The following is a 55,519-nucleotide window of genomic DNA, read 5'->3' on the forward strand; positions in this document are numbered from 1 at the left end:
CACCTTGCGCAGCATGGCGACCGAGCGCGCATCCTTGTCCCGCTTAGACAGGTTCGAGCGATACTGGATGTCGCGCATCTGGCGCCCCACCGACAGCACCGGGTTGAGCGCACCCATCGGGTCCTGGAAAACGGTGGCGATCCTGAGACCGCGCAAGCCGCGCATCGCGGTGGGGTCGAGCCGGGCAAGGTCTTTGTCGCCCTCGAAGATGATCTCGCCCGATGTGATTTCACCATTGTCGGCGAGCAGGCCGAGAATGGCGTTGATGAGCGTTGATTTCCCGCAGCCGGATTCGCCGACCACGCCGACGCTGCGGTTGGCCGGCACGGAAAAGCTCACCTGCTTCAGCGCCTCCAGTCGCCCACTCTCGGTGTGGAAGGCGACGCTCAGATTCTTGACCTCGAGAACCGTCATGAGCGCCCCTTCAGCCGGGGATCGAAGAGGTCGCGCAGCGTCTCGCCGAAGAAGGTGAAACCGAGTGTCGTCAGCACGATCGGCAGGCCGCCGGCAATCACGATCCAGTAGGAATCGCGAATGTTGGCGAAGCCGTCATTGAGGATCGCGCCCCAGCTCGGCGTCGGCGGCCGCACGCCGAGCCCGAGAAAGCTCATGCCGGCCTCGATCGCCACCACCACGGGAATGTCCATCGATATCAAGATCAGGATCGGGCCGATGATGTTGGGCAGGATATGGACGCGCAGGATGCGGCCCGCACTGGCGCCCATCGAGCGCGCCGCCATGACATGTTCGGCTGATTTGAGCACCAGCGTCTGGGTTCTGATGATGCGGGCATAACCCGGCACATTGACCAGCATCACCACCAGCACCACCGCGTAGAGCGAGGGGCCGAACAGGGTGACCAGCGTCAGCGCCAGCATAACGGTGGGAAAGCTCTTCACCGCGTCGAAGATCAGCAGCAGCACATTGTCGAGCCAGCGCGGCCCATAGCCTGCGATCAGCCCCAGCACGACGCCGACAACCAGCGACACCGCTGTCGCGCCCAGCGCGATCAAAAGCGCGACGCGCCCGCCATAGAGCACCCGGGTGAGAAGATCGCGGCCGAGATGGTCGGTGCCGAGCAGATGCAGCAGGCTCGGCGAAGCGAAGCGTTCGGCCGGCGATATCTTGCTCGGCGCATAGCTGGTCAGGAGGCTGGCGAAGACCGCTGACAGCACCACGACCGTCACCAGCGTCAGACCGATGGCGCCCAGCGGCTCGCGCATGATGCGGCGCACGGTGCGCCATATCATGCCGAGACGGAAGCTGCGGGACGGCAGCTCAGTTGAAACTTGATCTGACACGGGGATCCAATAGGCCGACCAGGATGTCGGCCGCTACGTTGACGAGGACGAAGAAGACCGTGGTGACCAGCACGGCTCCGGAGACGATTGGATAGTTGCGCACCGAGATCGCCTCATAGACCAGCTTGCCGATGCCGGGACGGGCGAAGACGATTTCGGCGAAGACCGAAGACGACAGCATGTGGCCGATGCCGACGCCGAGCAAGGTGATGGTCGGCAGCACGGCGATGCGCAGCGCATAGGTGTAGACGATCCGGTGCTCGGTCAGGCCGAAGGCGCGCGCCGTGCGGATATGGCTGGCCTCCAGTGTCTCCAGCATCGAGGCGCGCACCATGCGCGAGATGTAGCCGATCCAGCCAAGGCCGACCGCCAGAGACGGAAGGATGAGGTGCTGAAGCCGGCTGGCGAGGTCGCCCGGTTCGCCGGCGCCGATCGCCGGCAGCCATTGCAGGGCGACCGCAAACACCAGCAGCGAATAGATGGCGACGACGAAGGATGGCACGGCGATCATCGCCACCGACAGCACCCCGATCACCTGATCGACAAAGCCGCCGCGCCGCACCGCCGCGATGCAGCCAAGCGGGATGCCCAGCGCCACCGACCACGTGATGCCGCCGACCACCAGCGCCAGCGTGAACGGAAGCTGTTCCATCACCACGTCCAGAACTGGCCGATCTGATAGCACCTCGGTGCCGAGATCGCCGCGCAAGACCGATCCGTAGAAATGCAGGAACTGCCGCCAAACCGGCTGGTCGAGGCCCATGCGTACGCGCAGCGCCTCCATCATCTCCGGCGTCGCGCGCGGCCCCAGCGCGACGGAGGCCGGGTCGCCGGGAATAAGGTAGACCATGGCGAACATCATCATCATGGCGACGCTGATGATGATGGCGCCAAGCCACAGACGCTTGAGGGCGTAGCGGATCATTTTCGGTACCTGTCGGATGGTCTTTGGCCGGGGCGAGCCCCGCCCGCCGATGTCATGCCGGTTTGAAGTCGGTGAACACGGGTTCGCCGTTCGGCTTCAGGCCGGCCACAAGCGTGTCTCGATTCATGATGCCGGTGACCTCATGCGTCAGGAAAACGTAGTTGCCGTTCTCCTCCATCAGGTCCTGCAGCTTCTTGTAGATGACATCGCGTTTTGCCGGGTCGAGCTCGACCATGCCCTCGGCGTTGAGCTTGTCGAATTCCTCGCTGGAAAAACGCTCCCAGTTCCAGACGCCGATCTGGTCGCGGGTGAACCAGGCGGTGGCCCAGCTCGGGTCCGGCTGCATGGAGAAGCGGCTGATGATCATCTGCAGCTTCTTGTAGTAGTCGCCTTCCTTGGCGCCAAGCGTCCAGAAGGTGCCGCTGTCGTTCTGCTTGATCTCCACAGTGAGACCGACATCCTGCAGGTTCGACTGCACGACCTGCGCCGCGGTCAGCCGCTCGGTCTTGTTGAGGATGTCGAGCGTGATCGTGGTGCCGGCCAGCCCCTCCTTGGCGATCATGTCGCGGGCGCGGTCCGGATCGAAATCGAAGAGGTTCTTCTCGCGATGGCCGGGCAGACCGGGCGCGATGATGCCGGTGGCCGTGGCGGCCGCACCGAAATAGGCGGCGTCGACCACCGCCTTGCGATCCACCGCGTGCTGAACCGCGCGGCGCATGTTCGGATTGTTGAAGGGAGCGACATCCTGGTTCATGCCGAGCCAGACAAAGGCCAGCGAAGGCTTCTCGACGACGGTCGTCTTTGGCGGCGGTGTCTGCTTCAGCCGCGAGATCGAGGAGACCGCGGTCCAGGTGTAGTCGAGGTCGCCGGCCTCATAGCCGAGTTCGGCGGTCTTCTCGTCCTCGATCGGATGGATGTGGATTTCCGCGAAGGCGCCTTGCTCGTACTTCCAGTCGGGATTGCGCACCAGCACCGTGCGCTGCTTGGGCAGCCATTCCTTCAGGATGTAGGGGCCCGACTGGGCCACCGGCTTGACGCCCATCTTGCCGCCGAGCTCGGTTATGGCGCGCTTCGACAGGATGGTGCCGGACGGCGTCGGCAAGGTCGACGTCCACAGCGGCGCGAAGGCCTGCTTCAGGTGGATCAGCCCCGACAGCTTGTCCTTGACCTCGACTTCCTTGAGCGTTGCCCAGTCGCCGGAATAGGGGCTTTTGTTGGCGGGGTCGGCGATGCGTTCGATCGAAAACTTGACGTCTTCCGCCGTCATCTGGCCGTAGCCGTCTGTGAAACCGATATTGTCGCGCAGCTGGAAGGCGACGGTCAGCGGGTCGAGCTGCTTGATCGTTTCCGCCGCCATCGGTCGCCAGCCCCAGCTATCGCCCGGCGTGGTGACGACGAGGCCGGCGAAGATGACGCTGGTGATGTCGCCTTCAGGCGCCGCCAGCCGGAAGCAAGGGTCGAGCGTCTGGATGTCGGCGTAGGATCGCACCTTGAGGATCGGCCCGTCGCTCGACCAGGAAACTTTTGGATTGACCATTGAGGCGAGGCCGAAAGCGCCGGCTCCGGCGAGCAAGCTGCGGCGCGAAACCCTGGTGTCGGCTAGAATGGACATGCTCTACCCCTCTGCTGTTTTCGTTGTCTTGTTTTTCAGGCCGCAGGCCATTCTCCAAGCCGGGCCGAATGTGTCTGTCAGCTAAAACTGCTAATAATAGACATCTATGTCTAGCGAAAATTTGCCGGCATGTCCGAATCTTGGATACGGACGATCTTGCGGGAAATCTTGATATCCGATCCGACCCCGCCGCTGCGTCGGCATAGGCAAGCGGCTAAGCGCGAAATGTGATCGCGCACACGGTGCGGCCTGGTCCGCCATTCGGTGGGGCCTGGATCAAGAGCTGGAGCGGAGACGCGCTCTCCGCTACCTTCACTTCCAGATTTCAGCCGCCAGGCGCACGAAATTGCCACCCAGGACATCGCGCACCGTCTGCTCGGACTGTCCGCGGCGGAGAAGAACCTCGGTCAGTTCGCGCATCTGACCTGGAGCCGAGTAGGTAGTCGCCCCCTCTGGATATTCGCTCTTGGGCCAGAATTGCGGGTTGTCGGAAATGATGCGGTCGATGCCTTTGACATCAACCGGAAAGGCGTAGTCCAGCCCGATGCCGACATGATTTGGGCCAGCCAGGTCGACGAGATATTCGATGTGGTCAGCCAGCCTGTCCGAGTCCGTCCGCCCTTCTCCCAGGAAACGATTGAGCCCGACGATCGCGACGATGCCGCCGGTGCGCGCGCAGGCCTTTATCTGCTCGTCGGTGATGTTGCGGCCATGGCCGCACAGGGCCTTGGCGTTGGAGTGCGAGAAGATGACAGGGCGGTTCGAGTATTCCATCACCTCCATCGAGGTGCGGTAGCCGGTGTGGGTGACGTCGACGAACATGCCGAGACGGTTCATCTCGTCGATGACCTCGCGGCCGAACGCCGTCAGGCTGGTCTCGACATCGTGGCAACCGCCGCCGGCGAGGTTGTTCCTGTTGTAGGCGAACAGGATCTGGCGCACACCCAGATGGTGATAGAACTCGACCATTTCGATGCGGCCGTCGAGCGCGTTCATGCCCTCGATGTCGAAGGTGATCGCCAGTTTTCCTTCGAGCTTGGCCTTGCGGATTTCCGCGACGGAGGAGACCAGCGTGTAGTGCTCGGGATTGGCAAGGATCCAGTGACGGAAATTTGCGAGCGTCCGCACTGTCTGCTCCCAGGGCAACAGGTCGAAGCCGACATCGATTGACAGATAGTCGATGCCGGCGTCGCGCCAGATCTGCAGATTGTTCAGGTCCGCAGCCGGATCCGGCATGAAGCCGGAATGCGCGTCCCATATGATTTCACTGTCGAAAATGGCCTTGGCGGCAGTCGAAACGCGCACTTTTTTCCTCGCTCTCTCGGCAACACCAACAACGGAAGGCCAGATCAAGCGGCGTTCCGGATGTGTGATCCAGATGCAGTGCGCATCAAGTATCAGGCCACAGACACATGTGTCTAGACAGCTCCGAACGGGCCTGTATGGTCGCCGTCGCTGCATGTCGCTCCGACCGGGCCATCGGCAAAAGGGAGAACAAAGATGAGCTCAAACGGAAGCCATGGCGGGAGCGATAGCAGGCATATCGCCGTGATCGGCGGCGGCATTATCGGCTGCAGCGCGGCTTTCCATTTGCTGCGGTCCGGCGTGCGCCGGGTGACGGTCATCGATGCGGGTCAGCCGGGTGCCGCGACCACCAGCGCCGGCGCGGGCTTCGTCTCCCATTGGTCCGCCGGCATGATCCCGCTCGGTGAAGAAGGCCTTCAACTGCAGCAATATGGCCTCGATTTCTATCGCAGGCTGCACGAGGTCGGCGTCGAGATCGGTTATCGGCCAAACGGCACCTTGATCATGGCGCTGACCGAGGACGGGCGCGAGCGTTTCGTCCGACCGGTGCTGGACTCACCCTATGCCCCACCGGAAATGCAGGATTTGAACGCGGCGCAGATCGGCCAGAAGATGCAGGGCCTCATCGACCCGGCGCGGGTCCATTCGGCTGCCTACAATCCTCACGGCATCCAGCTCGACACCAAGCTGGCGATGGGGGTACTGACCGGCCAGATCAGCGAGCTCGGCGGTGTTTTTCGCAGCGGCACACGCGTGACGGCCGTCCATGATGCAGGCGATCGGGTGACCATCGAGACCGATCAGGGCAGCCTTGAGGCTGACGGCGTGATCGTTGCCGCCGGCGCCTGGAACAACCAGGTCATATCAGGCCTCGGCTGGAAGTTGCCGCTGCTGCGCGTCGTCGCGACGCGCATCGTCACCGACGATCGTGGGCTGCCGTCGGCCATTCCCACGGTCCAGTGCCGCGAATTGCGGCTGTGGCTGCGCGAAACATTCGGCGCCGTCATGTGGGGAACCGGCCGGCATTACAAACCTCTCTACAAGACCGACGACAACGAGATCGAACCTGGCCAGCCGCACAATATCGAGTTGATGCGGGAGACCTCCGAGCAGGAGCTTGCCGAGTTGCAGACTGTGTTCCCGCCGCTGCGCGGTTCGACGATCGCGAGCTGGGCGCAAGGCGTGCCGTGCTACACGCCCGACAACGGCCTTGTCGTCGGCAAGGTGCCCGGCAGCGACAATGTCGTGGTCGTCGGCGGCGACAATGAGAGCGGCGTCACCCATGGACCGGGTCTTGGCCGGCTATCCTGCGAACTGGTCCTCGGGCACACCCCGATCGTTTCCGCCGAGCGGTTCCGTGTCGATCGCTACGCCTCCGATGCCTTCAAGTCGGAGGCCGAGATCGAGGCCGCCATGCCGGCCTGGGGCGCGCGTCATGAAGCGTCGCGGTTTGGTCGCGAGGCCTGATCTGTTAGCTGTCGCCGACGCTGGCCAGCAGCGCCTGCGCCACCGCCCTGACCACCGGGCCGGCATTCTTCCTCATGACGATGTGGAAGGAGCCGGCGTGGCGACGCGAGGTTTTCGTCAGCCGGACGAGCTGGCCGCGACGCAGATGCTCATCGGCGAATCCCGCCCAGGCGAGTGCCGCGCCGCGCCCGGCGATGGTTTCGTGGATCATCGACATGTAGCTGGTGAACCGAGGCCCATCGAGCTTCCGCTCGGTTCCGATCCATGACTGCCAACTGTCGATCGCGCCGGGCGGCGTCACCTGGTGCAGCAGCGGCACCGCCAGGAAACCCTCGGGGTCCTCCGAGGCGAGCGCCAGGTAACGCGCCAGGAACGCCGGTGCGCAAACCGGGAACCATTCGCCGTCGAGCAGTTTGTCGGCCACGAATTCGGGCCATTGCCCGGCTTCGCCGAAACGGATCGACAGCGCCACTTCGGGCTGGTCGAAATCCCTGTAATCGGTGGATGTCTGCAAAAGCACCCGGTCGCCGGCCACCCGCGATGTGATGAGGTCGAAGCGCGGCATCAGCCATGCCTGCGCGAAATCGTGGCTGCAGCCGACCACGAATGTATCGCTGTCGTGCGCGGTCAAATCCTCGACCGTTTGCCTGATGGTGCCGAGACCCTCGCGGATCGCTTCGGCCAGCGTGTTGCCGGCCCCGGTGACGGCGACGCGGTTGCCTTTGCGCGTGAACAGCTCGACCGACAACTGGCGCTCGAGATTGGCGACATGCCGGCTGACCGCCGATTGTGCGATGTTGAGCTCCTGCGCGGCCAGCGTCAGCCCGCCATGCCTGGCGGCAGCCTCGAAGACGACCATGGCGTTCAGCAGGGGAAGCGATGTCTTGAGGGTTTTCACGATCCGAACCTGCATTCATGCCTTTTCGATATGGAGGTCTATTATTTCTGTATTTGCGGCAAGCCTTTCCGCATCGCACACTCTATCGAAAAATCATCCTAACGCCAGCGAGCAGAAAGGTGTTTGCCGTGCAGGCCTACACACCGAACAGCCAGCCTATCGACAGAAGCGAGACCGTCAGGCTGATCGACCGGCAACGTCCGGACTGGTCGCTGGAACAGGCCTTCTATGCCGACCCTGCGATCTTCGCGCTGGAGCGTGACTTGTGGTTCCCACGCCAATGGATGCTTGTCGCCCATTCCAGCGAGGTGCCTGAAAAGGGCCGCTACATCGTGCGCCAGCTGTTCGACGAGGAGATCATCGTCGTGCGCTTCGGCGATGGCGAGGACGACATCGCGGCCTATTACAATGTCTGCACCCATCGCGGCTCGCGGCTCTGCGCCAAAGATGGTCGCGGCAAGCTTCTGGTCTGCCCCTATCATGCCTGGTCGTTCAGGCTGACCGGTGAATTGCAGTCGCGGCAGGATCTGCCGGCAAGCGTCGATCCGGAAGCGCTGGGACTGCACCGCGTGCCCTGCAAGGGTTTCGGCGGCCTCGTCTTCTGCGGCCTCGATGCTAGTTCGCTGCCCGACATCCAGCCTGTCGCGGACGGGCTGACGGGCGGCTTGCGCGAAAACGGCCTCGACCGTGCACGCATCGTCGCCCGCAAGAATTATCTGACCAAGGCGAACTGGAAGCTGGTGCTCGAGAACTTTCTCGAATGCTATCACTGCCGGCCGGCTCATCCCGAATATTACCGCGTCAACGGCCATGTCAAAGTGACCGCGACCCGCGATGCCGACAAGGCGGTCGAGTGGCAGAACGAAATCGAGGCCTGGCACAGCGTCATCGGCGATGCCGAATTCCACAAGGGCGCATGGCAAGCAGGCGACCTCGACACGATGCCGTTTGCCATGCACCGCAAGCCGATCGGCTCCGGCCGTAACACGCTGTCCAATACGGGCGAGGGGGTCTCGTGCCTGATGGGTGGTCGTCACGCCTATGATGGCGGCGAAAGCGGCTTTCGCCTCGGACGCCTGTCGTTTGCAAGTGCTGCCAATGATTATGTCACGCTGTTCCAGATGATACCGCGCAACGCCATGGAAACAGACGTCATCCTGACCTGGCTCGTCGACAAGGATGCCGATAACGACATCGACGCCGATGCGATCAGCTGGATGTGGGACGTCACCACGGTGCAGGACAAGAAGATCACCGAGGACAATGCCGACGGCATTATGTCCCGTGCCTACCGGCCAGGCCCCTACACGCCGCTGGAAAGCCAGACCTCGTTCTTCGTGCAGACCTATCTGTCGGAACTCCGCTCGCTGATCACCGGCACGCGCGGCGCGACCGTCAGCCAGTGGTCCGCGCCGAAGGAACTTTTCGCATCGCCGAAGGCGGCGAGCTGCAACACGCGGCTCTGACCCGTGGCCGAAGATGCCTCTTTGAGGCGTCGCATTCCGATGCCATATGAAGGTGGCCGACGGAATGTTGCGGGAGAGACAGTTTATGACCAAAGGTTCGGACTTGTTCGTCGCGGCCCTTGAGAACGAAGGGGTCGAACGGATTTTCGGCATTCCCGGCGAAGAAAATCTCGATATCGTCGAATCCATCCGCCGCTCCTCGATCCAGCTGATCCTGACCCGCCACGAGCAAGCAGCCGCTTTCATGGCCGCCACCTATGGCAGGCTCACCGGCAAGGCAGGTGTGTGCATCACCACGCTTGGCCCAGGCGCGCTCAATCTTTCGACCGGTTCGGCCTATGCGCTGCTCGGCGCGATGCCGATGATCATGATCACCGGCCAGAAGGGCATCCTGTCATCCCGGCAGGCGCGCTTCCAGATCGTCGATATCGTCGCGGCGATGAAGCCGCTGACCAAGCTGTCGCGCCAGATCGTCTCGCCGAAGATGATCCCCTCGCTGGTGCGCGAAGCTTTCCGTGTCGCCCAGGAAGAACGTCCCGGCCCCGTACATCTGGAACTGCCGGAAGACATTGCGGCGGCCGAGTGTGAGCCGATCGCACTGGTGCCGACGCACCCGGTCGAACTGCCGCTGGCCAGCCCGGGTGCGCTTGATCGCGCCGCCCTTATGATCATGGAAGCCAGGCGCCCGCTGCTGATGTTCGGCGCGGCGGCGTCGCGTCCGCGCGTGACCCCCGATGTCGCGCAGTTCGTGCTGCGGACGCAAATTCCCTATATCACCACGCAGATGGGCAAGGGAACCGTGCCCGGCGGCACGGAGCTCTATATGGGAACGGCAGCCCTTTCGGAGCGCGACTATGTGCATGAGGCCATAGAGCAGGCCGATCTGATCATCACCATCGGTCACGACACGGTGGAGAAGCCGCCCTTCATCATGGGGGCGAAGGGGCCGAAGGTCATTCATGTCGGCTACCATTCAGCCGATGTCGAGCAGGTCTATTTCCCGCAAGCCGAAATCGTTGGCGACCTCGGTCCTTCGCTGGCGCTGTTGGCCGACCGCATCGAGGGCAAGATCCCCAACGCACAGGCCTTGCTGCCGCTGCGCGAAGGCATTCTGAGCCGGATCGCCGCGCGCGCCACCGAAGACCGTTTCACGCCGCAGCGCATCGTGCATGACGTGCGCGCCGTGATGCCGGCGGACGGAATCCTGGCTCTCGACAACGGCATGTACAAGATCTGGTTCGCGCGCAACTACCGGACGCGCATGGCAAACACGATCCTGCTCGACAATGCGCTGGCCACCATGGGCGCGGGCTTGCCGTCGGCGATGATGGCGGCACTGCTCTATCCGCAGCGCCGTGTCATGGCCATCTGTGGCGATGGCGGGTTCATGATGAACAGCCAGGAACTGGAAACCGCCGTCAGGCTCAAGCTCAACCTGGTCGTCCTGCTGCTCGAGGACCACGCCTACGGCATGATCCGCTGGAAGCAGGCGGTCGATGCGTTCCCGGATTTCGGCATGACTTTCGGCAATCCCGATTTCGTCAAGTATGCCGAGGCCTATGGCGCCAAGGGGACCAGGGTTGCGGAGATCACCGACTTGCGGCCGGTGCTGGAACAGGCCTTCACCGGCGGCGGCGTGCATCTCGTCGTCGTGCCCATCGACTATTCCGAAAACACCAGGGTGCTTGTCGACGAACTGCGCGAGCGGCTGCCAGCGCCGCAGACGCCCTGACGGCAGCGACAAGCCGCCGTCAGGATTGCTTGGGCGGAAGACCCTACACCTTGCAGTAAGGCGTCACCGGCTCGATGGTGCCGAAGTCCTTAGCGATCTCGTAGCCGATGCCGTCGGCCGCCGCCTTGCCTACATAGGAATGGCACAGCGTGTGGTTGTTGGTGGCGTCGACACGGATCTTGCCTTGCGGTGCGTCGAACTCGATCGACGGCAGCGCGGCCAGCACATCATCGTCCTTCAACGATCCAGCCTTCTCGGCGGCCAGCGCATAGAGATGCAGGCCGTTGTAGCCGGCCTCGCCGATGCCGTTGACCATCTTCTCCTGGCCGAATTTCTCGCGGAAGCTCGAGATGAACTTCTTGTTGACCGGGTTGTCCAGCGCCATCCAGTAGGGTTGCGGTGCATAGGTGCCGGCCGCCACGCCGGGCGGCAGCGCGTCCTTGTTGAAGACCTCGTCGAGCGGGGCGATCAGCGGCTGCTTGATGTCGAAGCTGCGATACTGCTTGAGCTGGGTGACGGCGTCGTTGCCGACCACCATCGACCAGACGACATCGGGCTTCAGCGACTTGATCTTCTGGAAGGCCGGGCCGAAATCGGTGGTGCCGAACGGATAGTAGTCGGCGCCGATGATCTTGCCGCCGGCCTTCTCATAGGCCGCCGTGATCGCCTCGGTCATCTTCTGCGGCCAGGCATAGTCCGAAGCCATGACATAGATCGTCTTGCCGAGGTTCTCGGCCACCCACGGCATCATCGGGTCGACCTGCTGCATCGGGATCGGGCCGGTGGCGACGAAGTAGCGGTTGCATTCGCCGCCTTCGAAATTGGTCGGGTAGAAGAACAGCTTCTTGGCCTTCGAGGTGACCGACAGCGTGGCGCTGCGCTCGGGCGAAATGATCGTGCCCATGATCACGTCGACCTTGTCTTCGTTGATGAGCTTGCGCGCCTTGTCGATGGAGCCCTTGGTCGTGGTCTGGTTGTCCTCGATGATGAGCTCGACCTGGCGTCCGCCAATGCCGTTGGCGGCGTTGAGCTCGGCGGCGGCCAGCTTGTAGCAATTGAGCAGCGTCTCGCCGAGGATCGCCTGCAGCCCGGTGATCGGGATCGACAGGCCGACCTTGACGGTGTCGGCGGCGCGCAGGATCGAAGGCGCGCCGACGATGGCGAAGGCGGCCGCGGCGCCGCCGGATTTCAAGACAGTTCTTCTGCTTATCATTGTTGTGTTCCCTTCCAGTCCCAGGCGCGCCCCATGCACGCCTTACAAGTCAACAAGCTCCCAGGCGCGCTTCACGCGCGCCTTATAGGGCCAACAGGTCCTTCAGCAGGGTCTCGTCGGCGAAGGTCTCAGGCGCACCTTCGTGGACGATCCTGCCCTTCTCCATCACCAGGCAGCGGTCCGATGCCTTGAGAACGAGATCGAGATTCTGCTCGACAAGAATGATCGCGATGCTGCGCTCGCGGGCGATGCGCGGCACCAGTTCGGCGATCGACTGCACGATGTTCGGCTGGATGCCTTCCGAGGGCTCGTCGAGCAGCAGCACCGAGGGCAGGCCGCATAGCGCGCGGCCGATCGCCAGCATTTGCTGCTGGCCGCCCGAAAGTGTGCCGGCAACCTGCGCTTCGCGCTCCCGCAGGATCGGAAAATAGCCGAAGATGTCGTCCGGGATGCCGCCGTCGCCACGGTCCTTGGCGGCGCGGGTGCCGACTTCCAGGTTTTGCCGCACTGTCAGCTGGTTGAAGATCCCGCGTCCCTGCGGCACATGCGCGATGCCTGCGCGCGCGCGGCGGAAAGCCGGAGCGTTGGTGAGATCCTTGTCTCCGAGAACCACCGCCCCGCCGCTTGCCCGCAAGCCGCCGGAGATGACGCGCAGCAGCGTTGTCTTGCCTGCGCCGTTGCGGCCGAGCAAGCCCACGACTTCGCCCGGCGCGACGCTGAGGTCGATGCCGTTCAGCACGGGGAGCAGACCGTAGCCGGCCGACACCGCCATCGTTCGCAGCATGATCAGCGCCTCCCCAGATAGACATCGCGGACCATCTCGTCGGTCTCGATGTCATGGAAAGGACCGCTGCGCAGCCGGCGTCCCTGATGCAGCACCAATGTCTCGCAGTTCAGCGCCCGCACGAAGCGGATGTCGTGCTCGACGGCAACGATCGAGAACTCGCCCTTGAGGCGCAGCAGCATCTGCGCCGTCGCCAGCGTCTCCTGCGGCGTCATGCCGGCAGTGGGTTCATCGAGCAACAGCAGGCGCGGCTCTATCGCCAACGCCATCCCGATCTCCAGCCATTGCTTCTGGCCATGCGCGAGCTCGCCGGCCAGCGTGGCGGCACGGTTACCGAGCGCGACCAGTTCCAAGAGTTCACCAACCGGGCGCACTGGCGAAGGCGCGCCCCAGCGCGCGACCTTCAGATTGTCCTCCACCGAGAGGTTCGGGAAAACCGAGGGAATCTGGAATTTGCGGGCGATGCCGAGCCGGGCGATGCGATGCAGCGGCAATCCGGCGATGTCATGGCCGAGGAAGCGCACGCTGCCGCTGGTCGGACGCAGCGTGCCGGTCAGCACGTTGAGGAAGGTGCTCTTGCCAGCGCCGTTCGGCCCGATGATGCAGCAAAGTTCCTTGTCTCGTACGGTGAGGTTCAGAGCCTCCAGCGCCTGCAGTCCGCCAAAGCGGATACCGACATTTTCAGCCTGCAGCAGGATGTCGCTCATTGCGCGCGCCTCCCGCCCTTGAACAGGCCTTTCAGCCGCGCGTAGATCGACAGGATGCCATCCGGCAGGACGAAGACGATGATGACGAAGACACAGCCGAGCAGCAGCGGCCACAGGCTCGGGTTGAAGCTGCTGATCGTCTGCTGGGCGCGCTGAATGAAGATGGCGCCCAGTACTGGCCCAAGCAGCGTGCCGCGTCCGCCGACCGCCACCCAGACGATGACTTCCGTAGACAGAAGCAGCCCGGACAGATCGGGTGCCACCAGCCCGGCCATACAGACATAGAGGGCGCCGGCAAGGCCGGCGATCGCCGCCGACAGGACGAAAGTGACAAGCAGCCGCAATGGCGCATTGTGGCCGAGCGCGGCCGCCCGGATTTCATTGTCTTGAATGGCGGTCAGCACTGTGCCCCAGCGGCCACGGCTGATCAACCAGAGCGCCAGCACCGTCATGGCGACGATGGCCGAGACGAAGATGTAGCTGGGCAGATCCTGGCTGAGATCGACGTGCAGCCCGCCAAGATCGAACTCGATCGGCGGGATGCCGATCAGGCCGCTGTCGCCGCCGGTAACCGAGCTCCAGGAGACCGCGGCCTGCTGGCAGATGACGCCCATGGCCAGCGTGACGATGGTGAAATAGCTGCCACGGATGCCGCCGAAGAACAGGAAGTAGCCGATGATGGCGGCGACGAAGGCCGCACCCGCCACCGCACCCATGATGCCGAGTAAGCTTCCAAAGGGGATGGCATCATTGAGTGTGACCAGCGCCATGATGTAGCCGCCGATGCCGAAAAAGGCGGCGTGGCCGAAACACAGGATTCCGGTGCGGCCCCAGAAGAAGTCGAGGCTCGCCGCGAACAGGCCGAAGATCAGCGCGTCGCGGATCACCGTCAGCTGATAGCCGCCGGCAAAGAACGGATAGATGATCGCGAGCGCCACGCAGGTGGCGAAGATCAGCAGCCAGTTGCGATCACGGGCGATCATCGCGACGCTCCGTTGAACAGACCGTTGGGCCGCAGACGGACAGCGACGATGGCAGCCAGCAGCACGATCGCCTGCGCCAGCGACGGCGAGATCTGATAATTGAGGATGCTGGTCAGCCCGCCGACAAAGACGCTGCCGGCGACAAGGCCGCCAATCGAGCCGACGCCACCGACGATGACGACGAAGAAGGCGTTGGCGAGATAGTTCACCCCCATCTGCGGCAGCACGATCGCCAGTGGCGCGACCAGTCCGCCGGCAAGCCCGGCGATGGCCGCGCCGAAGGTGAAGGCAATGGCGTAGGTACGCCGCGTGTTGATGCCGACGCCCTCGGCCATCTCGCGGTTCTGGATGACGGTTCGGATATCGAGGCCGAAGGGCGTCCGGCTGATCAGCAGGATGACGCCGAGCAAGGTCAGCATGGCGATGCCGATCAGGATCAGCCGGTAGGCCGGATAGACGGTGAAGACGAGATCGAGCGTGCCCTCGATCGGCGGCGTCACCGGCTTGGCGCCGAGGCCGAAGGTCAGTTCCAGCCCTTGCTGCAGGATCAGGCTGACGCCCCAGGTGGCGAGCACGGTCGAGACAGGCCTGGAATAGAGATGGCGGATGATGGCGAATTCGAGGATGCAGCCGACCACCGCGCCGGCGATGGGCGCGGCGGCCAGGCCCAGCCAGAAAGAGCCGCCTATGCTCTGGACGAAATAGACAGCGAAGGCGCCGACGGTGACGAACTCGCCATGCGCCAAATTGGTGACGTTCATCAGCCCGAAGCTGATCGCCAGCCCGAGCCCGACCAGCATCAGGATGCTGATCAGCGTCAGAGCATTGAGCAGCGTGGTGATGAGAAAATCCATCGCGTCAGGCCGCGCTTGCGAGACGTTGGCGCAGGCCGGCGAGCAGCCCCTCTGCGGCATCGATCGCAGCAGCCTGGTGTGGCTGCAGATCCTGCCCAGCCCACTCGTCGATATGGTCCGACAGCGGATCGACCACTTCGGTACGGTGATTGGCCAGCGTCTCGATGACGGCATGGCCGCAGAACGGCACATAACCTTCGGAGTAGCCGCCCTCATGGGTCATGATCAGGCGTCCTTGCGATGTTTCCGCGGCCAACGCCACCATGCGCGCGGCGAGCCGCCTGAAGCATTCGCTGTTGAGCATCATGCGGCCGAGCGGATCAAAGCCTGACGCATCGAAGCCGGAAGCGACGATGACGAGGTCCGGTCTGTAGGCGCGCAGCGCAGGTGCGATGACGCGGTCGAAAGCCGCTTCATAGGCGCCGGTGCCGCTGCCCCCCGGCAGAGGTATGTTCATGTTGTAGCCTTTGCCGGCATCTTTCCCGTTGTCGGCCAGCGCACCGCGCCCGGTCGGGTAGAGATTGTCCTGATGCACGGAAATGGTCAGCACCGACGGGTCGGAATAGAACACCGTCTCGGTGCCGTTGCCGTGGTGCACATCCCAGTCGACTATCGCCGCGCGCCCGAGCAAACCTTCATGCTGCAGCCGGCGGACAGCAACGCCGATGTTGGAGAACAGGCAGTTGCCCATCGCCTGGTCGGGTTCGGCATGATGCCCCGGCGGCCGCGCCAACGCATAGGCATTGTCGACGCGGCCGGTAAGCACCGCGCGCATGGCGGCATAGGTGGTGCCGGCCGACAGCAGCGCGATGTCGAAGCTGTTGAGACCGATCGGCGCCTGTGGTCCGGCGAAACCGGAGCCACGCTCGCTCAGCATGCGGATATCGTCGACATGGCGTTGCGTGTGCACGCGCAGCAGGTCCTCGATCGAGACTGGCTCTGGGATGATCGGCACCAGATGACGCGACAGGCCACTGACCTGGATGAGGTTGTTCAGCCGGCGCTTCGAGCCGGGCGATTCCAGATGGCGGCCGGGTTCCACAAAGCGGCCGGGCGGCATCATGTCGGCACTGGAGCCGGTGTCATGCCACATCAGCTGTTCGTGAAAAACGTAGCCTGTCGCCATCCGCAGCGTCCTCTGAAAACCAGGTGACGCTAGCAGGCTAACGATTATGTGGCCCGACCCGAAAGAGGGGCTGTGCCAGATGTCTATGCCCCTCCTTTCGGAGGGGTATGGGCGCCTGCGGACCCTTGCGCGGCGCGCACGGCCTGGACCCGGTTGGTCACCGCGAGCTTGCCGAAAATGTTCTTCAGATGCCACTTCACCGTGGTTTCGCTCACCGACAGCGCAAGGGCGATATCGCGATTGGACATGCCCTCGGCGAGATAGCGCAGCAGTTCGGCCTCGCGCTGGGTGAGCTGTTCCTTCTCAGCGGCTGGTGCGGCCAGCTTGCGCGTCGCCACGGGCATCGCCTGCGCGGCATCGATGATGCGTGCTGCATAGGCTGACAGCGCGGGATCGGTCTTTGCCTGAGCCGCACGCAGCCGCATCAACCCTTCGACGACAGACCTTCCCTCGTCGACGAAGGAACGGATGAAACCAGAGGGTTGTGCGAGGCGCAGCGCGTCGAGCAGAGTGCGGTCTGCCTCGCGTTGATCGTGGGCAGCGCTGGCCGCCTTGGCGCGCAGGATCAGCGCCAATATATGGCGACGCATGCGGCCGCTGGTTCTCGTGCGCTCCAGAAGCGCGTCGAAAACCCCCGCTGCATCGGCATAAGATTTCTCGGCGGTCAGCAGACGGCCCTCGGCGAAGAATTCGAACTCATTGGCGGTGGTGATGGCCATCGAAGCCTCGGTCCCTTCGCCGCGATGCTCGGTCAGCAGCGCGCGCGCCTCGACATTGCGGTTCTGGTCGAGCAGCACACGTATGCGGTCATGCACGATCATCGATGCCAGGCGGCGATAGACGGTGCCGCGCACACGTTGATAGATGCGCTCAAGCATATCCAGTGCCGCTTCGGTGCGGCCGGTCAGCTGCAGCACGCGGGCATAGGTCGGCACGCTGGCCAAGGGATAGACGATCACCGCAGCGCCTTCGATCTGCGGTCCGAGATTCTCGACCAGCGTCAACGCCTCGCCCGACGCATTGGTCTCGTAGGCGAGTTCGGCAAGCAGCGTTCCGGCTAGGGCTTCGCCATAGGAGTTTGCACCGATCCGCGCCCTGGCCTCGATGATGGCGTTGCGCAGCAGCCGCTCTGCGGCGGGCAGGCGGCCCGCCGAACGCTCGATCACGGCCATGTAGCAATTGGCGATGGTGACGCCGAGCAGGCTGCCGCTTCGCTCGTGCGCCCGTCGTGCCGCGTCGATGGCGGCGCGGGCACCTTCGAGGTCGCCCAGCGCATAGAGGTTGTAGCCTATGACGTTGGCGGTCGCGCCCTCCATGAACCAGGCATCGGGCGCAATGACGCGCAGGGCCGCAAGGGCTGTGTCGCGCGCCTGATCGAACTGCTCCAGCGTGCTGTGCACGGCAGCGGCGAGGACCACGAGTTCGGCCTTTATCGTCGTGCCGGTCATGGTGCCCGGGTCACTGCCGTCGGCCGGTCCGGCCTCGACCAGCTTGCGCGCGTTGCTAAGCGTCTGCTGCGCAATCTCGGGTTGGCTGCTGTGCACCGCCAGCCACAGCACGACGAGTTGCAGCCGGATGCGCTGGTCAATCAGCGTCCTCGGCAGCAGCGCAAGCAACTGACGCACATAGAGGAGCTGGCACTGGGCGATGAGGTCGAGCGCATTGTTCTCGACGAACACCGCCGCGCGGGCCTGGTCGCCGGCGGCCAACGCGTGCCCGATCGCCTCTGTCAGCATCTTGCGCTCGCCGAACCATTCGGCGGCCGCCAGATGCAGCGGCGCGATCATCTCCGGTTCGCGCCGCTCCATTTCGCGGCTGAGGAAATCGCGGAACAGATGATGGTAGCGAAACCAGCGCCGTTCTTCGTCGAGCGGCACCAGGAACAGGTTGCGCGTCTCGATCTCGGTAATCGCCGCCTCGGCATCGGCCGCCCGCATCACCGCTCGGCAGGCCTCGGCACTGAAGCGTTCGAAGATCGAACTGTAGAGCAGGAATTTTGCGATTGCCGGCGGCAGTTCCAGGAACACTTCGCCCATCAGGAAGTCGGCGACGTTTCGGTTGGCGCCGGTGAAGTTGCCGATGACGGTTTCGGGTGCATGTGCGGCACTCAGCGACAGCGAGGCCAGTTGCAGGCCGGCGGCCCATCCTTCGGTGCGCGAGCACAGGGTTTCCACCGCACCGCTGCTGACGCTCAAGCCCAGCTTGTCGTTGAAGAAGGCTTCCGCTTCTGACGAGGCGAAGCGCAGATCGTCCGGGCCGATTTCGAAGACGTCGCCAAGCACCCGGAGCTTGCCGAGCTGCAGGTCGGGCAGGCTGCGCGAGCCGATGACGAAGGCGACGTTTGCCGGCGCCTGCCGGGTCAGACGCTCCATGAACCGCTTCACCGCCGGCGCCTCGACGGCGTGGTAATCGTCGAAGAACAGGGTGATGTCGGCCTGGCGCGCCGCCAGACCCGCCACAAGTGCCGAGAGCACGACATCGAGCTGGGGGATCGGGCTCGACTGGAAGGCAAGATCGAGTTCCGCCGGACTCTGGACCAGTTGGCGCAGCGCGCCCACCAGATGCGACAGGAAGGCGCCCTCGTCATTGTCGGTTGCCTCGCAGGACAGCCAAGCGGTCAGCCGACCGTGGCGCGCGACTTCCGCGGCCCATTGCGCCATCGTCGTCGATTTACCAAAGCCGGCGGGCGCGGCGAACAGCACGATGCGCGTGTCGATATGGCGCTCCAGCGTCGACAGGATGGTCTCGCGGCGAACCCATCGGCGATGGTGCGGCGACGCTTGGCTGACGGATTGCGGGGCTGTTCTCATCTAGGTCCGCGCAACTGTCGCTTTTCCGGGGAAAGCGCGGCTCCCTTGCCATTGCTCCACTCCGTTTCGATCAGCGGAATCTGCGGTGCGGCATCGCGCGGCAAGGTTCCCTTGATCCGGGGATCGTCGACGATCTCAAATCCGGTCGCGAACGGCACGAACCCGCAGGCACTGTAGAACCCGATGACACTGTGATGATCGAAGCTGCTTGTATGCAGCCAGATGCGGCTCGGGTTGAGACACCATGCGAGGTCCAGTGCCCCGGCCATCAGCCGTTTGCCGAAACCCCTGCCGGTCAGGGACGGGAACAGGCCAAAATAGATGATCTCGATCTCGCTGCTGTCGGCGACGAAGAATTCGACCATACCGAGATGGGCGCCGGTCTCGTCATGGCCGTAGTAGAGATGCTGGCGCGGGTCGGCGAAATGCTCGGTGATTTCGGCATCGGACATTTCGGAAACACGGTCCCAAAGCCAGGGCGTGCCGATCTCGAGGAAGATCGCCCGATAGGAAGCGCAGTCGGGCGTCGTGATCCGTGTCATGGCCAAGGGGTGCGCGAGATCGGGCTGCGGCGAGCGCGCCTCCATCCACGTCACCGCATTGGCAAGCTTGCCCGCCGGCAGGCGATGGTAGCCAACGGCAAGATCGGTGATTTCGGCCGGCATCGTGTCTTCGGTGATCAACGCATTCCCCGTCATGTCTTCCAGAGATAGCAGTATCGGCTTGCTGCATCCGATGCCAACTCCCCAAGACCATGGCAGCATCGAACGGCAAACCTTGGACTGAAAGTTTGGCGCGTATGCCTCTTGCATTTCACAGGAATGGCATATGAGATATGATACACCATTCAGAAGAAAGTGAAATATGATGCCTGAGCGGATTGCGGACGAGGCCATTCTGAGCGCGGTCGATGACGGCTTCGCGCGGCAGCTAGCGTTTCTGCAAGAGCTCGTGCGTTTTCCTTCACAGCGTGGCGAGGAACATGCCGCACAATCGTTCATGGCGGCTGCCTTTGAGGCCGACGGCTATGCCGTCGACATGTGGCGCGTCGATGTCGATGCGATTCGCGACCTGCCGGGTTTTTCACCCGTGGCAGTTTCTTATGACGACGCCTTCAATGTCGTTGCCACGCATACGCCGCGAAACGCGACCGGCCGCTCGCTGATCCTCAACGGCCATATCGATGTCGTTCCGACCGGACCGCTCGACCGCTGGGTGCGCGATCCCTACGACCCGGTGATCGAGGACGGCTGGATGCATGGCCGCGGCGCCGGCGACATGAAGGCCGGCCTGTCCGCCTGTCTCTATGCGCTGACCGCCTTGCGCAGCCTTGGCTATCAGCCGGCCGCGAACGTTTACCTGCAGTCGGTAGTCGAGGAAGAGTGCACCGGCAATGGTGCGCTTGCCTGCCTGCAGCGCGGCTACCGCGCCGACGCCGCCTTCATTCCCGAACCGCTGGAGCCGAAGCTGATGCGGGCACAGGTCGGGCCGATCTGGTTCCGGGTCGAGGTCGACGGCGATCCGCAGCACGCGTCGGGTGCATTCTCGGCCGGCGCCAATGCCATCGAAAAGGCCTTCGTCATCATCCAGGCGCTGAAGCAGCTCGAAATCGTGTGGAATGCGCGCAAGGTCGACGACAAGCATTTCCATGATCACCCGCACCCGATCCGCTTCAATCTCGGCAAGATCGAAGGGGGCGAATGGACATCGAGCGTTCCGGCGCGATGTGTCTTCGAGATGCGCGTCGCCACCTATCCCGGCCAGAGGCTCGAAGACGCGAGAGCCGAGCTCGAGGCCTGTATCGCCGAAGCGGCGCGTGCCGATCCGTTCCTGGCCAATCGTCCGCCGAGCCTCACCTACAACGGCTTCATGGCCGAAGGCTATGTGCTGGAGGGTGCCGACGAGATGGAATCCGTGCTGCGCCGCAGCCATACCGCCGTCTGGGGCGAGCCGCTGACGGAACACGTCACCTCGGCGACGACGGATGCACGCTTCTTCGGCCTCTATGCCGACACGCCGGCGATCGTCTATGGCCCGATCTGCCGCATGCCGCATGGCTATGACGAGGCCGTCGATCTCGACTCGGTGCGCAAGGTCACCCAGACCATCGCGCTGTTCATCGCCGACTGGTGCGGGCTCGAACCTATCGAGGCTAAGCCATGAATTCGGCTGTCCCCGATGCATTCGGCGAAACACTCGCCGAGGACGCGCCTGACGTGTCGACGGTCGACGCGCTCGCCATCCTGCGCCGGCACTATGGGCTGACCGGCACCGCGCGTCCGCTGCCTGGCGAACGCGACCACAATTTCCACATCCAGGCCGACGGCGAGCGTGAGTTCGTTCTAAAGATCTCCCATCCGGCGGAAGAGGCCGGCTTCACCGATTTCCAGAACAAGGCGCTCGACCACATCCTTGCAGTCGACCCCACCTTGCCGGTTCCCTCGGTGCGCAAAAGCCTTGAAGGCGAGCCGCAATTTGCGGCCAGTGTTGGTGGATCGGCGCCGCGCATCATCCGGCTGGTGACTTATCTGCCCGGTCAGCTGCTGTCGCGCTCGCCGACTTCCGATGCGCAGGATCGCAATCTCGGCGTCTTCCTGGCCCGCCTTGGCCGGGCGCTGCGCGGTTTCTTCCACCCGGCCGCCGGCAGCGACCTGCTCTGGGATATCCGTAAGGTCGCCAAGACGCGGCCGATGATGGCGCATATCAGTGACGTTGGCCGGCGGGCGATGGTCGAGCGCGCGATCGACTCCTTCGAGCAGCATGCGGCGCCGGTCATCCAGACCCTGCGCGCGCAGATCGTCCACAACGACATGAACTCCTACAATGTGGTGATGGACGCGTCGCGGCCGGAGATCGTCAGCGGCATCCTCGATTTCGGCGACATGATCCATTCGCCGCTGATCTGCGACCTCGCCATCGGCGCCGTCTATCGCTGGCCGGCGGAAGGCCATCCGCTGGCGCCGGCCGCGCGCTTCGTCGCCGGCTATCAGTCCGTGCAGCCGCTCGAGGAGGAAGAGATCAGCATTCTCTTCAATCTGATCCGTGCCCGCCTTGCGCTCATCGTCAATATCGCCAGTTGGCAGGCCGAGCGCTTCCCGGCCAAGCGCGACTATGTGCTGCGCCTCGCCACCGAGGTCTGGGCCTCGCTTGAAAAGCTGGATGGTCTGTCATCCACCGATGCCCGCCGCTATTTTCTCGACAATTCCAATCCGGAGTAAATGCTCGTGTCCCAGTCCTCGCCATATCCTTCAAATGCCGACGCGGCAGCATCGGAGCGCGCGCTGCTCGAGCGCCGCGCCAGGCTGCTCGGGCCGACTTATCGCGCCTTCTACCGCAACCCGATCCATCTGGTGCGTGGCAGCGGTGTGTGGCTCTACGATGCCCAGGGTCGCAGATTCCTCGACGCCTACAACAACGTCGCCTCGGTCGGACACTGCCATCCGCGTGTCGTCGAGGCGCTGTCGGCGCAGGCCGCCACGCTCAACACCCACACACGCTATCTCAGCGAGATCATCCTCGACTACGCGGAGAAACTTCTCGGCACCGTGCCGGCCCACCTCGGCCATGCCATGTTCACCTGCACCGGCAGCGAGGCCAACGACCTCGCCATCCGCATCGCCCAGCATTCCAGCGGCGGCACCGGGGTGATCATCACCGACTTTGCCTATCACGGCGCCACCATCGCGACGGCGCAGCTGTCGCCGGCGGCGGTCGGGGCAAAGGGCGTGCCCGCGCAGCACCGCACCGTGACAGCGCCGGACACGTTCCGCGACCATGGCCGGGCCGCACATGATTTCGCCAGAAATGTCGCTGCCGCCATCGAAGATATGCGCGCAAAGAATATCCGGCCGGCCGCATTGCTTCTCGACTCGGCCTTTTCCAGCGATGGCATCTTCTTTCCGGATGCGGCGGTGATGCGCGAGGCGGCCGACCATGTAAAAAAGGCCGGCGGCATCGTCATTGCCGATGAGGTCCAGTCTGGCTTCGGCCGGCTCGGCCAGGGCATGTGGGGCTTCGCGAATTACGGCGTCGAGCCCGACATCGTCACGATGGGCAAGCCGATCGGCGACGGGCATCCGATGGGCGCCGTGCTTGTGCGGCCGCAGCTTGTCGCCTCCTTCGGCTCGAACACCGGTTATTTCAATACTTTCGGCGGCAATCCGGTCGCTGCCGCCGTCGGCCTCGCCGTTCTGGAGGTGATCGAAGGCGAAGGACTGATCGAGAATGCGCGCAATGTCGGCGCCTATACGGCTGAGCTGCTGCGCGCCCTGCAGAGCCGGCATGGCGCGGTCGCCGATATCAGGCACAACGGCCTTTATTTCGGTGTCGAGCTGACGGCGGACGGTGACGAGGCGCTGGCCGCCACCAAGACATCGGCGGTCGTCGAAGCCATGCGCGAGGACGGCGTGCTGATCTCGTCCTGCGGTCCGCGCGGCAATGTGCTGAAGATCAGGCCGCCACTGCCGTTTGCCAGGGACAATGCCGAGCAACTGGCCGAGACGCTCGATCGCGCGCTGTCGAACTGGTGATCGGGCCGATCGCATGCTGAAGCTCGAACATCAAACCCTGAATGACCGCGCTTATGGCGCGCTCAAGCAGGAGTTGATTTCAGGCGGCTTCAGCCCGGGGCAGACGCTGGTTATACGCAAGCTCGCCGAGACGTTCGGCATCTCGACCACGCCAATCCGCGAGGCGCTGCAGCGGCTTGTCGCCGAGCGACTGCTCGAGATGCAGAACAACCGCTCGGTCATCGTGCCGTTGCTGTCCGCGCCTGCCTTCGAGGAACTGACGCGCATCCGTATCGCCGTCGAGGGACTGGCGGGCGAGATGGCGGCGACCAGGATGAGCGAAAGCGGGCTGGCTGACATACAGGCGACGCTCGCCGGCATGCAGCGTGCCATCGAGGCCGGCGACGCCAGGGCCTATCTCTCGTTGAACGAGGCGTTCCACTTCGCCATCTACCAGCATGCCGGCGCGCCGATCCTTTTGAACATGATCCGCGACCTCTGGGGGCGGGTTGGGCCTTATCTCAAGCTGCTGATGCAGGCCGATCGCTACATCCCGCACTCCAACGACGCGCATCGCAAGATCGTCGCCGCACTGGAGCAGCGCAGCGGCCCCACTGTGCGGGTCTTCATAGAAGAGGACATCGCGATGGCGGCCGCCGTGCTGTCGGCAAACCTTGACGCTGCCAGGTAGCCGTCGGCCTAGCTCGTCCCGTCCAGCCGGTCGCGCAGCATGCTCCAGCCGAGCAGCATGTTGGGCGCATGCCGCAGCAAGGCATGGAACGGGATCGGCGCCGGCGGCGCAAAGGGCAGCGGCAGGTCGCGGGCCTCGGTTCCAAAGGCCCAGTCCGCCAGCGCCTTGCCCATCGCCGTGGTCATGGCGATGCCGCGGCCGTTGCAGGCGCGTCCGGCGATCAGGCCCGGACCGAGGTCGATCAGGTGCGGCAGAAAATCCGGTTCAACCGCTGCCATTCCCGACCAGCTGTAGGCAAGCGGTGGGAGATCGGGCAGACCGAGATGCCGGCCGAGCCTTCGCCAGATCGTCTGCGGTACGCGCGTATCCGCACCGGCGCCAAGGATGTTCATGCCGCCGCTGATCAGCCGGTTTTCGGTGTCGAAGCGGAAGGTGAACAGATTGCGCCTGGTGTCACCGACACCTTGCCCGCCGGGAAGCAACCGGCTGCGTACTTCACGAGGCAATGGCGCTGTCGCGATCTGGAAGACTTTCAGCGGGAAATAGGTTCGCTGCAATGACGGATTGAGGGACCAGCCATAGGCGTTGGTGGCGATCAGCACCTTGCCGGCGCGTACTGAGCCAGATGGGGTTTTCAGCATCCAGCCATCGGCTATGCGATCAACCGAGGCGACGCGCGTCTGCTCGAAGACCTTCGCGCCGGCTTTCTCCGCCGCATCGGCAAGCCCGCGCGCATAGGCGACCGGATTGAGCACGCCGCCGCAACGATCCATCCAGCCGCCGGCATAGCCCGGCACGCCCGTCAGGGCTTCGATTTCCTGCCGATCCAATGTGACTGCCGGCCGGCCAAGCTGTGCCCATTGCCCGGCACGTGACTTGACCTTCTCGAAGGCGGCAGGCGAATGCGCAGGCTGGATCCATCCGTTCTGCACGGCGTCGCAGTCGATGCCGTGCTGCCGGATCAGGCGGAAGACCAGGTCGGCGCTGCCGGCGGCGAAATCGATCAGCCTTTCGCCGCGCGACGGTCCGAGATGGGCCAGTATGTCGACTGGATCCATTTTGGCGAAATTCGGCACGACAAAGCCCGCATTCCTGCCGGTCGCACCCCAGGCGATGAATTCGGCTTCGAGAACGGCGACGGAAAGGCCTTTCCCCGCCGCGTGCAGCGCGGTGGAAAGACCGGAAAAGCCACCGCCGACGATGGCCAGGTCGACAGCGAGCCCGCTCTGCAGCGCCGGCCGCTCGCGGCGGTTGCGGCTGACGGCATGCCACAGCGAAGCGCCATGCGTTTCCCGCCGAACCGTGGCATTCATGACGGCGAAATGCTCCTGGCCGTCGCCGCCTTCGCCCGCTTACCTAACCAGGACCGCCGCGGTCTGTCGCCGAATAGGCCGTTCGGCCGGATCAGCAGGATGACGCAGAGCATGACGCCGATGGCGGCGATCTGCAGCGCGGCGGCGCGAGCCTGCTGTTCCGGCGGGAAGAGGATGCTGGTCAGCGTGCCCGATCCGGCCCATATCGCCCACACCAGGATGCTGCCGATGACGGCGCCGAGATTGCTGCCCGAGCCGCCGACGATCAGCATCACCCAGACCTGGAAGGTCAGGATCGGCAGATAATTGTCCGGCGCGATAAAGCCGGTGAAATGCGCCTGCAGCGCGCCGGCCAGCGCCATGATGGCGCCGCCGACGGCAAAGGCCTGGACGCGGTAGAAACGCGCGCTCTTGCCGAGTGAGATCGCTGCCCGTTCATCCTCGCGCAGCGCCTTCAAAACCCGCCCCCATGGGCTGCGCGACAGATGCTCCAAGGCGAGATAGGCGATCAGCGTGACGACCGAGACCACGGCAAGGTTGGACAGGTTGAACAGCAACGGCGTCTCGGCAAGGCTGCCGAAGGGGCGCGGGATAAAACCGATGCCGAATGGGCCGCCCGTCAGCTTCTGCGCATTGAGTGCGACCAACTGCACGACGACGGCGACGCCGAAGGTGGTGATCGCCAGATAGTCGGATTTCAGCCGCAGCGTTGCCATGCCGGTAAGCGCTGCAGCGATGCCGCCGACGACCATGGCGCCCGCCCAGCCGACAAGGATCGGGAGGCCGAAGCCGCCCAGCCGCGCGGCATCGTCCGGTGTGGTCAGCAGCGCCGATGTGTAGGCGCCGATGGCGACGAAGCCGGCGAGGCCGACATTGAACAGCCCGGTCAGGCCCCACTGCAAATTGAGCCCTAGCGTGACCAGCGAGAAGATCAGCGCTGTGGTCAGGAAGAAGGCGCCGTAGCCGAGCAGGTCCATCAGCGTTCCCTCACACCAAACAGGCCGATCGGCCGCACGAACAGCACCGCCATCAGGATGATGAAGGAAACGGCGGCGCGCCACTCGGCGCCGATCAACTGCACCGCACCAGCCTCGGCGAGCCCGATGATCAGGCCGCCGAGCACCGCACCGGGAATGCTGCCGATGCCGCCGAGAATGGCGGCGGCGAACATCGGCAGCAGCATGTCGAAGCCCATGAACGGGCGGATCTGCACCAGAATGCCGATCATCACGCCGGCGACGCAGGCGAGAGCGCCGCCGATGACCCAGGTGACGCGCACCACGCTGGCGACATCGATGCCGACGATGCGGGCCAGCGCCGCGTTCTGGCTCAAGGCCTGCATCGAGCGGCCGGTCTGCGTGCGCGTTATCAACAGATGCACGCCGAGCACCAGCACCGCGGTCAGCAGCAAAAGCGCGATCTGGTCGGGTGTGATGCGGATGCCGAAGCCGACCGGCATGGCGATCTGGATCGCGCGGCTGAAATAGGTCGGCCGCGAGGTGAAGGTGAATTCGAGCAGGCTTCTCAGCGCCATCGAGGCGCCGAAGCTCGCCATCACCACGATGATCGCCTGGCCTTGCGAGCGAAGCCGCGAAAACAGCACCTTGTCGAGTAGCAGCGCCAAGAGCGCGGTGAAGGCCATGCCGATAACGAGCGCAACAATGAGCGGCCAGCCGAAGGACAGCGGTGCGATCGGCGCCACCTTGCCTACTGTCGCACCGATGGCGCTGACGACGGCCAGCGTCGCATAGGTGCCCCATGCCATGAAGTCGCCATGGGCGAAGTTCGAGAAGCGCAGGATCGAATAGGTAAGCGTCACGCCGATGGCGCCGAGGCCGATCATCGAACCCGTCAGCAATCCGTCGACGACAAATTGCAGGCTCATGCCTCACCTCCTTTCCCTGCCTTAGATGGGCGCTGGCCGAGATAGAGTTCGGCGACCACCGGATCGTTCCACAATTCGGAGGCGATGCCCTCGTGCCGGTCCTTGCCTTCGACCAGGACATAGGCGCGGTCGCCGATGGCGAGCGCCGCCTTGGCATTCTGTTCGACCAGCAGGATGGTGACGCCGGACTTGCGGATGCCGGCCAGCATCTCGAACACCATCGAGACGAATTTCGGCGACAGGCCGGCCGACGGCTCGTCCAGCACCAGCACCCTGGGGTGAACGATTAGCGCCCGTGCGACAGCGAGCATCTGCCGCTGCCCGCCCGACAAATTGCCGGCGGCGGTGCGGCGCTGGCGGACGAGGTCGGGGAAGGCAGCATACATCTCCTCGATGCGGGCAGGGATTTCGCGCCGTTCAAGGATGCCGCAGGCAACCCTGAGATTATCCTCGACCGACATCAGCGGAAAGATGTTTTCGGTCTGCGGCACGAAGGCAAGCCCGAGCCGCACCATGGTGTGGGCAGGCGCAGCGGTGATGTCCTTGCCGTCCAGAAACACCGTGCCACCGGTGATCGGGACGAGGCCGGCGATGGCCTTGATGAAGCTCGACTTGCCGGCGCCGTTGGGGCCCAGCACGACGACGATCTCGCCTTTTTTGACAGTGATCGAGGCGCCGCGCACGATTGGCACGCCGGGCTCGTAACCGGCTTCGAGGTCGCGGACATCGAGGACGATCTCGCTCATGCCGCGCCTCCGAGATAGGCCTCGATGACACGTGGGTCGCGAGCGACTTCTTCGGCCGTGCCTTCGCTGAGCAGCTGGCCGCTCGCCATGACGAGGACGCGATGGCAAAGCCGCGTCACCATATCGATATTGTGCTCGATCAGCAGGAAGGTGATGCCACGCGCGTTGATGTCCCGGATGCGGTCGATGATGACCTCCAGCAGCGTCGCGTTGACGCCGGCCGCCGGTTCGTCGAGCAGTATGATCGCCGGGTCGGCCATCATCACGCGGGCGAGTTCGAGCAGCTTGCGCTGGCCGCCGGAAAGCACCCGCGCCGGCTCATGCGCGAGATGGGTGAGGGTGACCAGTTCCAGCAGTTCGAGCGCCTTTGTCCTGGCGGCTCTTTCCTGCGCGGCGACGCGCCATGGCGTGATGAAATTGGCGAGCAGCTTTTCGCCGGCCTGGCCCTGTGCGGCCAGCATAATGTTTTCGATCAGCGTCAGATTGGGCAGCGGGCGCGGGATCTGAAAAGTTCGGCCAAGGCCATGACCGATGCGCAGATGCGCGGCTTCGCCCGAGACAGGCGTGCCGTTGAATAGGATCTCGCCGCTGGTCGGCAGGATGCTGCCGGCGAGCAGGTCGAACATCGTCGTCTTGCCTGCACCATTGGGGCCGATCAAGCCGAGGATTTCTCCCGCTTTGACGTCAAACGAGACATCGTTGAGCGCGACAAGGCCGCCGAACCGCCTGACGACATTCCTTGCCGTCAGAACCGGCGCGCGGGTTTCCCCTTGCCGTTTGGTTGCCTCGCTCATCAAACCCTCTGGCCGAAGACGATCGTTGCCGTCTCCTCATTATGATTTGTGATCACACTTGCTTTGATCACGCTATTCGGCTTTAATTTCATCCGCAAGCCGAAAACCGGCCAAGAACGGAATTCCATGCAAAAGGCTGCCATCGAAAAGAACAACGAGGCGATCGCGGCCCAGCTTGCGCCAGTCGGCCGCGAAACTGTGCAGGACCGCGTCTACTCGGAATTGCGCCGCGCCCTGATCGGCGGCCTGTTCGAGCCGAGCCAGGTGCTGACCATCCGTGGCCTAGCTGACGCCTTGGTCACCTCGACCATGCCGGTGCGCGAGGCGCTCGGCAGGCTGATCACGGAAAAGGCGCTGGAGGCGCTGCCCAACCGTTCGGTGCGTGTGCCGCCGATCACATTGGAACGGCTGGATGATCTCTTGCGTGCCCGCATCCTGATCGAGGGCGAAGCGATCGCGCTGGCCGCCGCCCGCATGGGCCCGCGCCAGATCGCCACCATCGAAACCATTCTCGGCGAATGGGACGAGATGCGGGCGCTGAAACACAAGAAGGACGTCGATCGCGAAGTGACGCTCAATCAGAGCTTTCATTTCGAGATCTACCGCTCCTGCGGCTCGGCCGTGCTGATCCCGATGATCGAGAGCCTGTGGCTGCAATCGGGGCCCTGCATCCGCGTCGCTATCTATGCCTTCTCGGAAGCCGGCGAAGTCGACACCGCCCAGTATCACCGCCGCATCGTCACGGCGCTGTCCACGCAGGATGCGCAGGCGGCGCGCGAATCGCTTGTCGCCGACATCAGCCGCCCCTTCACCTTCCTGCGCAGCAAGCTGCAGGCCGCCGCCGCGAAAGACCAGACATGACCGCCATCAGGATCACCGAGCCGCGCTCGCAGCTTTCCGTCACGGCGCTGCTGCTGCCCGAGAAGGCACCGGAAAACGCTGCCTTCCTCTCGGCCTATCTCGGCACGCCACGTGTCGTCCCTGGCATCCATGCGATGTGGACGGGGCCGGAAATCTCCTGTCCGGTTCCCGCGGCCGATCTCGAGGGCCAGGCCTATGCGAAACCGTTGCCGGCCGAGAACGCGACGCTGACGCCGCAGCCGGGCGACATCGTGCTTTCCTACGTGCCGCCACGCATGTGGGGCGGCAATCCCAATGCGATCTTCGACATCGGCCTCTACTACGGGCAGGGCGCGCGGCTCTTGTTCCCGATCGGCTGGCTGGCCGGCAGCGTGGTGGCGCAAGTGCGCGTCGAAGAGCGTGACCGGTTCGCCGCCGCTTGCGGTGTCATCCGCCGCAACGGCGCCTGCGATGTTACCTTCAGCCTGATGGAGGCCTGAATGGCCGACGACAGTTTCGAGCTGTTCGATCTGCGCGTCGAGGCGGTCATCCCGGAGGGCAAGCCGATCTATTGCGGCGCCAAGGAAGGCGACTATTTCGAACTTAAGGGCGAGATGCTGTCGATGCCGGCAGGGCAGGGTTTTTCGATCTATTCGCTCGCCGCCGTCTTGCCTCTGCTGGCGGCCAAGCAGCGCCCAACCCACCCGAACGACTGGATGACCTCGGACGCGGAGATCGCTTGTCCCGATCCCAATTGCGCCAGCCGGCTGAGGATCGTCAGGATGGCCAAGCGGCGGTTCAGCCACGCCGAGACCACGGCGGTGCCGCTGCCTAAAGAGGATGATCTGAGATGAGTGCCAAGACCTTCGAACTCGGCTCTGGCTACACCATCTCGCGCGTCATCCGCGGCGGTTGGCAGCTGGCCGGCGGCCACGGCGCCATCGACCGCAGCCAGGCGGTGGCCGATCTGATCGCCACATTCGATGCCGGCATCTGGACCTATGATTGCGCCGACATCTACACCGGCGTCGAGGAATTGATCGGCGCCGCGCGCCTGCGACTGGCCAGTGAGCGCGGCCTCGATGTCGCCGCCCGGATGAAGGTGCACACCAAGCTGGTGCCCGACCTCGAACGGCTGGCCAGCATCAGCCGCGACTACATCAGGAGCATCGTCGACCAGTCATTGCGGCGGCTGAAGACCGAGCGGCTCGATCTCGTTCAGTTCCACTGGTGGGACTATGCGCAGCCTCGCTATGTCGAGGCGATGGGCTGGCTCGACGAGCTTCGTCTTGAAGGCAAGGTGCGCAATCTCGGCACCACCAATTTCGACACGCCGCGCCTGGCTGAAATCCTTGCCGCCGGCATACCGCTGGTCAGTCAACAGCTGCAATATTCCGTGCTCGACCAGCGGCCTGGCAACAGCTTGGCGAACCTCGCCGCCAAACACGGCGTCAGCTTCCTCTGCTATGGCTCGGTGGCCGGCGGCTTTCTCAGCGACAAATGGCTCGGCGTGGCCGAACCGGCCACGCCGCTCGAAAACCGCTCGCTGGTGAAATACAAGCTGATCATCGACGATTTCGGCGGCTGGGGCCTTTTCCAGCACCTGCTTCAGGCGCTGAAGGCCGTTGGCGATCGCCACGGCGTCGACATCGCCACCATCGCCAGCGCCTGGGTGCTGGAGCAGCCGCAAGTGGCGGCCGTCATCGTCGGCGCCCGCAACCAGGCGCATGCGCTGGCCAATGCAAAGATCATGGACGTTGCGCTCGACGCCGAGGACCGGGTGCGGATTGCCGCCGTCATCGCACAAGGCACCGGCCTTGAGGGCGACGTCTATACGCTGGAGCGCGACCGCCATGGCCGCCACGGCTCGATCATGCACTACAACCTCAATGCGGGGAAGAAATGAGCGGCGAGCCCTCCCTGTTTTCACGCGCCAGCGCTGAAATCATCGACCTGCATCGCTTCTTCGTCGACTGGTTCGTCGCCGCGCGCGCAAACACGGTGGACTTCGGCCGCTTCGAACGCGCCATGGGCGAAGACCTCAGCATGGTGGCGCCGGACGGGCAGATTCTCGATCGCGAAGCGGTCGTCGATCATGTCCGCTCAAGCCGCGCCTCTTGCGATGAAGGTTTTGCCATTTCGATCGAGGACATCCGGCCCGGCTGGCAGGACGCCGATACCATCGTCGTCCTCTATGTCGAAGCGCAGCTGCGCGCAGGCAAGCACAGCCGTCGCCAGTCCAGTGCCGTCTTCACCACCAGTTCATCGGCGCCCAACGGCGTTGAATGGCGACATCTGCATGAGACCTGGCTGCAGGTGCCGGAACGCTGAACAGGCTCCAGAATTCAAATACAGTCGAGTAACGAAAGGGGAACAACAATGACAAAGACGATACTCCAACTCACCACCGCGCTCGCCCTCGTCACGATGGCGGGTGCTGCGCAAGCCGCCGATTGCAAGATCACCGTCGGCCTCGTCATGGAGCTGACCGGCCCGGCCGGCGAATACGGCCAGGCCGGCGCCAAGTCGGTCGAGATGGCCTTCCGCGACATCAACGGAGCCGGCGGTGTGCGCGGCTGCGATCTCGTCACCGACACGCGCGACAGCCAGAGCCAGGGCAACATAGCGGTCGACGCAGCCACCCAGCTGGTCCAGGTCAAGAAGGTGCCGGTCATCATCGGCGGCATCATCTCCTCGGTGTCGATCCCGATCCTGACTTCGGTCACCGCACCAGCCAAGATCGTCCAGGTCTCGCCGGCTTCGTCCTCGCCGACGCTGACCGCGCTCGGCCGCGACGGCAAGACCAACGGCATCTTCTTCCGCACCATCACCTCGGATGCGCTGCAGGGCGTCGCCGCCGCCAAATACGCCGTCGACAAGGGTTTCAAGAAGCTGTCGATCATCCATGTCAACAACGATTTCGGCGTCAACATGGTGGCCGAATTCTCACGTGCCTACAAAGCGCTCGGCGGCACCATCGTCTCCGACACGCCCTACAATGAGAAGCAGTCGAGCTATGCCTCGGAAGTCACGGCGGCAATGGCCGGCGAACCGGACGGTCTTTACCTCGTCAGCACGCCGGTCGACGGCGCTACGGTCGCCCGTACCTGGATCTCGCAGGGCGGCGTGCAGAAATTCCTGCTCAATGACGGCATGAACAGCCCTGATTTCATCGAGTCCGTCGGCGCCGACTATCTGAAGGAAGCCTACGGCACGTCCTCCGGCACCAGCCCGACGGCCTCGACGGAGTATTTCACCAAGAACTACAAGGAATTCTCCGGCATCGAACCGACCAATCCGGCGGCCGACCGCTCCTATGACGCCGGCGCGATTGTTGGTCTGGCCATCGCCATTGCCGGTTCTGAGGACCCGGCCAAGATCAAGGATGCGATGTACAAGGCCGTCGATCCGGCCGGCACGCCGATCTTTGCCGGCAAGGAAGAGTTCGCCAAGGCGCTCGGCCTGATCAAGGACGGCAAGCCGATCCGCTATGAAGGTGTCATCGGCCCTGTCGCCTTCGACAAATATGGCGACATCACCGGCCCGTTCCGCCTGTGGAAGATCGTCGACGGCAAGGTGGCAACGGACGGTGAAATGACCACCGACGATGTCAACGCGCTGCAAGCCAAGCTTCAGTAAGACAACTCTCCGGTATCGATCACGATCCATCGTGATCGATACAGGACGATTGTCCTGTTTTACATTGCCGACGGACACGGACGACGTCGCTTTGCGTGGACGAGCGTTTGCCCGGCAGGCGGCGTTTCGGCCGAACATGGCATCGGCCTCGACAAGAAGAAGTGGCTGCATCTGGTCCGCAGCGACGCCGAGATCGCCACGATGCGGCGGCTGAACGCAGCGCTTGACCCGAGAAACATCCTCAATCCGGGACGGGTCTTCGACCTCGACCCGACTGCCTTCTGCCGATGACGATCCCGCACAGCCTGACGCATCAGCCGCTTTGCCTTGCCGCTTCGCGGATGGTCTGCAGCAGGATGGAAAAGGCCGGCGAGGGCGCGGTGTCGGTCCGCATGGTCAGGCCGACCGGTCCCTTGGTTTCCTCGGTGTTGACCGGCAGGGCGACGAAGGCGCCGCTGCCGAGTTCATTGGCAACGACGCCAGCCGAAATGATCCAGACGGCATTGCTTTGCCGCAGGAAGGCGCGGCCGAAGGAGTCTGAAACGGTTTCGATCTCGGTTGCCGGCGCCGTCATGCCGTTGGTGATGAACAGGCGGTCGACGAAGGGGCGGATGACCGATTCCCGCGTCGGCATCAGCATCGGGAATTCGTCGAGCCGTGCGAACACATCCTGTCCCGGATCAAGCAGCGGATGTCCGGCTCGCACCACGAACAGCACCGGTTCAGAATAGAGGTGCTCGAAGAAGAAGCCGGTCATGTTTTCCGGCGCCGCCAGCCTTCCGACGACGAGATCGAGCGCTCCGGTGCGCAACTGTTCGAGCAGCACGGCGTTCTCGCCGGTGACGATCTTGATCGCCGCACCTGTGTCCTCCTCGAGGAACAGGCCCATGGCGAGCGGTATCACCCGCGCCGACACTGTCGGCAGCGCACCGATGCGGATCGGGTGCCGGCTGACCGCTCCGTCCTGGCGGACGGAATCGACGCCTTGCTTGAGTGCCGTGATCGCCGTTCCGGCATGGCGAAGAAAGATCTCGCCAATGCGCGTCAGTCGGATGCCACGGCCGTCGCGCTCGACCACCGCAACCCCCAGCGCCCCTTCCAGCTCGCGCAATGTCTTGGTCACTGCCGGCGGGCTGACATGCAGCAAGTCAGCCGCTCGTGCCACGCTTCCCTGCCGCGCGACCTCCAGGAATGCCTGCAAATGGCGGAACCGGATCCGGCTCTCGGACATGAATTAATAACCCATGAGTTAATGAAACGACGCAAAATATCATTTTACCGAACCAAACGCCTTGTGCAATGTGGGGGCGGAGGACCGAAACCGTGCCATTCCTCACCATCGGCGGCATCACGCTGCACCATCGCCACAGCAAGGCGAGCGGCAATGCGCGCCCTATCATATTCATCAATTCACTGGGCACCGACTTCCGGATCTGGGACGAAATTGTCTCGGCGCTTGGTGGTGAAATGCCGCTGCTGGTCTATGACAAGCGCGGTCACGGGTTGTCCGACATCGGCGACATCAGGTCGATCGACGATCATGTCGATGATCTCTCGGGCCTCATCGATCATTTCGAATTGAGCAAAGTCGTGCTGTGCGGCCTGTCGGTCGGCGGCATGATCGCGCAGGGGCTCTATGCCAGGCGACCTGAAATCGTCGAAGGCCTGATCCTTTGCGACACGGCGCACAAGATCGGCACGACGGACAGCTGGAACACACGCATCGCAACGGTCGAAAGCAAGGGCCTCCAGGCGATTGCCGATGGCGTGCTCAAAATGTGGTTCACCCCCGCCTTCCACGCGGCGCGTCCAGCCGAGCTCGACGGCTATAGGAACATGATGACCAGGCAAGCGCTCGCCGGTTACATCGGGACCTGCGTTGCCGTTCGCGATGCCGATTTCACCGATGCCGCACGCCGCATCGCGGTGCCGACACTCTGTGTCGCGGGCGACCAGGATGGCTCGACGCCGCCCGATCTCGTCCGCTCGCTGGCCGAGCTGATCCCCGCCGCGCGCTTCGAGATCATCCGCGACGCCGGACACATTCCTTGCGTCGAACAACCCGAAGCGCTGGTCGCCCTGATCCGCAGTTTTATCGCGTCGCTTGCCCCTGGAGCAGAAACTCATGGATGAAGTCCCCGGCGACGCAGCCAGATATCGCAAGGGGCTCGCGGTGCGGCGCTCGGTACTCGGCGACCGGCATGTCGACCGGGCCGAAATCGCCGCCACCGATTTCGACCAGCCTTTCCAGGAGCTGATCACCGAGGCTGCCTGGGGAACCGTGTGGGCGCGGCCGGGCTTCACCAAGCGTGAGCGTTCGATCGTCACGCTGGCGCTGCTGGCCGCACTCGGCCATGATGAGGAGATCGCCATGCATGTGCGCGCCACCGCCAACACCGGTGCGTCGCGCGACGACATCTGCGAGGCGTTCCTGCATGTCGCCATCTATGCCGGCGTGCCGGCCGCCAACCGTGCCTTCAAGATCGCCAAGGAGGTGTTTTCGGAAATGGACGGGAGCCAGAATGCCCGCTGAGTCCGGCTCGACCCGGAGGCCCGAGACCGGCGCCTTCTTCCAGCGCGACCGGACATGGCATCCGCCGGCTCTGACGCCGAACTATAAAACCTCGGTGCTGCGCTCACCGCAAAAGGCGCCGCTGTCGTTCGACAACACGCTATCGGAGATTGCAGGCCCGGTCTTCGGTCACGCCATGCTCGGCGAACTCGACGCCGACCTGATCCACAATTTCGCCAGGCCCGGCGAGAGCGCGCTCGGTGAGCGCATCCTCGTCTATGGGCGGGTGCTCGACGAACGCGGCGTTGGCGTGCCCGGCGCGCTGCTTGAGTTCTGGCAGGCCAATGCCGGTGGCCGCTATCGCCATAAGAAGGATGGCTATCTGGCGCCACTCGATCCGAATTTTGGCGGTTGTGGCCGAACTATTACAGGCGAGGATGGCTTCTATGCGTTTCGTACCGTCAAGCCCGGTCCCTATCCCTGGCCGAACGGGCCGAACGACTGGCGGCCTTCGCACATCCATTTCTCTGTCTTTGGCCACGGCTTTGCGCAGCGGCTGATCACGCAGATGTATTTCGAGGGCGATCCGCTGATCTGGCGCTGCCCGATCGTGCGCGGCATCCCCGACAAGGCGGCCATTGAGACGCTGATCGCAACGCTCGACATGCAAGCGACGATCCCCTTCGACGCGCGCGCCTACAAGTTCGACATCGTTCTGCGCGGGCGCCGCGCGTCGCGGTTCGAAAACAGGCTGGAGGGCAATTGATGGCCCAGTCGCTCGACCGGCTCAGGGAGAGCCCCTCGCAGACCGCCGGACCGTACGTTCATATCGGGCTGACGCCCAATTTCGGTGGCATCGGCTGCGTCTACCCGACCGACCTCGGCGCGACCATGGTCAACGACAAGACCAGGGGCGAGCGCATCGGCCTGCGCATCCGGGTGCTCGACGGCACCGGCACGCCGCTCAAGGATGCGCTGATCGAGATCTGGCAGGCGGATGCCGACGGGCTCTACAATTCGCCGGCAGAACCGCGCGGCACGGCCGATCCCAACTTCTTCGGCTGGGGCCGTTGCCCGACCGACATGGACACCGGCCTGTGTGCGTTCGAGACGATCAAGCCTGGCCGCGTCCCGTTCAACGATGGTCGCCTGATGGCGCCGCATATCACGCTCTGGATCGTCGCCCGCGGCATCAATCTCGGCCTGCACACAAGACTGTATTTTTCCGATGAGGAAAAGGCCAATGCTGAAGATCCGATCCTTGCGCGTTTCGAGCACCGCGTTCGCGTGCCGACGCTGATCGCCGAGCGCCAAGGCGATATGTATGTCTTCGACGTCCATCTCCAGGGGGAGAAGGAAACGGTCTTCTTCGATAGCTGATGCTCAGGAGGCCTGTGACATGACTGTATCGCCTTTCGACCATCCGCTGCTCTCCGCTCTTCTCGGCGACGAAGAAGCGGCGAGGCATTTTTCCGTCGAGGCGGAAATCGAGGCCATGTTGGCCTTTGAACAGGCGCTGTCGCAAGCGGAGGCCGATAACGGGATAATCTCCAAAGATGCCGAGGCAGCTATCGTGGCGGCGCTTGGCACGTTCCGGCCGAACACGGCTCTGCTGCGAGCCGGGGTCGCCAAAGACGGCGTCATGGTGCCGGAGTTGGTGCGCCAGATCAGGGCGGCGGTCGGCGAACCGCATGGCCAGAAAGTGCATTTCGGCGCGACCAGTCAGGACGTCGTCGACACGGGCCTGATGCTTCGGCTGAAACCCGTCGTCGAGCATCTCGATCTGCTGTTGACCGAAACCGTCATGCGCCTCGCCTCGCTCGAAGAGCGTTTTGGCGGCAGGGCGCTGACCGGCATGACGCGTATGCAGAAGGCGATTCAGATCAAAGTGCAGGATCGTGTGGCAGCGTGGCAGGGGCCGCTGCAACGGCACCAGGAAAAGCTGCCGGAACAGTCGAGATGCCTGCTGGTGGTGCAGTTCGGCGGTGCCGCCGGCACACTGGAAAAACTAGGCGACAAAGGGAAAGCGGTGCGCGCAGCCCTAGCCGTCAGGCTTGGTCTTGGCGACGCACCGCAATGGCAGAACCAGCGCGACGCGCTCGCTGATTTTGCCGGTTGGTTATCGCTGCTGACCGGCAGCCTCGGCAAATTCGGCCAGGACATCGCTCTGATGGCGCAAGATGGAACCGAGATCAAACTTTCCGGCGGTGGCGGCTCGTCTACCATGCCTCACAAGCAGAACCCGGTGAAGGCCGAAGCGCTGGTGGCGCTTGCCCGCTTCAACGCCACGCAGCTTGCCGGCCTGCATCACGCGCTCGTGCATGAGCAGGAGCGGTCGGGTGCTGCATGGACGCTGGAGTGGCTATTGCTGCCGCAAATGGTCGTCGCAACGGCAGCGTCGCTGCGCCTTGCCGCCGAACTGGCCGCACAGGTCGAAAGTCTCGGCCACTGATGCGCACGCAAATCGTCGTCATCGGGTCCGGGCCGTCCGGGCTGCTGCTTGGGCAATTGCTGGCCGGCATCGGCGTCGAGACGGTCATTCTGGAACGCGCAAGCCGCGAGCACGTGCTTGGCCGCGTGCGGGCAGGGGTGCTCGAACAGGGCACCGTCGAATTGCTGGAACAGGCCGGCGCGGCGGCAAGGCTGCATGCCGAAGGGCTGCCGCATTCCGGCATCTCGCTCGCCTTCGACGGACGCTTGCATCGCATCGACCTCAAGGCGCTGACCGACGGCAGGCATGTCACCGTCTATGGCCAGACCGAGGTGACGCATGATTTGATGGACAAGCGCGACGCGGCAGGGCTGACCACGATCTACGAGGCGGCAAATGTCGCTCTGCACGATTTCGACGGCGCCGCGCCTTTCGCCACCTATGACAAGGATGGCGTCACGCATCGCATCGACTGCGACTTCGTTGCCGGCTGCGACGGCTATCATGGCGTCAGCCGCAAATCGGTGCCCGAGCGTACGCTAAAAATCTTCGAGCGGCAGTATCCGTTCGGCTGGCTCGGCGTGCTGGCAGAAGTACCACCGGCCGATCACGAACTGGTCTACGCCAATCACGAGCGGGGTTTTGCGCTGTGCTCGATGCGCTCGACGCATCGCAGCCGCTACTATGTGCAGTGCCCGGAGGACGACCATGTCGAGGCGTGGTCGGACGACCGCTTCTGGGACGAGTTGCGCCGCCGCTTGCCGGAGCAGACGGCGGCAAATGTCGTCACCGGCCCATCCTTCGAGAAATCGATCGCGCCGCTGCGCTCCTTCGTTGCCGAGCCAATGCGCTTCGGCAGGATGTTCCTGGTTGGCGACGCCGCCCATATCGTACCACCGACCGGGGCGAAAGGCCTCAACCTCGCCGCCAGCGACGTGCGCTATCTCTTCTCGGGTTTGCGCGACTTCTATCGCGACAAATCCGCGGCTGGCATCGACGCCTATTCGCAAAAGGCATTGGCGCGGGTCTGGAAGGCGGTTCGCTTTTCCTGGTGGATGACGACGATGCTGCACCGCTTTCCCGACACCGGCGAATTCGGCCAGCGCATCCAGGAGGCCGAACTCGACTATCTCGTGCAGTCGCGCGCGGCATCGACCGCGCTCGCCGAGAACTATGTCGGCCTGCCTTATTGAGGGCTGCGGATCATCCCGCGCCTTGCTGCCTGGCAAAATCCAAAAGCATCGGGCGCTGCCCCTTGAGGATTTTCACCTCGGCCTCGGGCAAGGTGAACCAGCCCGCTCTGTCGACCTCCGGAAACTCCTTCAGGGATTCCGACCTTGGCGGCCATTCCATGGTGAAAATGTTGCTCTTGATGGAGGTCACATCGATGTCGATGGTCGCCTCGACGGACCAGGCCGAGACGATCTTGCCGCCCGGTTGCCTGTAGTCGCCAAGCCGCGCGAAGATGCCATCGACCTTGATGCCGAGCTCTTCCTCGGTCTCGCGTTGCGCTGCCGTCAACTCGTCCTCGGTCTCGTCGACAAGACCCTTCGGTATCGACCACGCACCATCGTCCTTCTTCGCCCAGAAGGGGCCGCCCGGGTGAACCAGCAACACCTCGAGATCGCCATCGCCGCGGCGATAGATCAGCAATCCCGCACTCCGTTTTGCCATTTTTATACGTCCGTCTGCGAAGCCGGCAGCCTGCCGATGGTCCTTGAATCGTTGACGCGAACCTTGCACCAGGGGATTGCGACGCTATGTCAGGCGCGTCTACATTGCACCTCACCCGCGAGTCCGGCAATCTGATACCATCGCCTATTTGGCGGCTCGAAGGCTAGGTGACGATGCAACTCGGTCTTATTGGCTACTACAGCGACTTCGTCGTGTATCCGCTGGTAATCGCCGTGCTGGCAGTGGCCGGGCTGCTCGAGGCCGGCGAAGAGGGTGCGCCGGGCTGGATAGGCACGGTCCTCGCCTGTCTCGGCCTCTGGACGCTGATCGAGTATGTGCTGCACAGGTTCGTTCTTCACCACATTCCCTACATCAAGGACCTGCACGACCGTCACCATGTCGAGGAGCGCAGTTCGGTGGGCACGCCGACCTGGCTCAGCCTCGGGGTGCATGCGCTGGTCGCGTTCCTGCCGGTATGGATGATCTCGGATTTAGCAACCGCGAGTGCGGTGAGCTGCGGGCTGATGCTGGGGTACCTCTGGTACATCAGCATCCACCACATGATCCATCACTGGCATCCCGCGCATCCGAGCTACCTCTACACGCTCAAGCGCCGTCACGCGGTGCATCACCACATCGAGGAAACGGCCAATTTCGGTGTGACGTCGGCGTTCTGGGATCGCGTTTTCGGGACGGCGCGGCTCTAGTCCGAGGCCAGATCAACCCCAATCGTTCAACGCCTCTTCCCGCGACCGCCGGGTGACTTGGCGCCGCGAGGGCCGCTCTGAACCGGCGTGTTGTTCTGGTTCTCGTCGGACAGTTTTCGCCAGCGGGCAAGGCGCTCCGGATCGAGCGTTCCGGCCTTCAAGGCAGCCTGCACAGCGCAGCCCGGCTCATGCACATGCGTGCAGTCGCGGAACTTGCACAGTGGCGCGAGTTCGGTGATTTCGGCAAACAGCGTGTCGATGCCGGAGGCGACGTCACTGACCTGCAAAGTCCGCATGCCCGGCGTATCGATCACCCAGCCGCCGCCGGCAATGGCGTGCAGCGATCGCGACGTGGTGGTGTGGCGTCCCTTGGCATCGTGCTCGCGAATGCCTCCGGTCTGCTGCGGCGATTGCTGCCCCGATCCGGCCAGCGTGTTGACCAGCGTCGATTTGCCGACGCCGGAGGAGCCGATCAGCGCCACCGTCTGGCCGACACCGCACCAGGCAGCCAGGATGGTTGCCGCATCCGATGTCCGGGGGTTCAGCGTCACGACCGGCAATCCACGCTGCAACGCGGCAGCCTGCCTTGCATATGTCTCGGCGTCTTCAGCGGTATCGGCCTTGGTCAGCAGGATCACAGGCGTCGTTCCGGCCTCATTGGCGAGCGCCAGATAACGCTCGAGCCGGGCGGGATTGAAGTCGGCATTGCACGAGGTGACGATGAACAGCGTGTCGACATTGGCCGCGGCAAGCTGCGGCACCCTGCCGCCCTGGGTGCGGCGCTCCAGCACCGTCTTGCGGACCAGGCGGCGCTGCACAAGGTGTTCATGCCCATCGACCAGTACCCAGTCGCCGACCGCATAGTCGCGGGTGTTCGCCTGCGCCGGCAGCGTCAGATCGACCGGCCCTGCCTGGGACAGGCCGGTCACGCGATCGCGGTGGACGGTGGCGATCCGTGTCGGGACAAGATCGGCGTCGCCGGGTTCGAGCTGGTCGCCAAAAAAATCCGTCCAGCCCAGGCCGGCAAGCGATGGCATGGAGTGGTCCGTCACGGCTTTGACCACGGCGTCGCGGACATTGGAGAGTATCCCTGGCAGGTGAGGCGCGGACGGGGTGGGCAATTGCCCAGCTGTATGGGCGGCATGGCGGCATTTGGCAAGCAGGCCCGGAGCCGAGAGCGAGCGGCAAGCTTCTGCAGCCCATCCCTCGATCGTCGAACTGACGATCAAGTCGATGAAACAGCGCTATCCGAAAGCGTTTGGGGGGAAAAAACGGCGGCGAGCCGCCTCAGTTTTGAAACGTTAACGAATAATTTGACGCATGCAATGTTTTTGGGTTCTATTGGTAACTGTGAAAATTGACTGAATAAGTTCCATCCAGCATTGTCGCATCCGGTCAACGGCCGCATGACTGGGGCGGGCCGATCATGACAGGGATCAGGAATATATCGATGGCGGAGAAGACGCACCGCACGATGGATGACTTCGCCCAGGCATGCGGCGTGTCCCGGCCGACGCTGTCCAAATATTTCGACGATCCGGCGAGCGTGAAGCCGGCGACGCGGGCGCGCATCGAAGCCGCCCTGCGCTCCTCGGACTATCAGCCCAACCTTTTCGCCCGAAATCTCAACCGCAAGCGCACCCGCAACATCGGCATCGTCGTGCCGACGATCACCGATCCGTTCTACGCCGAGATGGTCAGCCGCATCGAATTTCGCTGCCGCGACGAAGGCTACTGGCCGATCGTCATCTCCTCGCATGGTTCGCCGAAGCTGGAGGCGGAGTCGGTCAGGACGCTGCTGTCCCTGAAGGTCGCCGGCGCGATCATCGCCCCACTGGGTCTGGCTTCCGACCGCGGCGTCTTCGACAAGCTCGGGCAGGATATTCCGATTGTCTATTTCGACACCTATATCGAGGGCGATACGCCGTTCGTCGGCAACGACAACCGGCAGAGCGTCTCGACCATCGTCGACTATCTCTGCCGTTCGGGTGAGCCGCCGGTCTATCTCGACATCCCACACGTCAACCACAACTCCGGCGAACGCCAGGAAAGCTACAACGTCGCGATGGAGACCGCCGGGTTCAAGCCGGTCGTCATCGAAGGCACCCGCGATTACACCTGGGACTTCGAACGCATCGGCTACGAGCAGACGGAAAAAATGCTGCAGGCCGGCGCCTTGCCCGGCCGCACCATCCTGTGCGCCAATGATCGTCTCGCCTTTGGCGTGATGGCGGCTGCGTTCTCGCGCGGCCTGAAGGTCGGCCGCAGACCCGATTGCGATCTGCGGGTTGCAGCACACGACGATCATCCGCTGAGCCGCTACACCTGCCCGGCGCTGACCACCATGGCGCAGGATTTCACCGCCATGGCCGGCCGCAGCGTCGAGATCCTGCTGGCCTTGCTGGACGAGGCCGATCCGCCGAAGCAGGGCATGGCGCGCACCGTCAAGCTCGGCGCCACCCTGGTGATGCGTCAGTCAGCCTGAGCGACCGGCGTCAGCTTTTCTCGAACTGGCGCCAGGCAGTCACCGCCTCGGCCACCGCTTGCCGGGCAGCGGGAATATGGCGTCCCATTGAGACAAAGCCGTGAATCTGGCCCGGCCATTGCCGCAGGATGAGCGGAACGCCCGCGGCTTGCAGGCGCGCCGCATAGGCTGCCCCTTCGTCGGCGAGGATGTCGCAGCCGGCAAGCGCTACAAAGGTCGGCGCAACGCGGGCGAGGTCAGGCGCCAGCAAGGGCGAGACGCGCCAGTCCATGATGTCCTCGGGCGTTCGCACATAGTGGTCGCGGAACCATGCCATGGTGGTTGCGGTGAGCCCGAAGCCGTCGCCGAAACGCTGGTAGCTATTCGATGCCTGCCGCGCGTCGGTGTTGGGATAGATCAGGAGTTGCGCCGCAAGCTGAGGCGCAAGCCCATCGCGGGCAAGCAGCGCCAGCACCGTGGCGAGATTGCCGCCGGCGCTGTCGCCGGCAACGCCGATGCGTCTGATGTCGATGCCGAGACCGGCGGCATTCCCCGCTATGAAGCGCAGTGTCGCCAGGCAATCCTCGAGCCCGGCGGGAAATTTGTGCTCTGGCGCCAGGCGATAATCGGGACAGACAATGACGGCGCCGCCGAGATTGGCCATCAGGCGGCAGATCTCGTCATGCGAATCGAGGTTGCCGACGACCCAGCCGCCGCCATGCAGGTAGAGCAGCGCCGGTGCCCCGCTTTGCGGTGCGCCGATGCCGCGATGGATGCGGAGCGCTATAGGCCCATTCGTCCCGTCGATCTGCCGTTCCTGGGTCGCAGCGACCGGCTCGTGCTCACCCTGTAACGTCGGGAACGAGGCGTTGTAGGCAGTTCGCGCCGCCGCCACGCTGCCGGTCTCGAATGGCTCGCCGCCGGCTGCACGACCAATTTCGAGGACGCGCAGCGCATCCGGATCGAGCGTCATGGTCATGTCCTCAGGCCAGCAGGCTGCTCGCCTCTTCCTCGGTCAGCAGGGCCGGCTGCACGACATCGCCCGCGATGGCGACTGATCCCTGTGTTTCACCGGAGCGAAGGATAGCCTCCATGATCTCCAGTACATGCAGCGCGAGGCTGCCGGAGGCCCGTGGGGTGTTGCCGGTTTGAAGCGAGCGCACCAGATCGGCGACGCCGAGCATACGGTAGTTGGCGCGATCGGGTGCCGCGTAAGGCCAGTTGCGGGCGCCGTAGAGTTCGCCCTCGCTGGCGAAATCCTGCCAGTCGGTGCCGCGTTCCGACAGCGACACCGTGCCGCCGAACGTGTCGGGATCGGGCAGGCGCAGCGAGCCCTCCGTGCCGTGCAGTTCGATCGGATGGTTGGAGTGGCGAAAGACGTCCCACGAGGCGCCGAAGGTGACGGTCGCGCCGGAGCGGAACTCGAGCAGCGACAGCACATTGGTCGGCGTGCCGACCTTGAATGTGGTGTTCTTGAATGGCCCTTCGGCGGTGATCAGCCTTTCTTCCTGGCCGCGTGTCGCCATTGCCATGACGCGCTCGACCGGGCCGAGCAGATTGACCAGCATGGTCAGATAGTACGGACCCATGTCGAACACGGGGCCACCGCCTGGCTGGTAGTAGAATTGCGGGTTGGGGTGCCAGTGCTCCATGCCGCGGCCCATCATGAAGGCGGTGCCGGTGACCGGGCGGCCGATGGCGCCCTCGTCCATCAGCCGGCGGGCGCGGCGTCCGGCTGCACCGAGAAAAGTGTCGGGCGCCGAGCCGAGCAGCAGGCCGCGCGACCGCGCCTCGTTGACCAGGCGTTGTCCGTCGGCGGCCGAGGTGGCGAGCGGCTTTTCGGTGAAGACGTGCTTGCCGGCCGAAAGCGCGGCAAACGAAATGTCGAAATGCGCCGCCGGAATGGTCAGGTTGAGGACAAGATCGATCTCCGGGTCGGCCAGCAGCGCATCGACGCCGAGTGCCTGGATGCCATATTCCTTCGCCCGCACCGCCGCCATGTCGGCCGAAATATCGGCACAGGCGCGCAATTCGATCCCGCCAAAAAGCCCGGCGTTGCGCAGGTAAGTCATCGAGATGTTGCCGCATCCGATGACGCCGATCCCGAGTTTGGTCTTTGATGTCCCGTGCATTTTCCTGCCTCCCAATGCGCTCATGGCCTGCCGGATCCGCCCAGCCGTTAGGCGGATCGCTTTCGCAAAAGGCTATACAACATTTTAAATATTGACGCGCGTAAAATTTTTATACAACATGCGAAAATGCTGGTGCGATATCGGGGAGGCCGCCAGCCCTGGGAGGAGAAAATGACAGGCATGAAAACCGGCCGACCGCCGATGCGAATCCTGTGGGCTATGCGCGCATTGGATACTCGGTCGCAGCCAGGGACCGCGACGGGGTCAGGCATAGATCACCTTGGCCCCGATCCTATCAAGCTGGCTGCGTATCGGACCCGACAGGCCATCGTCGGTGATCACAACATCGACGCTCGACAGCGAGAAGGCCTTGGAGGTTCCGCTGACGCCCCATTTGCTCGAATCTGCAAGGAGGACAACGCGCCGGGCCATGCGCACGAGGTTTCGCTTCGTTCGCGCCATGTCTTCGTTCACGTCGACCACATCCAGTGACGAGTCAATGGCATGCGCTCCAACAAAGACCTGATGCGCTACCAAGCCGCCGAGAGCCGTGTCGGCATCGGTGATCAGTGTGCTCACCGTGTCTGGATAGACCCGGCCGCCGATCATGTGAACGTCGAGCCCGGGCCGATGCATCAGATGCTGCACGATATTCATCGCCGTGGCCGCGACCACGACATTGCTGAGTGGCGGTAACAGCATGGCAACCTGCATCAATGTCGAGCCGCCGTCGAAGATGACCGATTGGTTGTCCTCGAACAGTTCTACCGCTGCCCGGGCGATGCGTTTCTTTGCATCGAGGTTGGTTTGCATCCGCCGGGCGAACGCGGCCGTGGTCGAATCCGTGGTCCGGGTCACCGCGCCTCCGCGGGTCTTGGTCAGCAGTCCCTTACGGTCCAGTATCTCGAGGTCGGAGCGCACCGTGACTTCCGATACGCCAAAATCGTCTGACAGGTCCTTGATGCGGACCTGTCCGCTACGTTGCACTTCACCCAGGATCGATTGGCGTCTCTGCTCTGACAACATTGCCCTGTCCTTGCCTCCATCCGCCAAGCAATCACCCTGGCCTCGGTTCACTCTACCAAAAATATGCGAATTCGAAAGCTTTCGAAAGATTGCATTTGTCCTTTCTTTCGCAAACACTGGGTACAGGATTTTGAAATCAATCGATTGGAGAGTTTTGGACTCATGAGCCTCGGAACCAAGGTGCGCCTGGCGCGCCTCTTCTCACATCCGTCGGGGAATCTTTTTGGCGGCGCGGTCGACCACTTTGTCGGCTACGGCGACGTGCGCAAAGGAGGTCTTGCCGATCTGCCGGGCGCCCTTGCACGCGTCATGGTAGGCAAACCCGACTACGTCAGCATCCAGCCCGGCACCGCGCGCCATCTGTGGCCGCAATACGCGGGCAAGGCTTGCCTGGTGATCCAGGCCGGCTGCTTCACCCCGGACGATCGCATCAGTGAACTGATTGCAACGCCCGAGGATGCGGTGCGCGCTGGCGCCGATGCGTTGGCCGTGGCCATTCCGGTGCGCGGCGCGACCGAGGGCAAATACATACGCTGGCTGACCGATTCGGTGAACGCGGCGGCCCGTTACGGCATGCCGGTGGTGGCGCATATCTACCCTCGCGATTTCACCGACGGGGCAAAAATCGTCTTCACCCCCGACGAGATCGCCTATGCGACACGCATCGGCTACGAGTCCGGCGTCGATGTGATCAAGATCGGTTACACGGGCGATTTCGAGTCGTTCCGAGAGACTATTCGGACCTGCCCGGTGCCGGTTGTGATCGCCGGCGGTCCGAAGACCGACACGCTGCTCGGCGCCCTTCAGCAGACGGCGGACGCCATCCGTGCCGGCGCGCGCGGTGCCGTGGTGGGCCGCAATCTCTGGGGGCACGGCGATCCGGAAAAGGCAGCGATCGCCTTTCGGGGCGTCATCCATGACGGCCTTTCGGCGCAAGACGCCCTGGCGAAGGCGGGTGCCTGAACGATGCCCACCGTCCCTTCAATCCTCGGCTTCGGAGCTATTGCGGTCGACGACATCGTCTATGTCGATCAGCCGTTGTCGGCGGGCAAGGGGAAGGTTCTGCAAAGTGCCCGAGCTTTCGGGGGAAATGTCGCGACGGCACTTGCCGCCGTGGCGCGGCTCGGCGGAAGCGCCGGGTTCGTCGGATGGCTGGGCAGTGCCGCCGACGACGCCGTGTTGTGCGATCTCGTTGCGAGCGGCGTTGAAACCGCGTTTGCGCCGCGCCACCCGCACGCGCGCCCGGTGCGCTCGCGGATCACCGTCGGTTCGGATGGGGAGCGATTCATCGCGTATGACGACGAAGCGATGCTGGGCACCGCGCCGGACTTTCCGGACGAGGTTCTCAGCCGCGCGACAGTCCTGATCGTCGACAGTTACGGTATTGGGTCGCTGGATGTCGTGGCTCGGGCTCGCGATCTCGGCCTTGCGATCCTCGGCGATGTCGAATGGAGCCACGGCCCGGCCACCGAGAGACTGATCGGGCTCTGCGACCATCTCATTCTTCCGCTCGGCTTTGCGCGGACCGCCACCGGTCGCCGGTCGCCGGCCGAGATACTCGACGCATTGTGGTTGCCGTCGCGGTCCGCCGTGGTTCTGACGGATGGCGGCAGGGGCGTCTTCTATCGCGGACGCGACGAGACGGGGCTCTGGCACCTGCCTCCGCACCGGGTTGCCGTCCTCGACTCGACCGGCGCCGGTGACTGCTTTCATGGCGCCTATGCCCTTGCATTGACGCGCGGGGCAGACACCGCAGGCCGGGTCGCATTCGCGGCCGCGGCGGCGGCCCTTTCGATAACGGGGCGGGGCGGGCGCGAGGCGCTTCCGACCGTCGACCAGGTCAAGCAACTCCTGGCATCGACAAACGCGCCGTCGGCAGTCGAACTGAAATATGCGCGGCTCGATACCGGAACATAGCCTAGCTATCCGAGGGAAAATTTCGCAGGTGAACGTAAGCCGAGGACAATCATAAAAATCAGTGGCTTAGACTTGTGGAGGGAGGAATATGGCAGAAGTCGTTCTTGAGAATATCTGCAAGACATACGGGAACAATTTTCACGCAATCGACCAATTGAACCTGTCGGTTAAGGACGGTGAGTTCTTGATTCTCGTCGGGCCGTCCGGCTGTGGCAAATCCACCGCGTTGCGGATGATCGCGGGATTGGAGGACGTCACCAGCGGCAGCCTTCGGATCGGCGGTGTCGACGTCGTCGACATGCCGCCCAAGGATCGCGACATCGCGATGGTCTTCCAGAGCTACGCCCTCTACCCGCATATGACGGTGTTCGAAAACATCGGCTTTTCGATGCGGCTGGCAGGCAAGCCGAAGGCCGAGCGCAAAAAGCGCGTGGACGAGATCGCCAAAACCCTTCAACTGACGTCTCTGCTGGACAGCAAACCCGCGAACCTTTCAGGCGGGCAGCGTCAAAGGGTTGCCATGGGCCGCGCCATGGTGCGCGAGCCGGCAGCCTTTCTCATGGACGAACCGCTTTCCAATCTGGATGCGAAACTGCGTGTTCAAATGCGCGCCGAAATCACCAGTCTGCAAAAGCAGCTCGGCGTAACGACCATATATGTGACCCACGACCAAACCGAAGCCATGACGATGGGCGACAGGGTCGCGGTGTTGAAAGGCGGCGTGCTGCAGCAGGTCGACACACCCAAGAGACTCTATGAATCGCCGGTGAACGCCTTCGTTGCCGGCTTCATCGGGTCTCCTTCGATGAACCTTTTCGAGGCGACCCTGACGGGCGACGAACTGATGTCCGGCGCCCTGGCCATCCGGCTGCAGGATGCAGCCTTCGTGCGCAGGCCGGGCTTGAAGTCGTATGCGGGGCGCAAGGTCGTGTTCGGCATACGACCGGAGGATCTCTATGACAGCAGCCTCGAATCCGGCCGCAAGTATCAGACGATACCGGCAAAGGTGACCTCGATCGAAGAACTTGGATCCGAACAAATCGTCCATCTCGACATCGACGCGGTCCGGGTGGACTCCGGCGACCCTGACGCGGTGCAGGATTTCGGCCTGGCGTCGAATGCGGTGGCGAAATTCGAACCGACCAGCAAAGTCCGTTCCGGCTCGGAAATCAGGTTGGCCCTGGATGATACCAAGCTCCATTACTTCGACCCGGAGACGCATCTGGCAATCTGAGTATCAGCGAAGACCCGCGGGTGAGGGTGAGGCGCCTGCGTAAGAAGACTTCTGAATAACCAGACGATCGGCCGCATTGTGCGGGCGAATATAAAGAAGGAGGAGAAAATGACGTTCCGTATTAAACCCGCGATGCTGAAAATAGCCGCGGCCGCATGGTTGCTCGGCGCAACCGGCGCCGTGGCGGATACGACGCTGGAATTCACCCAATGGTGGGAGCCCGAATTGCCGGCCGGCTCGCTCAGGGCAATCATGGATGACTTCGAGGCCGCAAATCCAGGAATCAAAGTGACGCTGGTCAGCGGCCCCTACGCGACCACGCGAGACCAGATCTCGGTTGGTGCCGCAACCGGAACGCTCAGCGACGTCGTCGGTCTCGACGGTGCCTGGGTGAACAATCTGAATGCGCAGAGTGCACTCGCCGACATGAATCCGATGATGGATGCGAGCGGTTTCGACAAGAGCCAGGTCGCGGACATCGTCAAGGTGGACGGCAAGGCGGTGATGTTTCCCGTGGCTTCTTTCGTCTATCCGGTCTTCGTGAATTTGGACCTCGCCGCCCAGGCAGGCGTGACCAAGCTGCCGTCGACCCGTGCGGAGTTTCTCGAAGCCGCCAAGAAGATGACGATCGCCGACAAGAACCAGTATGGCTGGGTGCTGCCCCTGTCGCTGCAAACGCCATCCGGCGTCCAGAACGACATGATGTCGTGGGTTTGGGCTTCGGGTCAGTCGATGATGGCGAACGGCAAGCCGGACCTTGAGGGCAAACCGGTGGTGGAGATGCTCACCTTCGTCAAATCTCTCAACGACGCCGGAACCATCTCGCCCGGCATCGCCACCAAGACCGAGCAGGAAAAGGTCGAGGAGTTCGTCAACAACCGCGTCGGGATGATGATCGACTCGCTCGCGCATGTGAACCTCATCCGCAAGCGCAATCCCAAGCTGAACTTCGACCTCATTCCGGTCCCGGTCGTGGAAAACTATACCGGCAAGCGCGGCCTTCCCTATGCCTCCTGGGGCATCGGCATCTCTGCTGCCTCGAAACATCAGGAAGAGGCCTGGAAACTCGTCCAATATGTGATGAGTGAAAAGGTGAACGCCAAGCTCGTGTCGCTTGCAAACGCCTTCCCAGGCAACGTCAACGCCAAGCCCGATTTCGTGACCTCCGACAAGGCTTTCGGCAAGGCTTTTGAAATCTTCAAGACCGGTTATCTCGCCAATGAGTTCACGGGCCTGCCGGTGGCAGAAGACCTGATGACCCAGTTCGACGTGCAAGCCCAAAAGATGCTCGCCGGCGAGCAGTCTCCGGAACAAGCAGCCGCCGCCGCTCAGAAGGGCTGGATGGCGAAATTCTGATCGGCCTGTTCCCGTTTGCTATCTTCGACCGGGTGGCCTGACTTCGGGCAGGCCACCCGGCAACAACGGATCGGCAATTTGAGTGGACCTGTTTTTGAAGCTTACCTTCTCTTGAAGGCGTATCCCAAGGTTGGCACATGACCCGGCAAAAGCGTTCCCACCATAAGCTCAAACGAGCGGTCGCACCCTACCTCTATCTGTCGCCCTCGTTGCTCATAATCGGGCTTCTGATGCTGCTGCCGATGGTGACGGTGATTGGCTACTCGTTCCAGAACAGCGCGGTGCTGCGTCGTGACCCATCCTTTGCCGGACTGAAACACTACCAGGCGATCTTCGACGACCCCGTGTTCTGGGCTTCGCTGTGGCACACGCTCTACTTCACATGCATGAGTGTCATTTTCCACATGACCATCGGCATGGCCTTCGCGCTCATGCTGAACAGCGACCGCATCAATCCGACGCTGCGCAATATTCTGCGCGTGCTCTACATACTGCCTTGGCTGTTCACCGCGGTGATTATCGCCGTGATCTGGCGCCTGCTGCTTGAGCCGAACGGTGTCGTGAATAGCATTCTCATGCAAATCGGCATCATCGGTTCCAAGGTCGAATGGTTTTCCTCGCCTGAGACCGCGCTGCACGCCGTCACCTTTGCCAACATCTGGGCGGGCTATCCGCTCTTCATGGTCAGCCTGCTCGCGGGTTTGCAGGGCATTCCCAAGGATTTCTACGAGGCTGCCGATATCGACGGGGCGAAAGCCTACCAGAAGCTGATCTTCATCACCATTCCGCAGCTGATGCCGATCATCATCAGCATCTCGCTGCTTGACTTCATCTGGACCATGCAGGTCTTCCCGTTAATCTGGATAACGACGGGCGGTGGCCCGATCTACTCGACCGAGGTCCTCAGCACCTACACCTACAAGCTGGCGTTTTCGAGCTACAACCTGTCGCAGGCTTCGGCGAGCGCTGTGGTCATCTTGTTGATCTCTCTCGGCCTGACGCTGTTCTATATTCGCTATCAAAAGGCTCGGTAGTCACCATGAGGAAAAGGCATACGCCGAAAGACAGGCTGATCACCGTCGCGCTCCATGTAGCGCTTGCAGCGGGGCTCTTTTTCGCGGCATTCCCGATCTACTGGATGCTGAGCAGCTCGTTCAAATCGAATACCGAAATCTTTGCCCTGCCACCAACCATCCTGCCAAAGGCGTTTACGCTGGAAGCGTATGCAGCCATCCTTGGCGACCCGGTAAAGCTGCGCTTCTTCTTCAACAGCTATTTCGTGGCGGGAGCGGTGACTGTGCTGACGGTGCTGATCGCCCTGCTGGCGGCCTACGGGTTCAGCCGCTTCAACTTCCGCGGCAAGGGCATCCTGAACACAATCATCATCAGCACGCAGACGATTCCGCCGATCACACTTTTGATCCCCTTCTTCGGGCTCGTCGTCTCATACGGCATCTTCGACACCTACGTCGCACTGATCCTGACTTATCTGGTGTTTACGCTGCCCTACGCGATCCTGCTGATGACGGGATATCTGAACACCTTGCCCCGCGATCTCGATGAAGCCGTAGCCGTCGATGGCGGCACCAGTTGGACAGCGCTTTGGCGGGTGATCGTCCCGATTTCACTGCCTGGTATCGTGGCGACGTCGGTCTACACCTTCCTGTTGTGCTGGAACGAATTTCTCTTTGCGCTGACACTGACGAAGTCGACGTCCATGCGCACCGTCCCGATCGGCATCCAGCTGTTGATGGGGCAGCACGCCTTCGAATGGAACCAGATGATGGCAATGAGTGTGCTCGGCTCGCTACCGCTCTTGCTCATCTACCTCGTTGCCCAGAGGTACTTCCTCGCCGGCATGACCGCGGGCTCGGTCAAGTAGGATGTCCATCCCACGGCGACTCAGGGTGGCATCAAGCAATAGGCGATATCAAGGAATGAAAGGATGAACGTGAAAGACCTCAAAGTCGGCTGCCAGACCTTCACCTGGGAAATGCTGGGAGACCGGTTCACCGGCGGCCCTGACGATCTGCTGAAGGCGATCGCCGATGGTGGCTATGCCGGCATCGAGATCACCGACACCATGATCGGACATTATGGCGACAAGCCGGAGGAGTTCGCCGCCGCGCTGAAGGCGTCGGGGCTGACGCTGGTTTCCTTCGCCTTTGGCTCGAACAGTGGTTTTACGCTGAAGGAGGAGATCGGCGCCGACCTCGAAACCGCCAAGCGCTGGATCGATTTCGCCGCCGCCTTCCCGAATGCGCTGGTATCGATGGGCTCGGCCACGGTGGTGTCCGACGGCCCGCGCGAGGATAAGTTCGCCATCGCCGCCGAGGTTTACAACAAGGCCGGCGAGATCGGACGCAAGGCCGGCGTCCAGGTTGCCCTGCATCCTAGCTCCCACCACAACACGCTGCTGTTCGACCGCGCCGATTACGACACGATCTTTGCCTTGCTCGACCCCGACCTGGTCGGCTGGGTGCCGGATACCGGCCATATCCTGCGCGGCCACAAGGACATGTCCGATACGCTGCGCACCTACCGTGATCGCATCCGCTACATCCACCTCAAGGACGTCGATGCCAACGGTACCTGGGCCATGCTCGGCAAGGGCATCTGCGACACCCCGGCGGTCATCGAGATCGCCAACACCGCACCGCGCTTCAACGGCTGGCTGGTGCTGGAGGAAGAATCCGAAACGGCCGCCGCCGATCCTGCCGGCGCGGTCAAGACCAACCGCCAGACTATGCGCAGCTACGGCGCCTGAAGAACGAGACCATGATCAAGAAACAGGACAGACGCCTCAGGGTCGGCGTGCTCGGCTGCGGCCCCATCGCGCAGTTCGCGCATCTGGAATCCTGCGTCAAGGCCGGCAATGCCGACCTTTACGCCATCTGCGATGCGGCACCCGATCTGCTTGCGCGCATGGGCGCGACCTACGAGCCGCAGAAGATGTATTCCGACTATGAGGCAATGCTCGCCGACCCTGAGCTGGAAGCGGTGATCGTCGCCACATCGGACGCCTATCACGTGCCGATGTCGATCAGGGCGCTCAACGCCGGCAAGCATGTTCTCTGTGAAAAGCCGATCGGCACCTCGGTCGAGGAGGGCGAGGCGCTGGCCGAAGCGGTCAGGCGCTCGGGCAAGATCCTGCAGGTCGGCCACATGAAGCGCTTCGATCCGGCACTGGAGACCGCGCGCGACTTCGTTCGCGACGAGATCGGCGAAGTGCTGGCGCTGAAGGCCTGGTACTGCGATTCCACCCATCGCTACACCAACACCGATGCCGTGCAGCCGCTGCCCGTCACCAGCAGGCTAGCCAGGAAGCCAGCCGGAAATCCCAAGGCCGATCTCAGGCAATACTTCATGCTGGCCCATGGCTCGCATCTCGTCGACACGGCGCGTTTCCTGTGCGGCGATATCGTCGCCGTGCGCGCCCGCCTCAATGAGAAATTCGGCGCCTATTGCTGGTTCGTCGAAACCGAGTTCGCCAGCGGCGCGCTCGGCCATCTCGACCTGACGGTTGCCGTGCGCATGGACTGGCACGAAGGTTTTCAGCTCTATGGCGAGAACGGCTCCGTTATCGCCAGGACATTCAACCCTTGGTACTTCCGCGCCAGCGAGGTGGAGATATTTCACGAGAAGACCGCCACGGCCCACAAGCCGCTCGGCGCCGATGGCCATTTCTTCCGCCGCCAGCTGGAAGGTCTTGCCGACACAGTCCTGAACGGCACGCCGATGCGTGGCGCCAATGTCGAGGACGGCATCGCCTCGATCCGCGCCATGGTCGCCATCGCGCGTTCGGTGGTATCAGTCGAGCGAGTCGAACTCGCCTCGGTGTCGGGGGCGGTGTGATGCGTCTCGGCATTTTCGCCAAGACCTTTGCCGGCACCGATCCGGCCGCCGTGCTGGCTGCGGTGCGGCAAGCTGGCTATGAGACGACGCAGTTCAATCTGGCCTGTGCCGGCCTGCCGTCGATGCCGGATGCTTTGCCGGCGGACGCCATCGCCTCCGTCCGTGCCGCCGCGCAGTCGAACGGCGTTTCACTCGCAGCACTGTCGGGCACCTACAACATGGCGCATCCCGACAAAGCCGTGCGCGACGACGGCCTCAGGTGCCTCGCCGTTGTCATCGAGGCTGCTGCTGCCCTCGGCATCCCGCTGGTTACGCTCTGCACCGGCTCGCGCAACGCCGCCGATCAGTGGGCCTATCATCCCGACAATGCCGATCCGGCCGCCTGGTCCGACATGGCCGCCGAGATGGCGAAGGCGCTGGCGCTGGCCGAAGGTGCCGGTGTCGATCTCGGCATCGAGCCTGAGCAGGCCAACATCGTCACCTCGGCCAGGGATGCGACCCGGCTGATCGCCGAGATGGGATCGAAGCATCTGAAGATCGTGCTCGATCCGGCAAACCTGTTCGAACACGCCACGCCCGGCGAGGCGCGCGCTATCGTTGCCGCCGCGATCG

At 63.4% G+C, this 55,519-nt stretch carries 55 protein-coding genes and 1 pseudogene (2 of these 56 cut by a window edge); 31 read left to right on the forward strand and 25 right to left on the reverse strand.

Features of this window, described 5'->3' with window-relative positions; genetic code table 11:
* The 5 genes from EOB80_RS06100 to EOB80_RS06120 form a co-directional block, all read right to left on the reverse strand.
* Positions 1-414: the start of an ABC transporter ATP-binding protein gene (locus EOB80_RS06100; RefSeq protein ID WP_127327012.1), read on the reverse strand. It extends 570 nt beyond the left edge of the window; 414 of the gene's 984 nt are visible here — the first part of the coding sequence; its start codon is at positions 412-414; its stop codon lies off the left edge, out of view.
* Entirely contained in the window at positions 411-1,250 is an 840-nt protein-coding gene (locus EOB80_RS06105; RefSeq protein ID WP_127268563.1) for an ABC transporter permease, read from the reverse strand. The genes EOB80_RS06100 and EOB80_RS06105 overlap by 4 nt, the downstream gene beginning before the upstream one ends.
* A 28-nt stretch (positions 1,251-1,278) precedes the next feature.
* Positions 1,279-2,226, reverse strand: coding sequence for an ABC transporter permease (locus EOB80_RS06110; protein ID WP_127327013.1), 948 nt, complete (start codon positions 2,224-2,226; stop codon positions 1,279-1,281).
* A 52-nt stretch (positions 2,227-2,278) separates the two neighbouring features.
* Entirely contained in the window at positions 2,279-3,838 is a 1,560-nt protein-coding gene (locus EOB80_RS06115) for an ABC transporter substrate-binding protein (RefSeq protein WP_127327014.1), read from the reverse strand.
* A gap of 312 nt (positions 3,839-4,150) precedes the next feature.
* Positions 4,151-5,143, reverse strand: a complete 993-nt coding sequence (locus EOB80_RS06120) for a membrane dipeptidase (protein ID WP_127327015.1) — start codon at positions 5,141-5,143, stop codon at positions 4,151-4,153.
* A 195-nt stretch (positions 5,144-5,338) separates the two neighbouring features.
* Here EOB80_RS06120 and EOB80_RS06125 point away from each other — a divergent pair, with 195 nt between their 5' ends.
* Entirely contained in the window at positions 5,339-6,610 is a 1,272-nt protein-coding gene (locus EOB80_RS06125; RefSeq protein ID WP_127327016.1) for an FAD-binding oxidoreductase, read from the forward strand.
* Positions 6,611-6,614: 4 nt separating this feature from the next.
* Here EOB80_RS06125 and EOB80_RS06130 read toward each other — a convergent pair whose 3' ends face one another.
* On the reverse strand, positions 6,615-7,523 hold the full coding sequence (locus tag EOB80_RS06130; protein WP_164762526.1) for a LysR family transcriptional regulator: 909 nt from the start codon (positions 7,521-7,523) through the stop codon (positions 6,615-6,617).
* A gap of 113 nt (positions 7,524-7,636) precedes the next feature.
* Here EOB80_RS06130 and EOB80_RS06135 point away from each other — a divergent pair, with 113 nt between their 5' ends.
* On the forward strand, positions 7,637-8,974 hold the full coding sequence (locus tag EOB80_RS06135; RefSeq protein ID WP_164762527.1) for an aromatic ring-hydroxylating dioxygenase subunit alpha: 1,338 nt from the start codon (positions 7,637-7,639) through the stop codon (positions 8,972-8,974).
* Between the two features lie 85 nt (positions 8,975-9,059).
* Positions 9,060-10,706, forward strand: coding sequence for an acetolactate synthase large subunit (locus EOB80_RS06140; protein WP_127327019.1), 1,647 nt, complete (start codon positions 9,060-9,062; stop codon positions 10,704-10,706).
* Between the two features lie 43 nt (positions 10,707-10,749).
* On the opposite strand, the gene EOB80_RS06145 is transcribed toward EOB80_RS06140, so the two are convergent.
* From EOB80_RS06145 to EOB80_RS06180, 8 genes are all read right to left on the reverse strand, one after another.
* Positions 10,750-11,919, reverse strand: a complete 1,170-nt coding sequence (locus tag EOB80_RS06145) for a substrate-binding protein (protein WP_127327020.1) — start codon at positions 11,917-11,919, stop codon at positions 10,750-10,752.
* Positions 11,920-12,001: 82 nt separating this feature from the next.
* Positions 12,002-12,703 (reverse strand): ABC transporter ATP-binding protein, encoded by a 702-nt coding sequence (locus tag EOB80_RS06150; protein ID WP_127327021.1) that lies wholly within the window; start codon positions 12,701-12,703, stop codon positions 12,002-12,004.
* Positions 12,704-12,705: 2 nt separating this feature from the next.
* Positions 12,706-13,410: an ATP-binding cassette domain-containing protein gene (locus tag EOB80_RS06155; RefSeq protein ID WP_127327022.1), complete on the reverse strand. Its 705-nt coding sequence runs from the start codon at positions 13,408-13,410 to the stop codon at positions 12,706-12,708.
* The gene (locus tag EOB80_RS06160; RefSeq protein ID WP_127327023.1) at positions 13,407-14,393 is read right to left on the reverse strand and encodes a branched-chain amino acid ABC transporter permease; all 987 of its coding nucleotides are present in this window, start codon (positions 14,391-14,393) and stop codon (positions 13,407-13,409) included. The genes EOB80_RS06155 and EOB80_RS06160 overlap by 4 nt, the downstream gene beginning before the upstream one ends.
* Positions 14,390-15,247, reverse strand: coding sequence for an urea ABC transporter permease subunit UrtB (urtB, locus tag EOB80_RS06165; RefSeq protein ID WP_127320912.1), 858 nt, complete (start codon positions 15,245-15,247; stop codon positions 14,390-14,392). Before urtB ends, EOB80_RS06160 begins: the two co-directional genes overlap by 4 nt.
* A 4-nt stretch (positions 15,248-15,251) precedes the next feature.
* Complete coding sequence (locus tag EOB80_RS06170; protein WP_127327024.1) at positions 15,252-16,373, reverse strand: class II histone deacetylase; 1,122 nt, start codon at positions 16,371-16,373, stop codon at positions 15,252-15,254.
* Positions 16,374-16,456: 83 nt separating this feature from the next.
* Positions 16,457-19,183 (reverse strand): LuxR C-terminal-related transcriptional regulator, encoded by a 2,727-nt coding sequence (locus EOB80_RS06175; protein WP_127327025.1) that lies wholly within the window; start codon positions 19,181-19,183, stop codon positions 16,457-16,459.
* Positions 19,180-19,881 carry a GNAT family N-acetyltransferase gene (locus EOB80_RS06180; RefSeq protein ID WP_245466258.1) on the reverse strand — a complete coding sequence of 234 codons (702 nt, stop codon included), beginning with the start codon at positions 19,879-19,881 and terminating at the stop codon, positions 19,180-19,182. Before EOB80_RS06180 ends, EOB80_RS06175 begins: the two co-directional genes overlap by 4 nt.
* A gap of 169 nt (positions 19,882-20,050) precedes the next feature.
* Here EOB80_RS06180 and EOB80_RS06185 point away from each other — a divergent pair, with 169 nt between their 5' ends.
* The 4 genes from EOB80_RS06185 to EOB80_RS06200 are packed head-to-tail and all read left to right on the forward strand — an operon-like array spanning position 20,051 to position 24,382.
* On the forward strand, positions 20,051-21,346 hold the full coding sequence (locus EOB80_RS06185) for an ArgE/DapE family deacylase (protein WP_164762537.1): 1,296 nt from the start codon (positions 20,051-20,053) through the stop codon (positions 21,344-21,346).
* Entirely contained in the window at positions 21,343-22,401 is a 1,059-nt protein-coding gene (locus EOB80_RS06190) for a phosphotransferase (protein ID WP_127327027.1), read from the forward strand. The genes EOB80_RS06185 and EOB80_RS06190 overlap by 4 nt, the downstream gene beginning before the upstream one ends.
* On the forward strand, positions 22,402-23,712 hold the full coding sequence (locus EOB80_RS06195) for an aspartate aminotransferase family protein (RefSeq protein ID WP_164762528.1): 1,311 nt from the start codon (positions 22,402-22,404) through the stop codon (positions 23,710-23,712).
* A gap of 13 nt (positions 23,713-23,725) precedes the next feature.
* Entirely contained in the window at positions 23,726-24,382 is a 657-nt protein-coding gene (locus tag EOB80_RS06200) for a GntR family transcriptional regulator (RefSeq protein ID WP_127327028.1), read from the forward strand.
* 8 nt (positions 24,383-24,390) lie between these two features.
* On the opposite strand, the gene EOB80_RS06205 is transcribed toward EOB80_RS06200, so the two are convergent.
* From EOB80_RS06205 to EOB80_RS06225, 5 genes are read right to left on the reverse strand one after another with little or no spacing between them, the layout of a single operon-like run.
* Entirely contained in the window at positions 24,391-25,695 is a 1,305-nt protein-coding gene (locus EOB80_RS06205; RefSeq protein ID WP_127327029.1) for an FAD-dependent oxidoreductase, read from the reverse strand.
* Complete coding sequence (locus EOB80_RS06210) at positions 25,692-26,675, reverse strand: branched-chain amino acid ABC transporter permease (protein ID WP_164762538.1); 984 nt, start codon at positions 26,673-26,675, stop codon at positions 25,692-25,694. Before EOB80_RS06210 ends, EOB80_RS06205 begins: the two co-directional genes overlap by 4 nt.
* On the reverse strand, positions 26,672-27,580 hold the full coding sequence (locus EOB80_RS06215; protein WP_127327031.1) for a branched-chain amino acid ABC transporter permease: 909 nt from the start codon (positions 27,578-27,580) through the stop codon (positions 26,672-26,674). Before EOB80_RS06215 ends, EOB80_RS06210 begins: the two co-directional genes overlap by 4 nt.
* Positions 27,577-28,326, reverse strand: a complete 750-nt coding sequence (locus EOB80_RS06220) for an ABC transporter ATP-binding protein (protein WP_127327032.1) — start codon at positions 28,324-28,326, stop codon at positions 27,577-27,579. Before EOB80_RS06220 ends, EOB80_RS06215 begins: the two co-directional genes overlap by 4 nt.
* A complete protein-coding gene (locus tag EOB80_RS06225) occupies positions 28,323-29,120 on the reverse strand; it encodes an ABC transporter ATP-binding protein (protein WP_127327033.1) in 798 nt (265 codons plus the stop codon). The genes EOB80_RS06220 and EOB80_RS06225 overlap by 4 nt, the downstream gene beginning before the upstream one ends.
* Positions 29,121-29,246: 126 nt before the next feature.
* Here EOB80_RS06225 and EOB80_RS06230 point away from each other — a divergent pair, with 126 nt between their 5' ends.
* From EOB80_RS06230 to EOB80_RS06260, 7 genes and pseudogenes are all read left to right on the forward strand, one after another.
* The gene (locus tag EOB80_RS06230; RefSeq protein ID WP_127327034.1) at positions 29,247-29,981 is read left to right on the forward strand and encodes a GntR family transcriptional regulator; all 735 of its coding nucleotides are present in this window, start codon (positions 29,247-29,249) and stop codon (positions 29,979-29,981) included.
* Positions 29,978-30,460, forward strand: coding sequence for a DUF3830 family protein (locus EOB80_RS06235; RefSeq protein ID WP_127270673.1), 483 nt, complete (start codon positions 29,978-29,980; stop codon positions 30,458-30,460). Before EOB80_RS06230 ends, EOB80_RS06235 begins: the two co-directional genes overlap by 4 nt.
* Entirely contained in the window at positions 30,461-30,814 is a 354-nt protein-coding gene (locus EOB80_RS06240) for a TIGR04076 family protein (protein ID WP_127270671.1), read from the forward strand.
* On the forward strand, positions 30,811-31,866 hold the full coding sequence (locus EOB80_RS06245) for an aldo/keto reductase (protein WP_127327035.1): 1,056 nt from the start codon (positions 30,811-30,813) through the stop codon (positions 31,864-31,866). Before EOB80_RS06240 ends, EOB80_RS06245 begins: the two co-directional genes overlap by 4 nt.
* Positions 31,863-32,291 carry a DUF4440 domain-containing protein gene (locus tag EOB80_RS06250; RefSeq protein ID WP_127327036.1) on the forward strand — a complete coding sequence of 143 codons (429 nt, stop codon included), beginning with the start codon at positions 31,863-31,865 and terminating at the stop codon, positions 32,289-32,291. The genes EOB80_RS06245 and EOB80_RS06250 overlap by 4 nt, the downstream gene beginning before the upstream one ends.
* A gap of 48 nt (positions 32,292-32,339) precedes the next feature.
* Positions 32,340-33,599: an ABC transporter substrate-binding protein gene (locus EOB80_RS06255; protein WP_127327037.1), complete on the forward strand. Its 1,260-nt coding sequence runs from the start codon at positions 32,340-32,342 to the stop codon at positions 33,597-33,599.
* A gap of 117 nt (positions 33,600-33,716) precedes the next feature.
* Positions 33,717-33,890, forward strand: a pseudogene (locus EOB80_RS06260) (FAD-linked oxidase C-terminal domain-containing protein); the annotation flags it as partial.
* Positions 33,891-33,912: 22 nt separating this feature from the next.
* Here the strand turns inward: EOB80_RS06260 and pcaQ are convergent.
* Positions 33,913-34,830: a pca operon transcription factor PcaQ gene (gene pcaQ, locus EOB80_RS06265; protein WP_127266585.1), complete on the reverse strand. Its 918-nt coding sequence runs from the start codon at positions 34,828-34,830 to the stop codon at positions 33,913-33,915.
* A 92-nt stretch (positions 34,831-34,922) separates the two neighbouring features.
* Between pcaQ and pcaD the strand changes: the two genes are divergently transcribed.
* The 6 genes from pcaD to pobA are packed head-to-tail and all read left to right on the forward strand — an operon-like array spanning position 34,923 to position 39,735.
* The gene (gene pcaD, locus EOB80_RS06270) at positions 34,923-35,732 is read left to right on the forward strand and encodes a 3-oxoadipate enol-lactonase (RefSeq protein WP_127327038.1); all 810 of its coding nucleotides are present in this window, start codon (positions 34,923-34,925) and stop codon (positions 35,730-35,732) included.
* Positions 35,725-36,132 carry a 4-carboxymuconolactone decarboxylase gene (gene pcaC, locus EOB80_RS06275; protein ID WP_127318459.1) on the forward strand — a complete coding sequence of 136 codons (408 nt, stop codon included), beginning with the start codon at positions 35,725-35,727 and terminating at the stop codon, positions 36,130-36,132. Before pcaD ends, pcaC begins: the two co-directional genes overlap by 8 nt.
* On the forward strand, positions 36,122-36,877 hold the full coding sequence (pcaH, locus tag EOB80_RS06280) for a protocatechuate 3,4-dioxygenase subunit beta (RefSeq protein ID WP_127327039.1): 756 nt from the start codon (positions 36,122-36,124) through the stop codon (positions 36,875-36,877). The genes pcaC and pcaH overlap by 11 nt, the downstream gene beginning before the upstream one ends.
* Complete coding sequence (gene pcaG / locus EOB80_RS06285; protein WP_127327040.1) at positions 36,877-37,491, forward strand: protocatechuate 3,4-dioxygenase subunit alpha; 615 nt, start codon at positions 36,877-36,879, stop codon at positions 37,489-37,491. Before pcaH ends, pcaG begins: the two co-directional genes overlap by 1 nt.
* A 19-nt stretch (positions 37,492-37,510) precedes the next feature.
* Positions 37,511-38,563: a 3-carboxy-cis,cis-muconate cycloisomerase gene (locus EOB80_RS06290; protein ID WP_127327041.1), complete on the forward strand. Its 1,053-nt coding sequence runs from the start codon at positions 37,511-37,513 to the stop codon at positions 38,561-38,563.
* Positions 38,563-39,735, forward strand: coding sequence for a 4-hydroxybenzoate 3-monooxygenase (gene pobA, locus EOB80_RS06295; protein ID WP_127327042.1), 1,173 nt, complete (start codon positions 38,563-38,565; stop codon positions 39,733-39,735). Before EOB80_RS06290 ends, pobA begins: the two co-directional genes overlap by 1 nt.
* A gap of 10 nt (positions 39,736-39,745) precedes the next feature.
* Here pobA and EOB80_RS06300 read toward each other — a convergent pair whose 3' ends face one another.
* The gene (locus EOB80_RS06300) at positions 39,746-40,216 is read right to left on the reverse strand and encodes an NUDIX domain-containing protein (RefSeq protein WP_127327043.1); all 471 of its coding nucleotides are present in this window, start codon (positions 40,214-40,216) and stop codon (positions 39,746-39,748) included.
* Positions 40,217-40,389: 173 nt separating this feature from the next.
* Between EOB80_RS06300 and EOB80_RS06305 the strand changes: the two genes are divergently transcribed.
* The gene (locus EOB80_RS06305; protein WP_127327044.1) at positions 40,390-40,923 is read left to right on the forward strand and encodes a sterol desaturase family protein; all 534 of its coding nucleotides are present in this window, start codon (positions 40,390-40,392) and stop codon (positions 40,921-40,923) included.
* 26 nt (positions 40,924-40,949) lie between these two features.
* Here the strand turns inward: EOB80_RS06305 and rsgA are convergent, their stop codons facing one another.
* Complete coding sequence (gene rsgA / locus EOB80_RS06310; RefSeq protein ID WP_164762530.1) at positions 40,950-41,960, reverse strand: ribosome small subunit-dependent GTPase A; 1,011 nt, start codon at positions 41,958-41,960, stop codon at positions 40,950-40,952.
* A 413-nt stretch (positions 41,961-42,373) separates the two neighbouring features.
* On the opposite strand from rsgA, the gene EOB80_RS06315 reads away from it, so the two are divergent.
* Positions 42,374-43,408, forward strand: a complete 1,035-nt coding sequence (locus tag EOB80_RS06315; RefSeq protein WP_127327045.1) for a LacI family DNA-binding transcriptional regulator — start codon at positions 42,374-42,376, stop codon at positions 43,406-43,408.
* A gap of 10 nt (positions 43,409-43,418) precedes the next feature.
* On the opposite strand, the gene EOB80_RS06320 is transcribed toward EOB80_RS06315, so the two are convergent.
* From EOB80_RS06320 to EOB80_RS06330, 3 genes are all read right to left on the reverse strand, one after another.
* The gene (locus EOB80_RS06320; RefSeq protein ID WP_127327046.1) at positions 43,419-44,360 is read right to left on the reverse strand and encodes an alpha/beta hydrolase; all 942 of its coding nucleotides are present in this window, start codon (positions 44,358-44,360) and stop codon (positions 43,419-43,421) included.
* A 10-nt stretch (positions 44,361-44,370) separates the two neighbouring features.
* A complete protein-coding gene (locus EOB80_RS06325) occupies positions 44,371-45,519 on the reverse strand; it encodes a Gfo/Idh/MocA family oxidoreductase (protein WP_127327047.1) in 1,149 nt (382 codons plus the stop codon).
* Positions 45,520-45,783: 264 nt separating this feature from the next.
* Positions 45,784-46,545, reverse strand: coding sequence for a DeoR/GlpR family DNA-binding transcription regulator (locus EOB80_RS06330; RefSeq protein ID WP_127327048.1), 762 nt, complete (start codon positions 46,543-46,545; stop codon positions 45,784-45,786).
* Positions 46,546-46,707: 162 nt separating this feature from the next.
* Here EOB80_RS06330 and EOB80_RS06335 point away from each other — a divergent pair, with 162 nt between their 5' ends.
* From EOB80_RS06335 to EOB80_RS06375, 9 genes are all read left to right on the forward strand, one after another.
* The gene (locus EOB80_RS06335) at positions 46,708-47,508 is read left to right on the forward strand and encodes a class I fructose-bisphosphate aldolase (protein WP_127327049.1); all 801 of its coding nucleotides are present in this window, start codon (positions 46,708-46,710) and stop codon (positions 47,506-47,508) included.
* Positions 47,509-47,511: 3 nt separating this feature from the next.
* The gene (locus EOB80_RS06340) at positions 47,512-48,462 is read left to right on the forward strand and encodes a PfkB family carbohydrate kinase (protein ID WP_127327050.1); all 951 of its coding nucleotides are present in this window, start codon (positions 47,512-47,514) and stop codon (positions 48,460-48,462) included.
* 88 nt (positions 48,463-48,550) lie between these two features.
* Positions 48,551-49,696: an ABC transporter ATP-binding protein gene (locus EOB80_RS06345; RefSeq protein WP_127319222.1), complete on the forward strand. Its 1,146-nt coding sequence runs from the start codon at positions 48,551-48,553 to the stop codon at positions 49,694-49,696.
* A gap of 108 nt (positions 49,697-49,804) precedes the next feature.
* Entirely contained in the window at positions 49,805-51,052 is a 1,248-nt protein-coding gene (locus EOB80_RS06350; RefSeq protein WP_127327051.1) for a sugar ABC transporter substrate-binding protein, read from the forward strand.
* Positions 51,053-51,189: 137 nt separating this feature from the next.
* A complete protein-coding gene (locus EOB80_RS06355; protein ID WP_023808791.1) occupies positions 51,190-52,086 on the forward strand; it encodes a sugar ABC transporter permease in 897 nt (298 codons plus the stop codon).
* A 5-nt stretch (positions 52,087-52,091) separates the two neighbouring features.
* Positions 52,092-52,934 (forward strand): carbohydrate ABC transporter permease, encoded by an 843-nt coding sequence (locus tag EOB80_RS06360; protein ID WP_127266567.1) that lies wholly within the window; start codon positions 52,092-52,094, stop codon positions 52,932-52,934.
* Between the two features lie 63 nt (positions 52,935-52,997).
* Entirely contained in the window at positions 52,998-53,819 is an 822-nt protein-coding gene (locus EOB80_RS06365) for a sugar phosphate isomerase/epimerase (RefSeq protein WP_127327052.1), read from the forward strand.
* Between the two features lie 11 nt (positions 53,820-53,830).
* Entirely contained in the window at positions 53,831-54,907 is a 1,077-nt protein-coding gene (locus tag EOB80_RS06370; RefSeq protein ID WP_127327053.1) for a Gfo/Idh/MocA family oxidoreductase, read from the forward strand.
* Positions 54,907-55,519 carry the 5' portion of a sugar phosphate isomerase/epimerase gene (locus EOB80_RS06375; protein WP_127327054.1) on the forward strand. The gene runs 206 nt beyond the window's last position, so the window shows 613 of its 819 coding nt (coding positions 1-613); its start codon is at positions 54,907-54,909; its stop codon lies off the right edge, out of view. Before EOB80_RS06370 ends, EOB80_RS06375 begins: the two co-directional genes overlap by 1 nt.

Source organism: Mesorhizobium sp. M7A.F.Ca.MR.245.00.0.0 (genome assembly GCF_003997415.1).
In the GTDB taxonomy this organism is placed as follows: Bacteria; Pseudomonadota; Alphaproteobacteria; order Rhizobiales; family Rhizobiaceae; genus Mesorhizobium.

Excerpts from the sequence above, each read along its gene's own strand:
- pobA (WP_127327042.1), top strand. The coding sequence starts at position 38,563 with ATGCGCACGCAAATCGTCGTCATCGGGTCCGGGCCGTCCGGGCTGCTG.
- EOB80_RS06150 (WP_127327021.1), bottom strand. The coding sequence starts at position 12,703 with ATGCTGCGAACGATGGCGGTGTCGGCCGGCTACGGTCTGCTCCCCGTG.
- EOB80_RS06190 (WP_127327027.1), top strand. The coding sequence starts at position 21,343 with ATGAATTCGGCTGTCCCCGATGCATTCGGCGAAACACTCGCCGAGGAC.
- rsgA (WP_164762530.1), bottom strand. The coding sequence starts at position 41,960 with ATGCCATCGCTTGCCGGCCTGGGCTGGACGGATTTTTTTGGCGACCAG.
- pcaG (WP_127327040.1), top strand. The coding sequence starts at position 36,877 with ATGGCCCAGTCGCTCGACCGGCTCAGGGAGAGCCCCTCGCAGACCGCC.
- EOB80_RS06290 (WP_127327041.1), top strand. The coding sequence starts at position 37,511 with ATGACTGTATCGCCTTTCGACCATCCGCTGCTCTCCGCTCTTCTCGGC.
- EOB80_RS06315 (WP_127327045.1), top strand. The coding sequence starts at position 42,374 with ATGGCGGAGAAGACGCACCGCACGATGGATGACTTCGCCCAGGCATGC.
- EOB80_RS06160 (WP_127327023.1), bottom strand. The coding sequence starts at position 14,393 with ATGATCGCCCGTGATCGCAACTGGCTGCTGATCTTCGCCACCTGCGTG.
- EOB80_RS06325 (WP_127327047.1), bottom strand. The coding sequence starts at position 45,519 with ATGCACGGGACATCAAAGACCAAACTCGGGATCGGCGTCATCGGATGC.
- EOB80_RS06145 (WP_127327020.1), bottom strand. The coding sequence starts at position 11,919 with ATGATAAGCAGAAGAACTGTCTTGAAATCCGGCGGCGCCGCGGCCGCC.
- EOB80_RS06330 (WP_127327048.1), bottom strand. The coding sequence starts at position 46,545 with ATGTTGTCAGAGCAGAGACGCCAATCGATCCTGGGTGAAGTGCAACGT.
- EOB80_RS06185 (WP_164762537.1), top strand. The coding sequence starts at position 20,051 with ATGCCTGAGCGGATTGCGGACGAGGCCATTCTGAGCGCGGTCGATGAC.
- EOB80_RS06110 (WP_127327013.1), bottom strand. The coding sequence starts at position 2,226 with ATGATCCGCTACGCCCTCAAGCGTCTGTGGCTTGGCGCCATCATCATC.
- EOB80_RS06370 (WP_127327053.1), top strand. The coding sequence starts at position 53,831 with ATGATCAAGAAACAGGACAGACGCCTCAGGGTCGGCGTGCTCGGCTGC.
- EOB80_RS06230 (WP_127327034.1), top strand. The coding sequence starts at position 29,247 with ATGCAAAAGGCTGCCATCGAAAAGAACAACGAGGCGATCGCGGCCCAG.
- pcaH (WP_127327039.1), top strand. The coding sequence starts at position 36,122 with ATGCCCGCTGAGTCCGGCTCGACCCGGAGGCCCGAGACCGGCGCCTTC.
- EOB80_RS06235 (WP_127270673.1), top strand. The coding sequence starts at position 29,978 with ATGACCGCCATCAGGATCACCGAGCCGCGCTCGCAGCTTTCCGTCACG.
- EOB80_RS06105 (WP_127268563.1), bottom strand. The coding sequence starts at position 1,250 with ATGATATGGCGCACCGTGCGCCGCATCATGCGCGAGCCGCTGGGCGCC.
- EOB80_RS06250 (WP_127327036.1), top strand. The coding sequence starts at position 31,863 with ATGAGCGGCGAGCCCTCCCTGTTTTCACGCGCCAGCGCTGAAATCATC.
- EOB80_RS06205 (WP_127327029.1), bottom strand. The coding sequence starts at position 25,695 with ATGAATGCCACGGTTCGGCGGGAAACGCATGGCGCTTCGCTGTGGCAT.
- EOB80_RS06170 (WP_127327024.1), bottom strand. The coding sequence starts at position 16,373 with ATGGCGACAGGCTACGTTTTTCACGAACAGCTGATGTGGCATGACACC.
- pcaC (WP_127318459.1), top strand. The coding sequence starts at position 35,725 with ATGGATGAAGTCCCCGGCGACGCAGCCAGATATCGCAAGGGGCTCGCG.
- EOB80_RS06130 (WP_164762526.1), bottom strand. The coding sequence starts at position 7,523 with ATGCAGGTTCGGATCGTGAAAACCCTCAAGACATCGCTTCCCCTGCTG.
- EOB80_RS06200 (WP_127327028.1), top strand. The coding sequence starts at position 23,726 with ATGCTGAAGCTCGAACATCAAACCCTGAATGACCGCGCTTATGGCGCG.
- EOB80_RS06155 (WP_127327022.1), bottom strand. The coding sequence starts at position 13,410 with ATGAGCGACATCCTGCTGCAGGCTGAAAATGTCGGTATCCGCTTTGGC.
- EOB80_RS06245 (WP_127327035.1), top strand. The coding sequence starts at position 30,811 with ATGAGTGCCAAGACCTTCGAACTCGGCTCTGGCTACACCATCTCGCGC.
- EOB80_RS06300 (WP_127327043.1), bottom strand. The coding sequence starts at position 40,216 with ATGGCAAAACGGAGTGCGGGATTGCTGATCTATCGCCGCGGCGATGGC.
- EOB80_RS06345 (WP_127319222.1), top strand. The coding sequence starts at position 48,551 with ATGGCAGAAGTCGTTCTTGAGAATATCTGCAAGACATACGGGAACAAT.
- EOB80_RS06195 (WP_164762528.1), top strand. The coding sequence starts at position 22,402 with ATGCTCGTGTCCCAGTCCTCGCCATATCCTTCAAATGCCGACGCGGCA.
- EOB80_RS06320 (WP_127327046.1), bottom strand. The coding sequence starts at position 44,360 with ATGACGCTCGATCCGGATGCGCTGCGCGTCCTCGAAATTGGTCGTGCA.
- urtB (WP_127320912.1), bottom strand. The coding sequence starts at position 15,247 with ATGGATTTTCTCATCACCACGCTGCTCAATGCTCTGACGCTGATCAGC.
- EOB80_RS06340 (WP_127327050.1), top strand. The coding sequence starts at position 47,512 with ATGCCCACCGTCCCTTCAATCCTCGGCTTCGGAGCTATTGCGGTCGAC.
- EOB80_RS06365 (WP_127327052.1), top strand. The coding sequence starts at position 52,998 with ATGAACGTGAAAGACCTCAAAGTCGGCTGCCAGACCTTCACCTGGGAA.
- EOB80_RS06360 (WP_127266567.1), top strand. The coding sequence starts at position 52,092 with ATGAGGAAAAGGCATACGCCGAAAGACAGGCTGATCACCGTCGCGCTC.
- EOB80_RS06220 (WP_127327032.1), bottom strand. The coding sequence starts at position 28,326 with ATGAGCGAGATCGTCCTCGATGTCCGCGACCTCGAAGCCGGTTACGAG.
- EOB80_RS06335 (WP_127327049.1), top strand. The coding sequence starts at position 46,708 with ATGAGCCTCGGAACCAAGGTGCGCCTGGCGCGCCTCTTCTCACATCCG.
- EOB80_RS06215 (WP_127327031.1), bottom strand. The coding sequence starts at position 27,580 with ATGAGCCTGCAATTTGTCGTCGACGGATTGCTGACGGGTTCGATGATC.
- EOB80_RS06140 (WP_127327019.1), top strand. The coding sequence starts at position 9,060 with ATGACCAAAGGTTCGGACTTGTTCGTCGCGGCCCTTGAGAACGAAGGG.
- pcaQ (WP_127266585.1), bottom strand. The coding sequence starts at position 34,830 with ATGTCCGAGAGCCGGATCCGGTTCCGCCATTTGCAGGCATTCCTGGAG.
- EOB80_RS06305 (WP_127327044.1), top strand. The coding sequence starts at position 40,390 with ATGCAACTCGGTCTTATTGGCTACTACAGCGACTTCGTCGTGTATCCG.
- EOB80_RS06125 (WP_127327016.1), top strand. The coding sequence starts at position 5,339 with ATGAGCTCAAACGGAAGCCATGGCGGGAGCGATAGCAGGCATATCGCC.
- EOB80_RS06240 (WP_127270671.1), top strand. The coding sequence starts at position 30,461 with ATGGCCGACGACAGTTTCGAGCTGTTCGATCTGCGCGTCGAGGCGGTC.
- EOB80_RS06180 (WP_245466258.1), bottom strand. The coding sequence starts at position 19,881 with ATGACGGGGAATGCGTTGATCACCGAAGACACGATGCCGGCCGAAATC.
- EOB80_RS06255 (WP_127327037.1), top strand. The coding sequence starts at position 32,340 with ATGACAAAGACGATACTCCAACTCACCACCGCGCTCGCCCTCGTCACG.
- EOB80_RS06355 (WP_023808791.1), top strand. The coding sequence starts at position 51,190 with ATGACCCGGCAAAAGCGTTCCCACCATAAGCTCAAACGAGCGGTCGCA.
- EOB80_RS06225 (WP_127327033.1), bottom strand. The coding sequence starts at position 29,120 with ATGAGCGAGGCAACCAAACGGCAAGGGGAAACCCGCGCGCCGGTTCTG.
- EOB80_RS06175 (WP_127327025.1), bottom strand. The coding sequence starts at position 19,183 with ATGAGAACAGCCCCGCAATCCGTCAGCCAAGCGTCGCCGCACCATCGC.
- EOB80_RS06350 (WP_127327051.1), top strand. The coding sequence starts at position 49,805 with ATGACGTTCCGTATTAAACCCGCGATGCTGAAAATAGCCGCGGCCGCA.
- EOB80_RS06115 (WP_127327014.1), bottom strand. The coding sequence starts at position 3,838 with ATGTCCATTCTAGCCGACACCAGGGTTTCGCGCCGCAGCTTGCTCGCC.